Raw genomic sequence first — 55520 nt, 5'->3', positions numbered from 1 at the left:
GTTCGGTGAGGCGCTCCCTTTGACCGGCGTGGTGCTGACCAAGGTTGACGGTGACGCACGCGGTGGCGCTGCCCTGTCGGTGCGACATATCACAGGTAAGCCCATCAAGTTTCTCGGCATGGGTGAGAAGAGTGACGCGCTCGAGCCGTTTCATCCGGACCGGATCGCCTCCCGAATCCTGGGCATGGGCGATGTGCTCAGCCTGATCGAGCAGGCTGAGCAGACGCTCGACCGGGAAAAGGCCGAGAAGCTCACCAAGAAGCTGAAGAAGGGCAAAGGTTTTGATCTGGAAGATTTCCGTGATCAGCTTCAGCAAATGAAAAACATGGGTGGCCTAGGCGGCTTGATGGATAAGCTGCCATCGATCGGCGGTGTGAATCTGTCGCAAATGGGTAACGCGCAGGGCGCGGCGGAGAAACAGTTCAAGCAGATGGAGGCCATCATCAACTCGATGACGCCTGTTGAGCGTCGCAACCCGGACATCATCAGCGGTTCGCGCAAGCGACGCATCGCCATGGGTTCCGGCACACAAGTGCAAGATATTGGTCGTCTGATCAAGCAGCACAAGCAGATGCAGAAAATGATGAAAAAGGTCAGCGGCAAAGGCGGCATGGCGAAGATGATGCGCGGCATGGGCGGCATGTTTCCAGGCGGCGGCGGAATGCCCAAGTTCTAAAGTTTCGAGCGTTTCAGCGGGTTCTTCGTCGGGGCCTGCTGAGGCTGGACAGGCCTGCTGTCGAGGCTTGAGATTGTTTTTGAAAAAGCCATTTGCAAAAGTCCGGATAATCCTTAGAATATGCGGCCTTTCGGGCCTTGAGCCCTGCATTCAGATTTGCTGTACCGACTACAGGAACGATGTTCACATGGTAACTATTCGTCTCGCCCGTGGCGGCTCCAAGAAGCGCCCTTTCTACCACCTGACCGTGACCAACAGCCGCAACCCGCGCGATGGTCGCTTCGTTGAGCGTATCGGCTTCTTCAATCCGATCGCCTCGGGTGCGGAAGTGAAGCTCTCTGTAAACCAGGAGCGTGCTGCCTATTGGTTGAGCCAGGGCGCACAGCCGTCTGAGCGTGTTGCTCAGCTGCTGAAGGAAGCTGGCAAGGCTGCTGCCTGAAACACATGAACGCCACGTCAGCCCCGGCCGAAGATCTGATCGTTATCGGCAAAATCGTTTCGGTGCATGGCGTGCGTGGTGACGTAAAGATCTACTCCTTTACCGATCCGATTGACAATCTGCTGGACTATCGTCGCTGGACGCTGAGGCGAGGTGAAGAAGTCAAACAGGTTGAACTGGTCAAGGGTCGCCTGCAGGGCAAGATCCTGGTGGCGACGCTGAAGGGGCTGGCCGATCGTGAAGAGGCGCGTACCTACGCCGATTTCGAGATCTGCATCCCGCGCAGCGAATTGCCTCCGTTGACCGGTGAGGACTATTACTGGTTCCAGCTTCAGGGCCTGACGGTCATCAACCAGCTCGGGCAAGTGCTCGGTCGGGTTGATCATCTGCTCGAAACCGGCGCCAACGACGTGCTGGTGGTCAAGCCGTTCGACGGCAGTCTGGATGATCGTGAGCGCTTGCTGCCCTATACCGACCCCTGTGTGTTGAAGGTCGATCTGGACGCAGGCGAGATGCGTGTCGAATGGGACGCGGACTTCTGAGCAACATGTCCAGCTTGCGTGTCGATGTGATTACTCTGTTCCCCGATATGTTCGCTGCTATCGGTGAATACGGCATCACTAGCCGTGCGGTGAAGCAGGGGCTATTGCAGCTGCAATGCTGGAATCCCCGGAGCTATACGGAAGATCGCCATCAGACAGTCGACGATCGCCCTTTTGGGGGTGGCCCCGGCATGGTGATGAAGATCAAGCCCTTGGAGCTCGCACTGGCTGATGCCAGGCAGGCAGCTGGGGAAAAGGCGAAGGTGATATACCTGTCGCCGCAGGGGCGTCAGCTGAAGCAGGCTGATGTTCGTGATCTCGCGAACGAGAGTGGACTTATCCTCATCGCTGGCCGCTACGAAGGCATCGATGAGCGTTTCATCGAAGCGCATGTGGATGAAGAATGGTCGATTGGCGATTACGTGCTGTCCGGTGGTGAATTGCCGGCCATGGTGCTGATCGATGCAGTGACCCGTCTGCTCCCTGGGGCATTGGGTCATGCTGATTCGGCCGAGGAGGATTCGTTTACTGACGGCCTGCTCGACTGCCCGCATTACACGCGACCGGAGGTGTATGCGGATAAACGTGTTCCTGAGGTGCTGCTCAGCGGCAACCATGAACACATCCGGCGCTGGCGTTTGCAGCAGTCCCTCGGAAGGACCTGGGAACGCCGCGCTGATCTTCTGGATAGCCGCTCGCTTTCTGGGGAAGAACAAAAGCTGCTGACGGAATACATCCGTCAGCGGGACGATAGTTAAACGTATCGATGGCACGCCATGACGGCCTGTCTTAGGAGCACAGCATGACTAACAAGATTATCCAGGCGCTCGAAGCAGAGCAGATGACCAAAGAGCTGCCGCCGTTCGCCCCTGGTGACACCGTGGTTGTCCAGGTGAAGGTGAAGGAAGGCGAGCGTGAGCGTCTGCAGGCCTTTGAAGGTGTCGTAATCGGCAAGCGTAACCGTGGCCTGAACAGCGCTTTCACCGTTCGCAAGATCTCCAACGGTGTTGGTGTTGAGCGTACGTTCCAGTATTACAGCCCGATGGTCGACAGCCTCAGCGTCAAGCGCCGTGGCGATGTCCGCAAAGCCAAGCTGTACTACCTCCGCGCGTTGTCCGGCAAGGCAGCCCGCATCAAGGAAAAGCTTTCCTGAGGAAAGCTTCCTTAAGAAAAAAGCAGCCTACGGGCTGCTTTTTTTATGGGGATTATCTGGCTTCTAGATTTTCGAGGGGTACGAACCGTCGTAGTCCATAAGGTGCGCGGCGTCTTGTCTTGCTCGCCGTCAGGGCTGCTCGTATGGCTGGAAACGTTGCCCTCAAGGTAAGGGAGAATGGCGAGGTTCGGGTTTGTTCACGGTTGTGTGGCTGTCCGCGCCTTCGGTCAAGGCAATCAATGTCCAGCCCGCGTCTGGTTTGATCCGTGCGTCCGGGTGAAACACATGGGTATGCCCGTGGTTGTCTATGGCGAAATACAGGATAGCGCCCGAGCCATGCAGGGCCTGGTATTCCGGCCAGCCAAAGGTTTCGGTCAGTTTGTTGCTTTTGATCGAGTCACCACGAGCCAGGCGTCCGGCCAGTTGCGAGTAGGTCAACGTGGGTGTGCCTAGGGGGCGGCCACGGTGTTCGTCACTTGGCCGATGTTTGTCGCTGCGTCGACTCTCCTGAGTACTGGCCAGATTGAACAGGCGATCGCCGCCGAAGTCATGACGAAAACGCATCGCGGCGAGGGTATTCATTTCGCCAACAGGCGACAGCGCCAGCAAATGGCCAAGACCGACCAGGTCAAGGTGGTTTTCAGCGTGCTGCGAGGCCGGATTTCCGTAATAGGTGGGTAGATTTTCCATTCTCGCCGCGTGGATGTTGTCCCAGCTGGAATCGGTCAGCATCACTCTGATGCCTTGCTCGCTCAGTGCGCGTCCAAGTGCACGAGCGACGGGATTTGCGCCAACAATCAGAAAACCGCTGGGCGGCGGTTCTGCGACTTTTAGCAGCCTCGCTAAAGGGCGTGCGGTTGCGCTTTGCAGTACGACGGTGCCAATGATGATGGCGAACGTCAGTGGCACGAGCAGCAGGGCGTCCTCGTGTCCCGTTTCGTCCAGGCGAACGGCAAAGATTGCCGAGACCGCAGCCGCAACGATTCCACGGGGCGCAATCCAGGCGAGCAGCAGCCGCTCCCGCCAGTTCAGCTGCGATCCCCAGGTGCACAGGGCGATCGCCAGTGGTCGGGCCACGAATTGCACAATTAGCAAAAGAATCAATACTGCGGGCCCTAGCTCCAGCAGTGCTGTCAGATCGAGCATCGCTGCTAGCAGGATAAAGAGTCCCGAGATGAGCAGAATGCTCAGGTTCTCCTTGAAGTGGAGGATGTCCCGGACGTCGACATCCCGCATGTTGGCGAGCCAGATCCCCATCAGCGTGACGGCCAGTAGGCCGGATTCATGGACCAGAGTATTGGCAGTGACGAAAACGCCGAGCACTGAAGCCAGTGTCGCCAAGTTCTGCAAGTATTCCGGCAGCCAGTGCCGTTTCACAAGTTGGCCGAGGGTCCATCCTCCTACTATGCCAAGCACAGTTCCGCACAGAAGAACTCCGCCAAACGTTTGCACGCTCTGAGTCCAGGCGGCCTCGGTGCCTCTCGTAATGATGAAGCTGTAAACCACTACTGCAAGCAAAGCGCCGATTGGGTCGATGATGATGCCTTCCCAGCGCAGGATATTGGCAACCGCCGCGTTGGGTCGCACCACACGCAGCATCGGTACGATCACAGTCGGGCCCGTAACAAGCGTTAAGCTCCCTAAGAGCAACGCCAGATCCCAATCGAAGCCAAGCAGCCAATGAGCGGAGAGGGTGATCACGCCCCAAGTCGTCAGCGCGCCGATGCCAATCAGGCGGCGCACCACCGTGCCGATCCCAGGCAGCTCAGAGACGCGCAACGTCAGGCTGCCTTCGAACAGTATCAACGCGACTGCCAATGAAACCAAAGGGAAGAGCAAGGGGCCGAACAGCTGAGTCGGATTCAGCCAGCCGAGCACAGGGCCGGCCAGGATTCCACTCAGCAAGAGAAAAAGAATGGCTGGCAGTCGTAACCGCCATGCCAGCCATTGGCTGGCGAGCGAGGCGATGCCGAGCGCAGCGAGGGAGATGAGGATGTCTTGTTCGGTCATGTTTACCAAGCGATCAGGGTGGCGGCCGGGCTTCCGCTCCGGCGGGCTCGTTGTTGGATCTACTGGCTAGTCTGACATTGCTCAGGCCAATCAGGTCTGTTCGGCGTGACCAAGGCGGCTGGCCGGTATAAGCGGTCTATGGAACACTGGCCGCCTTTCTTTCCAGTGTTCCCCTGCATGTCGGCTCAATACGACCCCATTATCGATCGGTTCCTTGATGCCCTTTGGCTCGAAAAAGGGCTTTCGGACAACACCCGCGACGCTTATCGCAGTGATCTGGCGCTGTTCAACGGCTGGTTGGACGAGCGCGATGTGCGACTGGTCGATGCAGGTCGGGACGCCATCCTCGATCACCTTGGCTGGCGTCTGGCTAATGGCTACAAGGCTCGTTCTACTGCGCGGTTGTTGTCAGGGCTTCGCGGGTTTTATCGCTTCCTGCTGCGCGAAGGCGTGATCACGATCGATCCAACGCTGCGAGTCGATCTGCCGCAGTTGGGACGACCACTACCCAAGGCGTTGTCCGAGGCGGATGTGGAGGCGCTGTTGTCTGCGCCGGATGTCGGCGATCCGCTGGGGTTGCGTGACCGGGCGATGCTGGAAGTTCTTTACGCGACTGGCTTGCGCGTCACCGAACTGGTCGGCCTTGGTCTTGAGCAGATCAATCTTCGGCAGGGCGTCTTGCGCACTTTCGGTAAGGGTAACAAGGAGCGTCTGGTGCCGTTGGGCGAGGAGTCCCTGTATTGGGTGGTGCGCTATCTTCGCGACGCTCGCGACGCGCTGCTCTCCGGCAAGGCCAGCGATGTGGTCTTTCCGAGTCGGCGTGGCGACCAGATGACAAGGCAGACGTTCTGGCACCGCATCAAGCTGCATGCCCGGCAGGCAGGAATAGCTGCATCGATCTCGCCGCACACGCTGCGTCATGCATTCGCTACGCACTTGCTCAACCATGGGGCGGATCTTCGAACTGTACAAATGCTGCTCGGACACAGTGATCTATCCACTACACAGATCTACACGCACATCGCCCGCGCGCGGCTGCAGGAACTCCATGCGCGGCATCATCCGCGTGGTTGAACGGATGGCGTTAGAAGATGCGCTGCAGGCCACAAAGCCGATGAGCGAAGGCCCGTCGTCTGCACTGGATGACAGGGGCTATGGTAATCTGCCTGCCTTCCCTCGATCGAAGTCGCCAGGAGATTTCATGCGCGTGAATCGTATCTTCGCTGCCGTAGCCCTCGGTTTCGCCAGCTCCGTTGTCCTGGCCGCTGACGCTGAACAGGCGATCCGTGAGTCGCTTAATGCCCTCCAGCCCGATATGCCCATCGAGGCAATTGCGGAAAGCCCCATGAACGGGGTTTATCAGGTTCAACTCAAGGGTGGGCGTCAGCTCTACGCGAGCGCTGACGGTCAGTTCCTGATTCAGGGCTATATGTATCAGTTCAAGGACGGCCAGGCGACGAACCTGACCGAGCAAGCCCAGAGCAGGTCTGTTGCGAAGACAATCGACGCGATCCCTACCAGTAAGATGGTGGTTTTCTCGCCTGAAAAACCGAAGACCCATATCACTGTGTTTACCGACACCGACTGCGGCTACTGCCAGAAGCTGCACAGCGAAGTGCCTGAGCTGAACCGTCTTGGCGTCGAGGTCCGTTATATGGCTTTTCCGCGGCAGGGTATGGGCAGCCACGGAGCCAACACGCTGACCAGCGTATGGTGTGCGAAGGATCGGCAGGCGGCGATGAACAAGGCCAAGGCGCGTGAAGAAGTGCCAGCCGCGAGCTGCGAGAACCCGGTCGCTGAGCAGTACGAGTTAGGCCAGATGATCGGTGTTCAGGGCACCCCGGCAATCATTCTCGCGGACGGGCAGATCATCCCCGGTTATCAGCCGGCTCCGCAGCTCGCCGAACTTGCCCTAAAAGCCAAGTAGTCGCTGGGGCAGCGCCTTCGGTCACGAAGAGGCTGCCCGCTTGGGCCGCGGCTGAACTGTTCCACCCCTCGTGTTCAAAGCCAAAAGGCATATCGAGGAGGCGACAAAATGAAGCTAGAAGGTTCCTGTCATTGCCAGGCCGTTCGTTTTTCTCTGGAATCGGCCGAGCCCTATCCGTTCATGCGCTGTTACTGTTCGATCTGTCGCAAAACGGCCGGGGCGGGTGGTTATGCGATCAACCTGGGCGGAGATCATCGGACGCTGACGGTCGAGGGTCGCGAGAACCTCAGTATCTACCAAGCCAGGATGGTCGATGCTGAAACGGGCGCGGTGCGTATTAGCGATGGCCAGCGTCACTTCTGCAAGCTGTGCGGCAGCGCACTGTGGTTGTGGGACCCGAATTGGCCGGATCTTGTGCACCCGCATGCGTCGGCAATCGATAGCGAGCTGCCAAGCCCGCCAGAGTCGACACATCTCATGCTGGCTTCAAAGGCGTCATGGGTAGAGCCCCAGTTGGGCCCTGATGATCGCTGCTTCGATGAGTATCCGGATGAATCGCTCGCTCAGTGGCACCAGCGCCTGGGGTTGCAGAGCAAGCCCAGCTAGCAGCGGGCTCCTCCTTGCCGCTGCCGATTTGACTAAAGCTCGTGCGCTTCGTAATGTGCGACTCTTTTGTTCGGCCGCTGTGCAGGGCCGTTCGTTGGCAATGGGGAGTGCAACTTGAAACCGGTGAAAGTTGGCATCTGTGGGCTGGGAACCGTCGGCGGCGGTACCTTCAATGTGCTCGAGCGCAACGCTGCGGAAATCGCACGCCGTGCAGGGCGCGGAATTGAGGTCGCACAGATTGCGGCTCGTCATGCGAACCCCAAGTGCAACACCGGTGATACCCCGATTACTGACGATATCTTCGATGTCGCCAACAACCCTGAGATCGACATTGTGGTCGAACTGATCGGGGGGTACACCTTAGCCCGCGAGCTGGTGCTCAAAGCCATCGATAACGGCAAGCACGTGGTTACGGCCAACAAGGCGCTGATCGCGGTGCACGGAAATGAAATCTTCGCCAAGGCACGCGAGAAGGGCGTTATCGTCGCATTCGAAGCCTCTGTTGCCGGCGGTATCCCGATCATCAAGGCCATTCGCGAGGGGCTGGCCGGCAACCAGATCAACTGGCTCGCGGGGATAATCAACGGAACCGGTAACTTCATTCTTACCGAGATGCGGGAGAAGGGACGTACCTTCGAGGATGTGCTGAAGGAGGCTCAGGAGCTTGGCTACGCCGAGACCGATCCGACCTTCGACGTCGAGGGCATAGACGCCGCCCATAAGCTGACCATCCTTGCTTCCATTGCCTTCGGCGTGCCGCTGCAGTTCGACAAGGCCTACACCGAAGGCATCTCCAAGCTGACCACGGCTGACGTTAACTACGCCGAGGCGCTGGGCTACCGCATCAAGCACCTGGGTGTCGCCCGCAGCACCGCTTCGGGTATCGAGCTGCGAGTGCACCCGACACTGATTCCGGCGGACCGCCTGATTGCTAACGTCAATGGCGTGATGAATGCGGTCATGGTCAACGGCGACGCCGTCGGCTCGACTCTTTATTACGGTGCTGGTGCAGGCATGGAGCCAACGGCTTCGGCTGTGGTGGCGGACCTCGTGGATGTGGCCCGTGCGCTGACGACGGATCCGAACAATCGGGTTCCGCACCTGGCTTTCCAGCCCGACTCCCTCTCCGCTCATCCAATCTTGCCGATCGGCGCTTGCGAAAGCGCCTATTACCTGCGCATTCAGGCCAAGGACCGTCCGGGCGTATTGGCTCAGGTCGCCACTATCCTGTCGGAGCGCGGAATCAATATCGAATCGATCATGCAGAAGGAAGCCGAGGAGCAAGACGGATTGGTGCCGGTCATCCTGGTCACGCATCGTGTGGTCGAGCAGAGGATCGACGATGCCATCGCCGCACTCGAAGCGCTTGCTGACGTGGTGGGCAACGTCGTGCGGATTCGTGTCGAGCAACTGATCTAATCAGCAACGCCGGGTTGCTCTAGTGGCCCGCAGTCAGCGTCCAACATAGGTTTGAACAATGCGCTACATCAGTACCCGTGGCCAGGCGCCCGCCCTGAATTTCGAAGACGTGCTGCTTGCCGGATTGGCCAGCGATGGTGGTCTATACGTTCCGGAAAACCTGCCGCGCTTCACCGTTGAAGAAATCGCGTCCTGGTCCGGCCTGCCGTACCACGAGCTGGCATTCAAGGTAATGCGTCCTTTTGTGGCCGGGAGCATCCCAGACGCTGACTTCAAGCAGATTCTGCAGGACACCTACGGCGTGTTTGCTCACAGCGCAGTGGCGCCGCTGCGTCAGCTGGACAGCAACGAGTGGGTGCTCGAGCTCTTCCATGGCCCGACCCTGGCGTTCAAAGACTTCGCTTTGCAGCTGCTGGGTCGGCTTCTTGACTATGTGCTGGCCAAGCGCGGTGAGCGCGTGGTGATCATCGGTGCGACGTCCGGCGATACCGGCTCGGCAGCAATCGAAGGCTGCCGCCGCTGCGATAACGTCGACATCTTCATCCTGCACCCGCATAACCGGGTGTCGGAAGTTCAGCGTCGGCAGATGACCACCATCTTCGGCGACAACATTCACAACCTGGCCATCGAAGGCAACTTCGATGACTGTCAGGAGATGGTGAAGGATAGCTTCGCCGACCAGGGTTTCCTTAAAGGCACCCGGCTGGTGGCGGTCAACTCGATCAACTGGGCGCGGATCATGGCCCAGATCGTGTACTACTTCCATGCTGCGCTGCAGCTGGGCGGCCCGGCCCGTTCGGTGGCGTTTTCCGTACCGACGGGGAATTTTGGGGACATTTTCGCGGGTTACCTGGCGCGCAACATGGGCCTGCCAATCAGCCAGCTGGTGGTGGCAACCAATCGAAACGACATTCTGCACCGGTTCATGAGTGGCAACCGTTACGACAAGGACACGCTGCACCCGTCGCTGTCGCCCTCCATGGACATCATGGTGTCGTCCAACTTCGAACGGTTGCTGTTCGATCTGCATGGCCGCAACGGCGCGGCGGTTGCCGAATTGATGAGCGCATTCAAGGCCAGCGGCAAGCTGTCGGTCGAGGAGGAGCGCTGGACCGAGGCACGCAAGCTTTTTGACTCGCTGGCCGTAGACGATGAGCAGACCTGCAAGACGATTGCTGACGTCTTCCGTGCGACCGGTGAGTTGCTCGATCCGCACACGGCGATCGGGGTTTATGCCGCACGCGAGTGCCGCCGCAGTCTGGCTACGCCGATGGTAACGCTGGGTACCGCCCATCCTGTGAAATTCCCCGAGGCTGTGGAAAAGGCCGGGGTTGGCAAGGCGCTGGAGTTGCCGGCGCATCTGGCGGACTTGTTTGAACGCACGGAGCGATGCACTGTTCTGAAGAACGATCTCAAGGCGATGCAGGCGTTTGTCAGCGAGCATGGCAATAAAGGTAAGCCGCTGTAAGCGACCATCAATAACGAAAAAGGCCAGTCTCACGACTGGCCTTTTTCGTTTGAAGCACCTGAACTTATTCGTCGAACTCTTCCCAGCCGCCCATTTCTCTCCAGCGATTGACGATGCCGCAGAACAGCTCAGCAGTCTTTTCCGTGTCGTAGCGCGCAGAGTGTGCTTCGCGTCCGTCAAAGTCGATATCGGCTGCCTGGCAGGCTTTTGCGAGGACGGTCTGGCCGTAGGCGAGACCTGCCAGCGTCGCAGTGTCGAAGCTGGAGAAGGGGTGGAATGGGTTGCGCTTGATATCGCAGCGGGCGATTGCTGCGTTCAGGAACCCGAGATCAAAGCTGCTGTTGTGGCCGACGAGAATGGCACGTTTGCAGCCGGCTGATTTCACCGCTTTGCGCACGCCGCGAATGATCTCATTCATCGCCTGTGATTCGGGAACGGCCATGCGCAGCGGGTGGTCGAGCTTGATGCCGGTGAACTCCAGCGCGGCTGCTTCGATATTGGCGCCAGCGAAGGGTTCGACTCGGAAGAAGAGCGTGTCTTGCGGGTAGAGCAAACCCTGCTCGTCCATGCCGATGGTCACGGCAGCAATTTCCAGCAGCGCGTCGGTCGCGCAATTGAATCCGCCGCACTCAACATCAACAACGACTGGCAGGAAGCCTCGAAAGCGTCTCGCCATGGGCGAGCGCGGCTTGCCTGGCTGGTTGCCTTCCAGCTCGTCGTCAAACTGATCGTCGCTCATGCGTTGGTCTCCAACCGCCATTGCAGGGTTTCGCCTGCACGTAGGGGCACGACGTTGTGCTCCCCGAACGGCAAGTTGGTCGGCACACTCCAAGATTCACGTACCAGGGTGATGTGCTCGGTGTTGCGCGGCAAACCGTAGAAGTCGGCGCCGAAGTGGCTGGCAAAGGCCTCCAGGCGGTCAAGCGCGACGCGCTGTTCGAACGCCTCAGCATAGAGCTCGATCGCAGCGAAAGCCGTATAACAGCCGGCGCAACCGCAAGCGTTTTCCTTGGCGTGCTGGGCGTGCGGGGCCGAGTCGGTGCCGAGAAAGAACTTCGGATTGCCGCTGGTAGCCGCATCAAGCAGCGCTTCCTGATGGACGTTGCGCTTAAGGATTGGTAGGCAAAAGAAGTGCGGGCGAATTCCGCCCACCAGCATGTGGTTGCGGTTGTAGAGCAAATGGTGGGCGGTGATGGTGGCGCCGACGTTGCTGCTGGCAGCCTCGACGAACTGCACGGCATCCCGGGTGGTGATGTGCTCGAACACCACCTTGAGCGTGGGGAAGCGCTCGGTGACTCGGCTAAGCTGTTCGTCGATGAAATATTTTTCACGATCAAAGATATCGATTTCTGAACGTGTCACTTCGCCATGCACCAGTAGCGGCAGGCCGACCTCGGCCATCGTCTCGAGCACTGGAAATATGTTGTCGATGCGGGTGACGCCGGATGCCGAGTTAGTCGTGGCACCGGCTGGATACAGCTTGGCGGCAAATACGTAGCCACAGGCCTTGGCGGCGCGCACGTCTTCGGGCTGTGTACCGTCAGTGAGGTAAAGCACCATCAAGGGCTCGAATGGGTTGCCGTCCGGTCGGGCAGCAAGAATGCGCTGGCGATAGCTATCCGCCTCTGCTGCATTGCGAACCGGAGGTACAAGGTTCGGCATGATGATCGCTCGTGCGAACTGGCGTGCGGCGTCCGCCACGGTGTGCGGCAGCGCTGCGCCGTCGCGCAGGTGAATGTGCCAATCGTCGGGGCGCAGTAGTGTCAGTCGGTCGGACATGCGGATTTCCAGGCGGTAAAACGTGCGGGAATGCTACCGGAAACGCGTGAAAAAATCGCCGCAGGCGGGTCTTCCGGCCGAAACGAGTAGCGAGGGCTGCTGGCGCAGCTAGGTATCGTAGCGTTCAAGTTTTCAAGGTGCGCACCGATACCTCAATTGAATGTTGTTTACCCTGGAGCCACACGTGCGCTTGCGCCTCCTTGTTCTTGCCTGCTTGTTGGCTTCCCCAGCCAATGCCCTCACGTTTCAGACTCGTCTGGAGCGAGCGCAGTGGCAGGTGGAAGGCGATCAGTTCGAATGCCGGTTGATCCAGCCGGTCGCAGGCTTTGGTGCAGGTGAATTCGTAAGGCGAGCGGGCGAGCAGCCTACTTTTCGCTTGCAGTCACCTGATCGCTGGCTGGGCAATGGTTCGGCCACGCTGCTTGCGGCAGCTGCGCCCTGGCAGCCTAGTCGCGGTGATATCAATCTGGGCGTAGTTTCCGTAGCCGGCGGCGAAATTCCATTCAACACTACCTACCTGCAGGCCGATCGCCTGCTCAGTGGCCTCCTCGAAGGTCGCAGTCCGGTCGTGCGCCACCGCACACGGCTTGGTGGCGAAGCGTTGGAGGTGCGGCTATTGCCTGTACGATTTGGCAAAGCCTATGAGGATTTTCGCAGCTGCACGGCCAAGTTGCTGCCGGTCAACTTCGAGCAGATTCGTACGTCGCAGGTTGGGTTTCCCGCCGGTGACGTCGTACTCGATGCGTTGGGCCAGGCCAAGCTCGATATCATCCTGCAATTTCTCAAGGCTGATCCCAGCGTCAACCGCATCCAGCTTGACGGTCACTCCGACAATAGCGGCAACAGACTGACCAATCGTGATCTGTCGCGTCGTCGCGCGCTTGCGGTCGAGGCGTATCTGACTGCCAACGGCGTGCCGAAAGAGCAAATCACGCTGCGCTTTCACGGCGAACGCTATCCCGTCGTGCCCAACAGCAGCGAGGCCAACCGGGCCAAGAATCGGCGGGTAACCCTGCGTTTGGAGCGCGGGCCGGCAACCACCACTGCCGCAGCAGAGGGCGGTACACCGTCGACCTGATGCCGAGGGGTCGCATGCGCCCCTGTAAAACAAACGTCGCGACCAGTAGAATCCCCGCTTTCCTTACAATCCCGGGAGTGGATGGCAATGGCCGACGTAAAGAAGGTAGTCCTGGCGTATTCCGGTGGCCTGGACACCTCGGTGATCCTCAAGTGGCTGCAAGACACCTATAACTGCGAAGTGGTGACCTTTACCGCCGACCTCGGTCAGGGCGAGGAAGTCGAGCCAGCCCGTGCCAAGGCCAAGGCCATGGGCGTTAAGGAAATCTACATCGACGATTTGCGTGAAGAGTTCGTCCGCGACTTCGTCTTCCCCATGTTTCGCGCCAACACCGTTTACGAAGGCGAGTACCTGTTGGGTACATCCATCGCCCGTCCGCTGATCGCTAAACGCCTGATCGAGATCGCCAACGAGACCGGTGCTGATGCCATCTCCCATGGCGCCACCGGCAAGGGTAACGACCAGGTCCGTTTCGAGCTGGGCGCCTATGCGCTGAAGCCGGGCGTCAAGGTCATCGCCCCCTGGCGTGAATGGGACCTGCTCTCGCGCGAGAAGCTGATGGATTACGCGGCCAAGCACGAGATTCCGATCGAGCGCCATGGCAAAAAGAAGTCGCCGTATTCCATGGACGCCAACCTGCTGCACATCTCCTACGAAGGTGGCGTGCTGGAAGACACCTGGACCGAGCACGAAGAGGACATGTGGCGTTGGACGCGTTCGCCTGAGACCGCACCGGATACCCCGACCTACATTGAACTGACCTACCGTAAGGGCGACATCGTTGCCATCGACGGCAAGGACATGACCCCGGCGGAAGTGCTGACCTATCTGAACAAGATCGGCGGCGAGAACGGCATCGGGCGTCTGGACATCGTCGAGAACCGCTATGTCGGTATGAAATCGCGCGGCTGCTACGAGACCCCGGGCGGCACCATCATGCTCAAGGGGCATCGTGCCATCGAGTCGATCACCCTCGACCGTGAAGTGGCTCACCTGAAAGACGAGCTGATGCCCAAGTATGCGAGCCTGATCTACAACGGCTACTGGTGGAGCCCTGAGCGCAGCATGCTGCAGCAGATGATCGACGCGTCGCAGGCCAACGTGAACGGTGTAGTGCGTCTGAAGCTCTATAAGGGCAACGTCATCGTCACCGGCCGCAAGTCGGACGACTCGCTGTTCGACGCCAACATCGCCACCTTCGAAGACGATGCGGGCGCGTACGATCAGGCCGACGCGGGTGGTTTCATCAAGCTCAACGCGCTGCGCATGCGCATCGCCGCGAACAAGGGCCGGACGCAGTTCTAACAGAAACTGCTACACAGCCCGACCATGACCCCGGCCACGAGCCGGGGTTATGCTTTTTGCACCGCTGATCAGGAGAGACATCATGAGACTGCTGCATACCATGCTGCGAGTCGGCGATATGGAGCGATCCATCGCCTTCTACACCGAAGTGCTGGGCATGACCCTGCTGCGACGCAAGGATTATCCGGAAGGCAAGTTCACCCTGGCGTTCGTCGGCTATGGCGACGAAGCGCATAACAGCGTGCTGGAGCTGACCCACAACTGGGACGTTGAAAAATATGACCTGGGCGACGGTTACGGCCATATCGCGCTGGAGGTTGAAGACGTATACAAGGCCTGCGAGGATATTCGCAGCCGTGGCGGCAAGATCACCCGCGAGCCGGGGCCAATGAAGCATGGCACCAGCATTCTTGCGTTTATCGAAGATCCAGATGGCTACAAGGTCGAACTGCTCTCTCCGTCGCGCCGGGACTAGCAGCGACGCCTCAAAAAAGCCCCATCACGGGGCTTTTTTATTTAAAGATCGAAGTCGAACTCGTTGAGTTGCTTCTGCAGCCGGCGCTCTTCGAGCAGGTTGTCGATGATCCGACGCTTGGTCAGGTTGGTCTTGGCGACTTCGACTGTCGCCTCTGCACCATCGTCTTCGTCATCCGCGACGAAGTCATCTTCGATCTGGATCTCTTCTTTCTCGGACACTTGTATCACTCCACGGCTTGGGCGCGCTGTTGGCGCACCTTATAGCGACAAAAGAGGAGGCCGTAAAAAAGATTTTTTCAATCGCGCGATAGGTTTTCCCATTGGCCGCTCAATCGTCCGACGTTTTGTGCTTGTACTCGCAGAGGTCCTCGATCCGGCAGCTGCCACATTGTGGCTTGCGCGCCTTGCAGACGTAGCGTCCGTGCAGGATCAGCCAGTGATGGGCGTCGAGCAGATAATCCTTCGGCACGAATTTGACCAGCTTGCGCTCGACCTCCAGCACGTTTTTGCCAGGAGCAATATTTGTGCGGTTGGCGACGCGAAAAATGTGGGTGTCGACCGCCATAGTGAACTGGCGAAACGCAGTATTGAGCACCACATTGGCCGTCTTGCGCCCGACACCCGGTAGCGCCTCGAGGGCCTCGCGATTGTCAGGAACCTGGCTGTCGTGCTGCTCAATGAGGATGCGGCAGGTCTCGAGTACGTTCTTCGCCTTGCTCGGGTATAGACCGATGGTCTTGATATAGCTGCACAGACCTTCATAGCCAAGCGCATAGATAGCTTCGGGGGTGTTGGCGACTGGGTAGAGCTTCGCTGTTGCTTTGTTAACGCCGACATCAGTGGCCTGCGCCGAAAGAATCACAGCTATCAACAGCTCGAACGGCGTGCTGTAGGCGAGCTCAGTCTTTGGCTCCGGATTGTCTTCATGAAGCCGGCGAAAGATCTCCAGGCGTTTAGCAGCATTCATTACAGCAACCCATCCAGCATCATTCGATTACCCCAGTGACACGCACACGCCGGCTCTGGACAGGCGCATCTGGCTGCGTCGCCCTGGCGCGCTCGGTTAAATGCTCGTCGATACGGTTTTTCAGGGCGATCAGCAGGCCGAGCACGATGAAGGCGCCGGGGGGCAGGATGGCCAACAGGAAGCCCTTATAGTCACTGACCAGCGTCAATTGCCAGTCGGCCGCAATCGGGCCGAACAATAGCTGCATGTTGGCAAACACCGCGCCGGTGCCTACCAGCTCGCGCAGGCCGCCCAGCGCCACAAGCACCAGTGCAAACCCGAGCCCCATCAGCAACCCGTCAAAGCCTGCAATCAGTGGGTTGTGCTTGGCGGCAAAACCGTCGGCACGGCCGAGGATGACGCAGTTTGTCGTAATCAGCGGGATGAAGATGCCCAGTATCTGATAAAGCTCGTAGGTATAGGCCTGCATGAGCAGCTCGATACAGGTCGTCAATGCCGCGATGATCATCACGAAGGCGGGCAGCCGCACCGCGGTGTTGACTACGCCACGTACCAGCGAAACGCCGACGTTCGAGCAGATCAACACCAGGGCAGTGGCGAGCCCGAGCCCGAGCGCATTGACCGCAGAGTTGCTCACGCCGAGCAGCGGGCACAGCCCTAGGAGTTGGACGAGCGCAGGGTTGTTCTTCCACAGGCCATTGATGCTCAGTTCGCGGTAGCTTGGATTGCTCATTGGCCTCGGTCCTGCTCGGTTTGCGGATCGTTGATCTGCAACGTATCGCGGGTCGCGGCGGCGCCGGCCCGTGAATGTGTGGTGACCTCGTCGGGCTCGACCTCGTTTTCAAGCGCTGCCTCGGCTGCTATCGGAGCCGTATCGGTGGCGAGCAGCTCCTGCTTGTGAGCCTTGAAATACTGCAGGGCCCGATGGACCGCGCCGACTACGGCACGCGGGGTGATGGTGGCCCCAGCGAACTGATCGAACTCGCCACGATCCTTTTTGACGGCCCAGCCTGAGGCCTCCGGATTATTCAACGAACGGTTTTCGAAACTGCGTATCCAGGGACTCTTGGCCAGTTCGATCTTGTCCCCCAGACCGGGTGTTTCCCGATGCGCGACCACGCGCACGCCGGCAATCCGCCCGTCGGCCTGCACGCCTATGAGCAGGTGGATCGCGCCGCTGTAACCATCCGGCGCAATGGCTTGCAGGATCACCGCGCTTGGCTGGCCGTTCTTCGTTGCGATATAGGCCGGCATGGCCTGCCGCGTGCCGAGCAGCGGATCCTGTACATCGACGCTGCTATCGAGCAGCTGATTGTCGTAGCTGTCTTTCGGGAGAATTTGGTTCAGGGCGCGTAATTGCTCGGCGCGCTCCGAGGCTTGAATGCGTTCTGCCGTGAACTGCTGGAGCAGGGTCACGCCGCCAACGGTGAAAATGGCGAACAGCCCCAGCACCAGGCTGTTCTTAAGCATCGAGCGACTGAGTTCAGGGATGATCATGTCATTCGCCCAGCTTGAAGCCGCGCTCGGCCTTGCGGTGGCCATAGGTTCGCGGACGGGTGTAGTAATCGATGGTGGGAGCCGACAGGTTCATCAGCAGCACGGCGAAGGCCACTGCGTCCGGATAGCCGCCCCAGGCGCGAATGACATAAACGAGAATGCCGACGCCAGCACCGAAAATCAGCCGTCCCTGGTTGCTGGTTGCACTGCTCACCGGATCGGTGACGATGAAAAAGGCACCGAGCATGGTGGCGCCGCTGAGCAGGTGGAACAGTGGTGAACCATGGCTATCGGAACCTGACCCGTTCCAGAACAGGAGGCTCATGATTGCCAACGCTGCAAGCATGCCAATAGGCGCATGCCAGGTGAATAAGCGTTTGTGCAAGAGGAACAGGCCGCCGGCAAGAAATGCGAGATTGACTACTTCCGAGCCAATGCCGCCGAAGTGGCCGAACGCGGGGTTGGCCCAGAGCTCATCGACAGTGAGACTCTTGTTTACCTTGAGCACATCGAGCGCGGTGGCTTGTGTCCAGCCGTCCGGTAGCGAGGCGATGCCGAGGATGTGTTGCAGGCCGGCGCTCAGACCGACCGTATGTGGCACAGGCCAAGTCGTCATTTCCACAGGAAAGGAGACCAGCACCACCACATAGCCGATCATCGCCGGGTTGAAGGGGTTCTGGCCAAGGCCGCCGTAGAGCTGCTTGCCAAGTACGATGGCGCTGCCGGTGGCGATCAACGTCAGCCACCACGGCGAGTACGGCGGCAATGCCAGCGCTAGCAGGACTGCCGTAACCAATGCGCTGCCGTCGCGCAGGAAGAACTGGACCGGACGTTGCCTCAGCCGAAGTATCAGTGCTTCACTGCCGAGCGCGACAGCACTGGCCCAAATCAGGTTAATCAGCGTTCCGGCGCCATACAGCCAAGTCAGGGCGATCACGCCGGGCAGGGTTGCCGCCAGGACTAGCAACATGACGCGCTGAGTGCGGTTGCTCCCCTTGGTGTGCGGCGAGGTCATTCGGGGCAGGGCCATTGGCTCTCCGTTGATGTTCGAAAGGAATCCTGATCAAGAGCTGATCGTTGCGATCCCGAAAACAGCGCCGACGGCGTTGTTCCTTACGATTGGGTGTGTTCCTGTAGTTTTTGCTCGGCTTCGCTCAAACGTGCTCGGGCGCGTTCGACGGCCTCGGCTTCGCTGTTGTCGTCGCGCTCAAGCTTGCGCAAATCGGCCCGCGCAAACGCAACTTCTGTCTTGAAGGCGCGAGTCTGGTCGTCTATGGGTTGCTTGTCTGTGCGTACCAATTCTGGTGCTGGCTTACCGGACTGCGCTTCCGCCTCATGAAGCGCATGCTCCGCACTGGCCAGCCCATCGCGCAGCTTGCTCAGCTGCGCCTCTTCGGCGCCGGCTTGTTCGGCTTTTTTGAGCTCGGCGCGTTTCATCGCCAACTCGATCTTGGCTTTCTTGAGCGCCTCTTCGCCAGGCGTTTTGGTTTTGGCGGCCGCCGTGTTTTGCGTTGCGGGTTCAAGCGCGGCTTCGGCCTCGGCCAGCTGCGACCGCAAGCGGCTCAGCTCTGCCTCCTGCTCGGCATCTCTGGTTTCGATCTTCTCCAGCTTTCGAACCTGCGCCCGCAGCATGGCAGCCTCGATCTTGGCCTTCTTTGCGGCGTCGTCGCTGGTGGGCTTGGCTGAAGGCGCAGGCGTGGAATCCTGAACCGCCGCCAAAGCGTTCTCCGCGTCGATAAGTTGATCCCGCAAACGGCTCAGTTCGGCGTCCTGGTCGGTATTGCGCGTTTCGAGCTTTTCCAGCTTGCGGATCTGTGCGCGCAACATCGCGGCTTCGATCTTGGCCTTCTTTGCGGTGTCGTCGTTGGCGGGTTTGGCTGGAGTCGCAGGCGTGGCGTCCTGCACCGCAGCTAGTGTTTTCTCCGCTTCGGTCAGCTGGGCCTTGAGGCGGCTCAGCTCGGTGTCCTGCTCAGCATCACGTGAGTCGAGCTTCTCCAGCTTACGGACCTGTGCTCGCAGCATCGCGGCTTCGCTCTTGGTTTTTTTGGCAGCCTCGTCGTTGACCGGCGATGCTGCGGTGGGACTGTCCGTAGCACTGGCGGCTTCGTTCAGTGCCTTCTGCGCGCTGGCAGCCGCGGTGCGTAACTCAGCAACCTGCGCTTCCAGTTCGGGCGTCGCATGGATGGCGAGCTGCTTTTCAGCTTTTTTCAGCGCGACCTGGGCCATGCTGGCTTCAATCTTAAGCTTCTTCTGCTGTTCAGACAGGCCCGCCTTCTGCGCCTGGACGCGGGCGACCGGGTCGTCCTGATTCGGTGCGGAGCTGGCCTCGGCCTGCGCTGCCTTGGCCTTTGCGGCGCGCTCGGCGCGGGCCTTACGGTCCGCCTCCTTCTGCTCTTCGGCACGGCGCAGGCGCTCCTGGCGCAGCTCGAAGCGCTGCTTGGAGTGCTCCGCTTTCTGTTGCTTCTGCTCCAGTTCGCGGATTTCGCCTTTGGCGGCGCGGTAGTACTGCACCAGCGGGATACTCGACGGGCAGACGTAGGCACAGGCGCCACACTCGATGCAGTCGAACAGGTTGTAGGCCTTGAGCTGCTCGTGCTCCTGGCCCAGCGCGAAGAAGTGCAGCTGTTGCGGTAACAGACTCGCCGGGCAGACCTCTGCACACTCGCCGCAGCGAATGCATGGCAGCGCTGGTGGTGGCGGAGGCAGCTCCGCAAGCGTGCTGGCGAGTAAGCAGTTGGTGGTCTTGATCACTGGCACGTCCACCGACGGCAGGGTGAAGCCCATCATCGGTCCGCCCATGATCAGCCGGTTGAGCCGGTTCTGGTCGAGACCGGCAAAGGTGAGAAGGTTTGCCACTGGCGTACCGATCAACGCCTCGACGTTCATGGGGCGTGCCAGCGCTTCGCCGGTAAGGGTGGTGACGCGCGAGATGAGTGGCTTGCCTAACAGCACGGCATCATGAATGGCCACGCAGGTGCCGACGTTCTGGCAGAGCATACCGATGTCGGCCGGTAAGCCGCCGCTCGGCACCTCTTCGCCGGTGAGGATCTGGATGAGCTGCTTTTCGCCACCCGAGGGGTACTTGGTAGGAAATACCTTGACCAGGAATCCACGCTCGCCCACTGCCGTGCGAACGGCTTCGATCGCCTCTGGTTTGTTGTTCTCGATGCCGATTAGGACCTGCTCTGGCTGGATCAGATGAACGAGTATCTCGATCCCCGTGACAAGCTCATGGGCTTTCTCCCGCATCAACATGTCGTCGGCAGTGATGTAAGGCTCGCATTCGGTTCCATTGATGATCAGAGCACGAATTTTTCCGGGGGGCGGGCCGTTCAGCTTAACGGCTGTAGGGAAGCCAGCGCCACCGAGGCCACTGATGCCTGCCTGACGGATTTGTTCCAGCAGCTGGTCGGGCTGCATTGTCCGGTAGTCCGGTTGCGGCTGCAGTTCGATCCATTCGTCTTGACCGTCGCTGTCAATCGCAATGGCAGCGCTGAGCATTCCCGATACGTGAGGGTAGGGCTGGGGACCGATGAAACTCACTGTGCCAGACGTCGGGGCGTGTACCGGCACACTGACGAAGCCAGCGGCCTCGGCGATCTTCTGCCCCTTGAGCACACGCTCACCCAGCACAACACATGGCTCGGCAGGCGCACCGATATGTTGGGCCAGCGGAACAACCAGTCGAGCTGGGAGCGGCGGCAGCTGGATCGGCGTGCGGTTGGATAGATCCTTACACTCCGGCGGGTGTATGCCGCCATGGATATCCCAGACGTTCAGCGAGGTCATGCGGCCTGCTCCCGATCACTGGCGATCAATTGGCCTGGCATCAAGGGTTGGTCCCACTTCCAGCTCTGCAGGTTGCTGCCCAGTTCAATCATGTCTATGCAATCCACCGGGCACGGCTCCACACAGAGGTCGCAGCCGGTGCACTCGGAGACGATGACGGTATGCATCTGCTTGGCGGCGCCGACGATGGCATCCACCGGGCAAGCCTGAATGCACTTGGTGCAGCCGATACATTCGGCTTCGCGGATATAGGCGACACGCGGCGGCACCTCACCCTCCACGGCATCCAGCGGTTCGGGCTCGACATCAAGCAGGTCAGCCAATGCCTGGATAGTCGATTCGCCACCGGGTGGGCACTTGTTGATCTTGTCGCCGCCTGCAATCGCCTCGGCGTAAGGTTTGCAGCCTGGATAGCCGCACTGGCCGCACTGCGTCTGCGGAAGCAGTGCATTGATCTGTTCGGCGATCGGGTCGCCTTCGACGCGAAAACGCACCGCGGCGAAGCCGAGAATGGCTCCGCACACTAGGCACAGCGCGAGGAGGGCAAGCACGGCGATCACGACCAGACTCATAGTTTGATCAACCCACTGAAGCCCATGAACGCCAGCGACATCAAGCCGGCCGTGACCATCCCGATGGCTGCGCCCTGGAACGACCTGGGAACGTCGGCGATGGCGATGCGCTCACGCATGGCCGCAAACAGCACCAGCACCAGAGAAAAGCCCAGGCCTGCGGCAAATCCGTTCGCCGTAGCGGTTAGAAAGGTGAATTCGGATTTGTTGGCATTCAGCAGCGCGACGCCGAGCACAATGCAGTTGGTAGTGATCAACGGCAGGAAGATGCCCAGCACGCGGTACAGCAGGGGACTGGTCTTGTTCACCACCATCTCGGTGAACTGCACCACCACAGCGATCACCAGGATGAAGCTGATGGTGCGAAGGAACTCGAGATCTAGCGGCTTCAGGACGTACTGCTGAACGATGTAACTGCACATGGCTGCCAGCGTCAGCACAAAGGTCGTCGCCAACGAAAGACCAATGGCCGTTTCGATTTTTTTCGAAACGCCCATGAACGGACACAGACCGAGAAACTGCACCAGTACGAAGTTATTGACCAGAATGGCGCTAACCATGATCAGAGCGAGTTCGGTCATCGCGGATTCCTGTGCGCTCTGCATGAGCCGAGGCTAAAAGGCCGCTATTATCGGGAAGCGGCGGCAGCCGTACAAGGCCGCGACGTGATGTGGCTTCGACTCTGCCCTCGGTTCGGTGACACATATGGAAATGCATCAACCGTCCGTTTGGATGCCAGCCTAACATTTGCTGTGGTCTGATTAATCGAGGCCGCAACTCCCAGGCGGGGCGGCCCATGGAGGTGCTCGATGAAGTTGCGAATAGCGGTTTTGCTGCTGGGGCTCGGTTTCGGCGCCCAAGCATGTGCTGAGTCTCGGGGCGGCGTGTGGGTCTATCAACCTGATGGCGGCAGTTATCGCGTCGAAAGCCGCGCATACCAGTACGACCCGCGCAGTCCATACCCTCAACACCGGCAATATCCCCAGAATCTGCCGCCTCGCTATCAGGGGCAGCTTCCACCGCAGTACTACGATCGACACCGTGGGTCGGATCGGCATCACTGGGACCATGGGCGACGGAGCGAGATTCGCCAGCCGCAGCGGTGGAAAGACGATCGGCGGTCCAGATTCGATAGCCCATCGCGTTGGGAGCGTGATCACTCGAGAAACTTTGGCCGGCCACCGCTAGTCCGCGATGGGCGCGACTACCGGATGCATCAACGGCGCGATTTCGACGGTCGACACTACCGCCGCTAATAAGTACCGCGCCGCTGCACTTGACCGTCACACGCGGCGCTGGTCGATTCTTGCTGGCTAGTCGCCTTCAAGCTGCCTCTGTGTCATAAGGTCGAGGTCAACGGTTTCTCCAGCGAGGATCACGTTTTTCCAGAAAGGCATTGACCCCTTCGAGCGTGTCGTCGGCATCGAACAAATCGACAAAGGCTTCACGTTCTGCGGCTGCGAAGTGTGCTGGGCCGCGACTGTGCATTGAGTCAATCAGCGGTTTAATGGCGCGAACGGCAACCGGGCTCTGACGCGCCACGCGAGAGGCGAGCAGAAGTGCGTGCCCACGCGCCTCTCCGGATTCCACTACCTGCTCTACCAGGCCGATCCGCTGAGCCGTATCCGCCGTAACGCGTTCACCGCAGAGAATTATCCGCTTAGCCCAGCCTTCACCCACTAGCCATGCGAGTGCCTGCGTACCACCCGCGCAGGGCAGCAGGCCAACCGATGCTTCCGGTAGTCCCAGTTGGGCCTGTTGTTCAACGATGCGGATGTCGCATGCCAATGCACATTCCAGCCCCCCGCCAAGCGCGAAACCGTTGATGGCAGCTATGGATACCCCACGAAAGCTCCGAAGGGCCTCGAAGGCTTCGCCGAAACGCTTCGCCATCTCCCGTGCGCGGGTGCGGTCGCCATCGGCAAAGAGCTTGAGGTCGGCGCCAGCGCTGAAGAACTTTTCGCCCTGGCCGGTGATCACCAGTGCATAGACCTCGTCGTCATGGTTCAGATGCTCGACGACTTGTTTGAGGCCGATCAACGACTCACGGTCCCAGGTATTGGCGGGTGGATGGTTGATAGTGATCAGCGCGGTATGCCCGTGCTTTTCCACGGTTAGCTTGTGGGTCAGGTCAAAAAATCCAGACTTGTAGGGTTCGACTGCATTGCTCATGGTGATGATCATCCTCGTCGGTATCGAATGCCTGCGACTCGTCTGCATTTAATGCCTGGGCTGGCATGCACTACAGGCCAAACATCGGCAACAGGGCTCGCCCTTCAGCCAAGTCTAGTTGCAATCGTTTCGATCTGGCGAGGCGTTGGAGCGGCGTGACAGCCACCGGTCTGGGAGGAGGATGTCGCTGATGCGGCGCAAAGCGAGAGGGCGCGCGTGACGAGGTCTGGAGCGGCCTGGCTTTCCAGAGCCGCTCATTTTTGCCTGGTTACTGGAGGGCCAGAGCCTGTCCGCCAGCCCGGCGCTCAGCCTGCCATTCGGCAAGCGACGGGGCAGCCTGCTCTCCGGTGAGGCGGTGGACGATCTCGAAGTAGTCTTGCTTGAAGCGGTCCTTGAGCACCTCTTCGCGAGGCTTGACCTTTACCGCGTATACCGTCTGCACGTTCTGGTGATCGAAGGGGCGCCACTCTTGTTCGCCTTTGAGCAAGCTGTAGCGATGACCCTCGAGCGCAGCGATGATGCGCTCGCTGTCGAGGCTGCGGGCACGCGTCGCCGCGTCGGCCCACTGATAGACGATGCTGTAGGCGGAGGCGGCCGAGCTCGACGGGTGGGTCTGGTATCGCTCGTCGTAGTTCTGCACGAACTGTTTGCCGGCGACGGAGCCTTCCAGTTCTGGGACGCGCCAAGTCCAGGGCTCGGTACCCAGTACGCCACGCATGATGTCAGGACCTGCTGTTTCAACCATGCTTAGCGTCAGGTTGGGGACCGCGACCTGCATTCTCTTGTTCAGACCGAGCTCGTCGGCGATCCGCATCGCACGGACCAGGTCTTCACCGAACAGCACCAGCACCAAGACTTCGGCGTCGCTACTGGCGACCTGGGTCAGGGCTTCACGATAGTCGGAGAGGCGGGCGCCGGGAAACGCCGTTTTGATGCCGGGGTGCTGACTGCTGTTCTGCGTGCCGGTGGCCTGGCGTAGCGAGCTTTCGCTGGTATGGCCCCAGGTGTAATCAGAGGTGATGTAGAAGTAGCGTTTGTTCGGCAAATGCTTGTTCAGATACTGGCCCAGCACCTGCGCGCTCATCCAGGCGTTGTTGCATTCGCGAAACATGTAGCGATGGGCATCTTTGCCCGTGGTGTCATTGGAATAAGTGAGGGTGCCGAAATAGAGCAAGCCGCGCTCCTTGGCGCGCTTGCCTGCGGCGATAGCGACCGCGCTAGAGGCGCCACCGAACAGCATGACGGCGCCCTCATCGGCCAGCTTGTCGACATTGGCAACGGCCTTCTCGGGTCTTGATGCGGAGTTGCGGGTGGCTAGCTGGAGCGGCCTGCCCAGTACGCCGCCCCTGGCGTTGATTTCGTCGACCGCCAGGAGGGCCCCACGCATTTGGGAAAGCCCTTCTTCTTTGTAGCTACCGGTGCGAGGGTAGTTGAGGCCGAGGGTGATCGGATCGGCAGCTTCAACTGCCAGACAGAACCCCAGCCCTAGAGCAAGGAGCGTAGTCCGTTTCATTGCAGGTTCCTTGTTGTATTTTTTATTGGCGAGAGGCTTTTTACTGCGCGCTGCGGCTATACGTCACGCACTCATTGGTCGTAGCTGGCCAGTCTTTCGCGTAGCTGTGAGGTAGCCGACATTTTCTAAGCCTGAGTGGCGGTTTGAGCCGGTTCCGGTGGACGCATTGACTCTGCTGGAACCTTTGCTTAGGGTTCGGCGCCTCGGCAGATCAGGGCAACGCCATGAATCCAGGTGATCGCGTCAAACTTGAAAACAGCTGGAAAGCGGCTCTGCAGGATGAGTTCGAGCAGCCGTATATGAAGCAGCTGGGAGAGTTTCTGCGTCGTGAGAAGGCGGCTGGAAAGGTGATCTATCCGCCGGGCCCCATGATTTTCCAGGCTTTGAATTCCACTCCGTTGGAGCGTGTTCGCGTTGTGATTCTGGGGCAGGACCCCTATCACGGCGCGGGCCAGGCGCACGGGTTATGTTTTTCAGTGCAGCCAGGCGTCGCGCCGCCGCCGTCATTGCAGAACATCTTCAAGGAAGTCAAGCGTGATCTGAATCTGGACATACCCAGCCACGGCTACCTTCAGCATTGGGCGGATCAAGGCGTGCTGATGCTCAACACCTCATTGACCGTGGAACAGGGAGTGGCCGGATCGCACGCGAAGATGGGCTGGCAGCGCCTGACCGATCGGATCATCGAAGTGATAAGCGAAAAGCGGTCCGACGTGGTTTTCTTGCTGTGGGGCGCCCATGCTCAGAGCAAAGCGAAGCTGATTGATCCGACCCGGCATCTCTTGCTGAAGTCAGTCCATCCCTCGCCGCTCTCGGCGCATCGGGGATTCATCGGTAACGGCCATTTCAGCCGGGCCAACCAATTTCTTAAGCAGCGGGGCTTGGAGCCAATTGATTGGAAGTTGCCGGAGTCAGTCTGAGCGGCGCTCACGGCGCCGCCGACAGGATAGGTTTACTGTTGTTCGCCGTGCTTTGAGGCCAGCTCCTGAGCCTTGTTCAGGTGCTGCTCCAGTGTGTTCAAAGTCGACTCGGCGTACTTCTTGAGCTCGGGTTCTCACCGTTTTTGGCGTACTCACGATAAAGCTCGATGGTTTGCTCATGAGCTACGACCTGATTGTTGGCATAGGCCTCATCGAAATTTTCGCCTTCGCGCAGTTCAAGAATCATGGCCTTTGCCTGATCCATCAATGTGGCATCGTCAGACATTTCGAGGTCTTCGTGCTGGCGGGCTAGCTCGGCGAGTTTCTGGTTCGACTTGGTGTGATCATCGATCATCTTCTGGGCGAAGGTCTTGATGTCCTCAGACTTGCTTTCGCTCATGGCCAGCTTGGCGGCTTCGATTTCGGCGATGCCTTTTGCCGATGCTTCGTCTACGAAGTTTTCACCCTCTGCGGCGAGGGCGAAGTTTGCAGCCGCGCTGAAAAGCAGCGCCGCGGTACCGGAAAAGAATGTCTTGGTCGTGCGGTTCATCGTTAGTCTCCTTCAACCTGACAAGCTCGTAGCCCGAGGTATAGGCGAAGAGCGCAAGCAAGATGCGGCAAGAGCGCCGTCTATTTAATGACTAAAAGCCGCGGTAGCGGTTCCTTGTGTCAGGCGAACGGTCGGCTGGTGCAGTCGGTCGGTGAGGCTGTATTTGAGCGGAGACCAGGACGTGCAGGTGCCGGACGGCACCCGCGCGCTATTTACTGAAGCATGCTCATCGCGGCGTCCATCGCAGCTGAGAGATCTTCGTCCTCTTGCAACAATGTGCTGGGATCAAGACCGAGCTTGGCGAATGCGGGAATCTGGTTCCAGTCGAGCTGCGTAAAGGGGTGCGAGGTGCCGATGTAGCTCTGCAGCGTCGCGACCTGGACTATGTCGACGTAATCTACCTTGGCTGAGGTTCGGGAAAAATCGAGGTACTGCGCCGGGACCGTGGCGATCGGATCGGGGAACTCCCAGGCACGAAGAATCTTTTCCCCGATAATGGGATGGATCCGATCGATAACATGGTTGAGGCTGATCGAATCGCTGAGCAGCGCGCTGTGCTCTTCTGCGTAGGTCAGGATCGGCAGGACTCCGATCTGGTGAACCAGGCCTGCCAACGTTGCTTGATCGGCTGGGAGGCGTGTGAAGTTACGGCAAAGCACATGGCTGATAGCTGCAATCTCTGTGCTCTTGTTCCAGACCTCACGCATCTTGCGATCCACAACGTCCGTAGTCGCTTGGAACATCTGCTCCATCGCCAGGCCGGTCGCCAGGTTCGACGTGTAGTTGATGCCGAGGCGGCTGATCGCCATCTGCAGATCGTTAATTTCCCTGTTGGTGCGCAGCAACGGGCTGTTTACCACTTTAATGATGCGCGCAGTGAGGGCAGTGTCATTTCCGATCACCTTGGCCAGCGTCGGAATGCTAACGTCCGGATCCTCTGCAGCTTCTCGCACGCGCAATGCAACTTCCGGAAGCGTCGGCAGGACCAGTTCGTCGTTTTCGATCGCCTGTGTAAGTGCCTGCTGGACCTTGTCGGCAAGAGTGCTCATGTCTTTCCTTACTTATAATTCGGTGTGGAATGTGGCTGGCAATGGTTAACGCTGGATTTCCCGATCCGCGTCTAGCGTATAGGGCAACTGCAGCAGAGTCAGTGGAGGGCCATCCGGGGAGCCGAGAAATAGTCGGCCATCCGCCGCGGCATCTTCCTGCAGCACGGCTAGCAGCTCTAGAGCGCCCTCGGCGCTTGCTGCCATGACGACTTCACCTACGCTTGAACCATGCACCGGGGAGTAGACTTCAAGCCCCGGAGCCGGCACGTCTACGTCGTGATTTTGCGCGGCAAGGCGATGCAGGCGGCGCTTCAGTTTCCCGAGGTATTGCATCCGCGCGACAATTTCCTGGCCGGTGTAACAGCCCTTCTTGAAACTGACGCCGCCTAATGCCTGAAGGTTGATCATCTGCGGGATGAACAGCTCGCGAGTGGCCGCAACTACCTGACCGATGCCGGCGCGAATCTGAGCGAGCTGCCAACGATCGAGCGAGGCTTCGGGAAGCTGGGCCGCCAGTCGGAGTTGGGTGGTCCCAGCGTCTTTCGCATGGGTCCAGAGTTCGGAACGGCCATCGTTAAGGCGTACGGCGATCAATCCATGCCCGACGACCGTAACGTCGGCTGTCTGGGGAAGATCTAGGCCGAGACTGACAAGAGCGCCATCGCCTCCGCTGAGCCCGAAGCGAACCCACTCAGCGCTCTCGTCATGCAGTTTGGACTTCGAGAAGGCAGCGAACTTTGCGAGGTCGGCGAGTTGTGGCTGGACCAGCTCGCGATCCATCGCCAGCAGATAGCCGTCGCCCTCCGGCACGATGCGGAAGCTGGACTGCATTCGTCCCTTGGGTGTGCAGCGCGCACCGAGGCTCGAATGCTGGTCATCAAGGTAATTGAGGTTGCAGGTCAGTTGCCCTTGTAGAAACTTACTGGCATCCGCGCCGCGTACGGCCAGGATGCCTTCATGCGACAGAACGCAGAAAAAAGCAGTGTCAGTCATGACGAGTCGCCGTGGAGAAATCCGGATCGGCATCATAACAGGCCACCGGTGAAATACAGTGTGCGCCAGCTGCCACTCCGTAGGCCTACTAATGCTTGTGCCGCCCGTTCACGGCAGTCGCTATAATGCCGAGCTTCAACTCAGGAGCATTTGCATGGTCGAACAATCCGAACTCAATCGTCTGTTCTGGCAGAGCCGCCGCGGCATGCTCGAACTGGATGTACTGCTGGTGCCTTTCGTCAAGGAGGTCTATCCGCAGCTCGACGAAGAAGACCAGCGCCGCTATCGCAAACTGCTGAGCTGTGAAGATCAGGACATGTTTGGCTGGTTCATGGAGCGCGCCGTGCCCGATGACGAGGATCTACGTTGCATGGTCCGTATGATTCTTGACCGTGTCCAACCAAAGTAGCCAGGCATTCGAATGCCGCTGGCGGGCATCTGGCCCGCTGTTAGCTATGTACCTGGTGATGCTGCTGCTGGCCGTAATCGCGCTATTGATACTGCCTGTACCATTCTGGCTGCGCATGTTCGGGTTGCTGCTTTGCGTGTTGCACGCTGCCTGGGCGATACCGTCTCGCCTCTTGTTTTGTCGTCGTTGCTCATGGCTTGGTCTGCGCCACGATCAAAAGGGGTGGTCGCTGTGGAGTCAGGAGAGGGGTTGGGAGCCCGTGCAGTTGCTACCTGACAGCATCGCGCTGCCGCTGGTCGTAGTGCTGCGATTCAAGCAGCCAGATGACTGGTTCGCCCGAGGGCTTTGCATTCCGCGAGGGGTAATGACGGCGGAGCAGCACCGGCGTCTGCGGCTCAGGTTGAAGTTCAGTCGTCGTAGGTGGGCGGTGCCAGGATAGTGTCCGTCGCTTCCGGCAGCTGGTCAGGGTAGTCCAGCGTGAAATGCAGGCCTCGGCTTTCCTTGCGTTGCATGGCCGAACCGATCATCAGCTCTGCAACCGTTGCTAGATTCCGCAGCTCGATGAGGTCCCGGCTGACTTTGTAATTACTGTAGAACTCATCGATTTCTCCAAGCAGCAAGCGAACCCGGTGTTGCGCGCGCATCAGTCGCTTGGTGGTGCGAACGATGCCTACGTAGTCCCACATGAACCGCCGAAGCTCGTCCCAGTTGTGCGCAATGATCACGTCTTCGTCCGAGTCTGTCACTTGAGTTGCGTCCCACGTGGGTAAGGCAATGGGAGTGGTGACGTCGGGTAGCTCGCGAAGCATGTCTTGGGCTGCGGCGCGAGCGTAAACAAAACACTCCAGGAGCGAATTGCTGGCCATTCGGTTGGCGCCGTGCAAGCCGGTGAAGCTGGTTTCGCCGATCGCGTACAGTCCCGGTATGTCGGTTCTGCCAGTCTGATTGACCAGCACTCCGCCGCAGGTGTAGTGGGCCGCAGGCACCACTGGGATTGGCTCGCAGGTAATGTCGATACCGAATTCCAGGCAGCGCTCATAAACGGTCGGAAAATGCGCTTTGATGAATTCTGTAGGTTTGTCGCTGATATCCAGATAGACGCAGTCGATGCCGAGGCGCTTCATTTCATGATCGATCGCACGGGCTACGATGTCACGGGGCGCCAGTTCCGCACGCGGGTCGAAGCGTGGCATGAAGCGTTCGCCGCTGGGCAGTCTCAGCACGGCGCCTTCGCCGCGCAATGCCTCGGTAATGAGAAAGCTCTTAGCTTTTGGGTGGTACAGGCAGGTTGGATGAAATTGGTTGAACTCCAGATTGCCCACCCTGCATCCCGCGCGCCACGCCATCGCGATGCCGTCGCCGCATGCTCCGTCTGGGTTGCTGGTATATAGGTACACCTTTGCTGCGCCACCCGTCGCGAGTACGGTGAATTTTGCCTGGAAGGTGTCCACCTCTCCGTTTGTTCGATCAAGCACGTAAGCGCCAAGGCAACGCTTACCGTTCAAGCCCAGCTTGCGTTCGGTGATCAGGTCTACGGCTACACGCTGGTGTAGTAGATCGATGTTTTCCCGATCATGAGCACGGGAAAGCAGGGTGTTGAAAATCGCGGCGCCGGTCGCATCGGCAGCATGAATGATGCGTCTGTGGCTGTGTCCGCCTTCTCGCGTCAGGTGGTACTCGAAGCCGTCAGCTTCGCGCTCGGCGTCGTCCCGGGTGAAGGGGACACCTTGCTCGATCAGCCACTGGATGGCTTCGCGGCTGTGTTCCACTGTAAAGCGTACCGCTTCTTCCTTGCATAGCCCGCCACCGGCGACGAGGGTGTCGGCGACATGGGATTCGATTGTGTCTGTAGTGTCCAGCACTGCGGCCACACCGCCTTGAGCCCAATACGTGGAGCCATTGGCCAGGTCGCCCTTGCTCAGTACCGCAACCCGGAGCGAGGGCGGCAGGTTGAGCGCTAGAGTCAAGCCGGCTGCGCCGCTGCCTATGACAAGAACGTCGTATTGATAATGTCGGCTCATTTCGAATCTCACGTTGAGGCGAGCCCTAGTATATAGGTGCGCCCCCCTGCAAAATAGCGGGCCTTGTTGGACTTGGCAGGATGCTTTGGAACTTTTCTTGCAGGCTTGTCTCTATAGACAGTTGTGGATGCGGACCGGCTGGCCATCGTTCGGTGGGCGGCGGGTTTTTGCTGTGGATACCAGGGTGGCGCCGTCGGAACGGTTCGTTTTGCGGCGTTGCTCGCCAATGCCGTCAGGTGTGTTGCAGGAATGCTTGCTTGGAGGGGGAGAACTTTTGTGTAAAGCCCGGGTCTATTCTGGCAGGTCAGCTCGTAGGCGAGCGCAGCACCCCTTCCGGGTCATGGAGGAGTGTTTATGCTAACCCAGGAGCAGGACCAGCAACTGGTCGAGCGAGTGCAACGAGGAGATAAGCGGGCTTTCGATTTGCTGGTATTGAAATATCAGCACAAGATCCTAGGGTTGATCGTGCGCTTTGTACATGATTCTCACGAAGCTCAGGATGTTGCGCAAGAAGCCTTTATTAAAGCCTATCGTGCGCTTGCGAATTTTCGCGGAGACAGTGCTTTTTATACGTGGCTGTACCGTATTGCCATTAACACGGCAAAGAATCATTTGGTGGCTCGAGGAAGGAGGCCGCCTGACAGCGATGTCAGTTCCGAGGATGCTGAGTTCTATGAGGGAGATCATGCTCTCAAGGACATTGAGTCGCCGGAGCGAGCACTTCTCAGGGATGAAATTGAGGACACAGTTCACAGAACTATCCAGCAACTTCCTGAAGATTTACGCACGGCTCTAACACTGCGTGAATTTGATGGTCTTAGTTATGAAGACATTGCAAATGTTATGCAGTGTCCGGTGGGTACGGTCCGCTCACGGATATTCCGGGCGCGGGAAGCCATCGATAAAGCATTGCAACCCCTGTTGCATGAATCCTGAGACAGCGGCGATAGCCAAGAGAGGAACCGCCATGAGTCGTGAAGCCCTGCATGAATCGCTGTCCGCGGTGATGGATAACGAAGCGGACGATTTGGAATTACGTCGAGTGCTCGCTGCAGAGGGCGACAGTGAAATGCGATCGACTTGGTCGCGTTATCAGATCGCCCGTGCCGCAATGCACAAGGAGCTGATCGAGCCTCGTCTGGATATTGCGTCGGCAGTGTCGGCGGCGTTGGCTGAAGAGCCTGAAATCACTGCGGTTAAGCCACAGCGCTTCGCTTGGCGTAATGTAGGCCGTCTAGCCGTCGCGGCATCGGTTACGGTCGCTGTGTTGGCTGGCGTACGCCTGTACAATCAGAGCGAAGTTGCCGGGCCGCAGATTGCTCAGCAGGCTGCGCAGCCTAGCATCGCAGTGCCGCAAGCTAGCCAGGGGCCAGCCGTGCTGGCAGGCTATAGTGAGGGCGCGGTTGCTCCCGGTGCCCAAGTGACGGGGGCGGAAGGTTCGCCTGAAAGTTGGCATGAAAAGAGGTTGCCGGCTTATGTTCGTCAGCACGCTCAGCAGGCCGCTTTCGGTAGCGGTTCGGAAAGTGCGCTGCCCTACGCTCGCGCAGCCAGCATGGAAGATCGTTAAGGAACAACATGCGTGTGATACCGCTGTTTGTGGTGCTCGGAGGCTGGCTATCGATGCCGGCCTTTGCTGCTGAAGCCGATCTCCTGATGCAGCGACTTGCAGCTGCTGAGAAAAAGCAAAGCTATCAAGGCACTTTCGTCTATGAGCGCAACGGAAGCTTTTCCAGTCATGCTGTCTGGCAGTTGGTAGATGGTCAGCAGTTGCGTGAGCGACTGTTGCAGCTAGATGGTCCGGCTGCAGAGGTTGTGATCGTTAACGGAAAGATCCAGTGTGCTACCGAAGATATGGCGTCCCAAGTGCGGGAAGCCACGCCTTGGCGCCAGCTGGAGCCGGAGGCACTTTCCAAGTGGTACAGCTTTCAGGTGATCGGCGAATCCCGAGTCGCAGGGCGACCCACGGTTGCGCTAGCCGTGCGTCCTAGGGACCAGCACCGCTATGGCTTCGAGCTGCATCTCGATAGAGAAACGTCCCTACCGCTTAAATCATTGTTGCTTGATGAAAGCGGGCAACTGCTTGAGCGCTTTCAGTTCACGCATTTCGCGCCCGGTTCAGCGGAGCCAGCAGATGTGGAAGCGGGGACGGATTGCAAACCGGTCTCGCTTGCTGTCGAGCAAAAAGAAGCTACACCAACGAAATGGCGCTCTGACTGGTTGCCGGATGGTTTTCAGCTGATCGACTCAAATGTGCGTCCGAGTCCCGCCTCAAAAGAGTCGGTCACTTGGTTGTCTTATAGTGATGGTATCGCTCGGGTATCGGTATTTATCGAGCCCCTGGACGGTGCTGTAGTTGAAGACGCGCGCAGCCAAATGGGGCCTACGGTAGCTGTTTCGAAGCGTATTTCTACGGCTGGCGGCGATGTCATGGTTACTGTAATTGGGGAAATCCCTTTAGGCACGGCGGAGCGAATTGCATTGTCCATGCGCGCCGGGGCTGATCAGGCGTCGCAATGATCGAGGAGACAGGTCGCGTAGTTGCATTGGCGCCCGGCGCTGTCTGGGTTGAGACGGAGCGCAGTAGCACCTGTTCAGGTTGTTCCGTGAGGAGTGGCTGTGGGCAGGGCCTGGTTGATCGGCTTGGTATTCGCGAACGCCGTGGTTTGATACTGGCGTTGTGTGATCTTCGGCTTAGCGTAGGGGATACCGTTGTGGTCGGTATCCGTGAAAGCGTGTTGCTACACGGCGCCGTGCTTGTCTATCTTTTTCCGCTGATCATGCTTTTCATCTTTGCGGTCGTCGCTTCCCAGCTTTCGGCTCCCGAGCCGTACGTTATGCTTGCTGGGCTAGGCGGCTTTCTGGTCGCCTGGCTCCTGGTACGCAAGCGCAGCCAGCAGACCTCAATCGATCCGGCGTTGCAGCCGGTCGTGTTGCGTGCGGCTTTGGCTGCTAAGGCTGAGTAGTCGGGCGGTTTATTCCGTCTCGCAAGCGGGCTGTCAGGATAATAGGCTGCACCTCGATGACATCATCATCCACTTGCGCACCGAGTGATCGGTTCTGCCTCAGCCTCAGGTTGGGTCATCCCGCAATTTCAGTAGAACCGTTCAGTTTCACCACGCGTATTGCGCAATGAGCGGGCAAGTCCCGCTGTCTTCAAGCTCGCCGAACAGTATTCTCTAACTTCAGAAAAAGCGCGCTCTTCGGCCGCCTTTCCGCATCGGCCTATCAGCAGTAGTGTTCACGTTGCGGTGGCGGAAGGCTGATCATGCACGTCCTAGGCTCCGGCGTGGCACTGAATAGACCTATCAGGTACACTTTGCGGCTATTTTCGGCGGGCAATCGGCTCGCGACGTATTAGAGTGTTGAGCTGTGAGCGACCTGAGTCATATCCGCAATTTTTCTATCATCGCGCACATCGATCATGGCAAGTCGACCCTGGCTGACCGTTTCATTCAAATGTGTGGCGGTTTGACCGAGCGTGAAATGAACGCCCAGGTGCTGGATTCGATGGACCTCGAGCGTGAACGAGGCATCACCATCAAGGCGCACAGCGTCACGCTTTACTACAAGGCGAAGGACGGCAAGACCTATCAGCTGAATTTCATCGACACCCCAGGCCACGTAGATTTCACCTACGAGGTCAGTCGCTCGCTCGCCGCCTGCGAAGGTGCGTTGCTGGTGGTCGATGCTGGGCAGGGCGTTGAAGCGCAATCGGTAGCCAACTGCTATACAGCCATCGAGCAGGGCTTGGAAGTAATGCCCGTGCTGAACAAGATGGATTTGCCGCAGGCCGACCCCGATAAGGTCAAGGGCGAAATCGAGCATATTATCGGTATCGATGCGACCGATGCTGTGGCGTGTAGCGCCAAGAGCGGCATGGGCGTAGACGATGTGCTTGAGCGTCTGGTGTCTGTCATCCCCGCTCCGACGGGAGAAATTGATGCGCCCCTGCAGGCGCTGATTATCGACTCCTGGTTCGACAACTATCTCGGTGTCGTCTCGCTGGTGCGAGTTCGCCATGGTCGGATCAAAAAGGGCGACAAGGTCCTGGTCAAGTCCACCGGCAAGGTACACCAGGTCGACAGCGTGGGTGTGTTCAACCCGAAACACACGAGCACCGCCGACCTTAAAGCTGGCGAAGTCGGCTTTATTATTGCTGGCATCAAGGATATTCACGGTGCTCCGGTTGGTGACACCCTGACACTCTCGAATACGCCTGACGTTGAAATGCTGCCTGGTTTCAAGCGGGTCAAGCCGCAGGTCTATGCGGGTCTGTTTCCGGTAAGCTCGGACGATTTCGAAGACTTCCGTGAGGCGTTGCAAAAGTTGACGCTCAACGATGCTGCGCTGCAGTACGAGCCGGAAAGCTCGGATGCGCTTGGATTCGGCTTCCGCATCGGCTTTCTCGGCATGCTGCATATGGAGATCATCCAGGAGCGCCTCGAACGCGAGTACGACCTGGATCTGATCACCACGGCGCCGACAGTGGTCTATGAACTATTGTTGAAAAACGGCGAGACTATCTATGTCGATAGTCCTTCCAAACTACCCGATCTTTCCTCGATCGAGGACATGCGTGAGCCCATTGTGCGGGCCAACATTCTCGTACCCCAGGAGCATTTGGGCAGCGTTATTACGCTTTGTGTGGAAAAGCGTGGCGTTCAGCGTGACCTTCAGTTTCTCGGAACGCAGGTCCAGGTGCGCTATGACCTGCCCATGAGCGAAGTGGTGCTCGACTTCTTCGACCGGCTCAAATCGGTCAGCCGGGGCTATGCCTCGCTGGATTACAGCTTCGAGTGCTTCCAGTCCGCCAATCTTACCCGCCTGGATATCCTGATCAACGGCGACAAAGTCGACGCGTTAGCGTTGATCGTGCACCGCGACAATGCGCATTACAAAGGGCGGGTCCTTGTCGAGAAGATGAAGGAGCTAATCCCAAGGCAAATGTTCGACGTCGCCATCCAGGCTGCGCTGGGGGGGCAGGTCGTCGCGCGAAGCACTGTGAAAGCGTTGCGCAAGAACGTTCTGGCGAAGTGCTACGGCGGTGACGTAAGCCGTAAACGCAAACTGCTTGAAAAGCAGAAGGCCGGTAAGAAGCGGATGAAGCAGGTCGGCAACGTTGAGATTCCGCAGGAAGCCTTCCTCGCCGTGCTCAAGGTAGATAGCTGACATGTCGATCAATTTCCCGCTGTTGCTGGTCATCGCCGTTGCGGTATGTGGATTTTTGGCACTACTCGACCTACTGATCTTCGCGCCACGTCGCCGGGCTGCGATAGCCACCTATGAGGGCCAGGCTGGGGAGCTTGATCAATCGACGTTGGACGCGCTGAACAAAGAGCCGGTTCTTATTGAGTACGGCAAGTCTTTTTTCCCGGTTCTTGCGATCGTTCTGGTGCTGCGCTCGTTTCTTATCGAACCATTCCAGATTCCATCCGGTTCGATGATTCCGACGCTCGAGGTCGGCGACTTCATACTGGTAAACAAATTCGCCTATGGTATTCGGCTACCCGTGGTCGATACCAAGATCATTGATGTCAGTGATCCTAAGCGTGGGGATGTGATGGTATTTAGATATCCAAGCGATCCCAACATTAACTACATCAAGCGTGTTATAGGCCTGCCTGGCGATGTAATCCGGTATAGCAGCGACAAGCGTTTGAGCATCAATGGAGAGTTGGTTCCCGAAATACTGATTGGCGAGGAACCAGGCAGCTTGGGCAGCGCGAAGCTGTACCAAGAGAAGCTCGGTGAGGTAGAACACCTCATTCGCAAGGAAATGGCACGCTATCGGATCGAGCCCAACCGCGAGTGGCGCGTTCCGCAAGGCCATTATTTCATGATGGGCGACAACCGCGACAATTCCAACGACAGCCGCTACTGGCACGATGCGGCGATTCCAGCTGAACTGGCCGGCATGGTTCCAGACCGCAATATCGTCGGCAAAGCCTTTGCCGTATGGATGAGCTGGCCTGATCCGAAGTTCAGCAACCTACCGCATTTTTCGCGGGTAGGATTGATTCACTGAGTCTGTGAATCAGGGCCCGGTTCCGGCGAGCCGGCCCGCTATATTTGAACAGCCCCAATCCGCGGGTAACGTACGACATAGAGGTCGACATGAGTTTCGCTCGTTCGCAAAAAGGCCTGTCCATGCTGAGCTGGATCATGGTGCTGGCGTTGGTGGCGTTTTTTGCCAGCACCGCATTCAAGATGTTGCCGCATTATTTCGACTATATGTCCATGGACAAGATCATCTCTGGGGTTGAAAGTGACAAGGCGGCAGACATCCGCACCGTGAGAGATTTTTATAGCCATGTGCGCAAGGGCATGGACGTGAATGGTATTCGCGACCTGAACCTCGAAGAGGCAATGAAGGTCACGATTGAAAATAACGAGTTCAAGGTTCACTTGGACTATGAAAAACGCGAGCCCCTGATCCGCAATCTCGATCTGGTGGCGAACTTCGATAAAGAATATCGCCTAAGGATGCCGTGAGCACTTCGTTAGCCCGTCTCGAGCGTAGGCTCGGATATCAATTCAAAGACCAGGAGCTGATGCTCCTGGCTCTGACGCATCGCAGCTATGCCGGACGCAATAACGAGCGTCTGGAGTTTCTTGGCGATGCCATCCTCAACTTTATCGCCGGCGAGGCGTTGTTCAACCACTTTCCGCAAGCCAAGGAAGGGCAGCTCTCTCGGCTGCGCGCGCGACTGGTTAAAGGCGAAACGCTTGCCGTGCTCGCACGCGGTTTCGAGCTCGGAGAATACCTGCGGCTTGGTTCCGGCGAGTTGAAAAGCGGTGGCTTTCGCCGTGAATCGATCCTTGCTGATACGCTCGAAGCTTTAATTGGCGCCATATACCTTGATGCAGGCATGGAGGCGGCGCGTGACCGCGTGCTGGCTTGGCTTGCCAACGAGCTGGAAGGGCTTACGCTCGTCGATACAAACAAGGATCCAAAGACTCGCCTGCAGGAATTTCTGCAATCGCGGGCATGCGAACTACCGAAATACGAAGTGGTTGCGATTCAGGGCGAACCGCATTGCCGGACGTTCTTCGTCGAGTGCCAGGTATCGTTGCTCAATGAGAAGACTCAAGGGCAGGGTGCTAGCAGGCGTATTGCCGAACAGGTTGCCGCTGCCTCGGCATTGATAGCACTCGGCGTGGAGAACGGTAATGACTGATGAACGAGTTGAAGGCGAAGACGTAAGCCGCTGCGGCTATGTAGCCATAGTGGGAAGGCCCAATGTGGGTAAGTCAACGCTCCTCAATCACGTCTTGGGGCAGAAGCTCGCGATCACTTCGCGCAAGCCGCAGACGACACGACACAATATGCTCGGGATCAAGACCGAGGGCACCGTTCAGGCGGTCTATGTCGACACCCCTGGCCTGCACAAGAATGGCGAGACGGCACTCAACCGTTATATGAACCGCACCGCCTCTTCAGCCTTGAAGGACGTCGACGTCGTCGTCTTTGTTGTTGATCGTACGCGCTGGACCGATGAGGATCAGCTGGTGCTCGAGCGTGTTCAGTATGTTGAAGGTCCAGTCATCGTGGCGGTCAACAAGACTGATCGCGTCGAAGACAAAGGTGAATTGCTGCCACATTTCGAATGGTTGGCTCAGCAGCTTCCTAACGCTGAAATCGTACCGATCTCCGCCCAGCACGGGCAGAATCTCGATGTGTTCGAGAAGCTAGTTGCCTCGCACCTGCCTGAGGGCGAGCATTTCTTTCCCGAGGACCAGATCACCGACCGCAGCAGCCGTTTCCTAGCGGCGGAGCTGGTGCGCGAGAAGATCATGCGCCAGCTCGGTGCTGAGGTGCCGTATCAGATCACTGTCGAAATTGAAGACTTCAAGCAGCAGGGGCATGTGCTGCATATCCATGCGCTGATCCTGGTCGAGCGCGATGGACAGAAGAAGATCATCATTGGCGACAAGGGCGAGCGCATCAAGCGCATCGGTCAGGAGGCGCGCAAGGACATGGAAGTCCTGTTTGACTCCAAGGTCATGCTTAACCTCTGGGTGAAGGTAAAGAGCGGTTGGTCCGACGACGAGCGCGCACTGCACTCGCTCGGCTACAGCTGACGCTAAGCCCGCGACATCGGCCCGACTGCCGCAGCCTTGGCGGTCGGACAAAGGCATTCGCTCCGTTTCTGCCTACGACCTAGATCCCATGACCGCTCAAACCGCCTTTGTGCTGCACAGCCGGCCCTATCGTGAAAGTAGCGCGCTTGTGGATTTCTTCACCCCCGAGGGGCGGTTGCGGGCAGTGCTGCGTGGTGCGCGCGGCAAGGCGGGCACTTTGGCCCGGCCATTCGTACCGCTGGAGGTCGAGTTTCGCGGGCGCGGTGATCTGAAGAGCGTCGGGCGACTGGAGAGCGCGGGTTTGGCTTTCTGGCTCGACGGCAATGCGCTCTTCAGTGGCCTGTACCTGAACGAGTTGCTGATCCGGCTGCTACCGGCTGAGGATGCCCATCCCGCCATGTTCGACCATTACGCCGCGACATTACCCGCCCTGGCAGACAAGCGACCGCTGGAGCCGATCCTGCGTTCTTTCGAATGGCGATTGCTGACCGAACTTGGCTACGGCTTTGCGCTGGACAGGGATATCGCTGACCAGCCTATCCATGGCGACGGGCTTTATCGCTTGTTGCCCGAGACCGGGCTGGAGCCGGTCGGTCAGTTTCAGCCCGGGCTGTTCAAGGGTTCGGAACTCCTGGCAATGGCTGAGGCCGATTGGAATGTGCCAGGGGCTTTGGCGGCGGCAAAAAGACTTATGCGTCAGGCGCTGGCGCCGCATCTGGGCGGCCGGCCACTGGTTAGCCGCGAGCTGTTCATGAACATCAAGGAGGTCCCGCGTGACTGAAGCCAATCGAATCCTGCTCGGCGTCAATGTCGATCATGTCGCCACCCTGCGCCAGGCGCGTGGCACCCGTTACCCGGACCCGGTCAAGGCCGCGTTAGATGCGGAGGAGGCGGGGGCCGACGGCATCACGGTGCACCTGCGCGAAGATCGTCGGCACATTCAGGAGCGTGACGTGCTGATGATGAAAGACGCGCTGCAGACCCGAATGAATTTCGAAATGGGCCTGACCGACGCAATGCTGGCCTTTGCCGAACAACTGCGCCCTGAACACGTTTGTCTGGTGCCGGAGACGCGCCAGGAGCTAACCACTGAAGGCGGTCTGGATGTGGCCGGCCAAGAGTCTCGCATCCGCGATGCGGTGATGCGCCTGGCGGCCTGCGGCGCTGAGGTGTCGTTGTTCATTGATGCTGACCCGCTGCAGATCGAAGCCGCGGCGCGGGTTGGTGCGCCGGCCATCGAGTTGCACACCGGGCGCTACGCCGATGCGCACGGGGTGGCCGAGCGGGCCTGCGAGCTGGCGCGAATTCGTGATGGCGTCGAGTCAGGTCTGAGCCATGGATTGATCGTCAACGCCGGCCATGGCCTTCATTACCATAATGCCGAGGCGATCGCGGCGATCCGCGGGGTCAATGAGCTGAACATTGGCCACGCGATTGTTGCTCACGCGCTGTTTGTTGGCTTCAAACAGGCCGTCAAGGAAATGAAGCATCTCATTCTCACCGCAGCGGCGCGCGGCTGACGCGCTGGGCGGTTGCGCTTGTTACAGACCGCTTTCGCTGGTTAGCGTCGGAAGAAGATATTCAGCAGAACCGTCAGCACCACGCTCAGGATGATCATTGAGGTGACGGGGATGAAGGTTCTGCTGCGCTCCGACTCGATACGAATATCGCCGGGCAATTTCCCGAACCAGCTCAACAGTCCCGGCGCGTAGTGAAACACTACGCCGAGCAGAAGCAGGAGCAACCCTGCGACGATCAACCATTTCGCCATATTGCCTCCTGTTCTGGTCAGTGATAAGCGGCAAAAGCTGCCACGACGTGCCGTGCCAGGACTTGTACGGGCTCACTGCAGCCAGGGGCGCACAATAGCTTGATCCGGTACACACCCAGCGACGGTAGATTTTCGCCTTCGTCCATGCGTTTGAGCGGTGGCTTGACCAGGCTCAAGGGATAGGGCGCTACCGCTAGATCGGCAATCATCGCGGCTTCCTGACCCGCGCACTGCTCGCTAGAGTAAGCAACCCGATACGACCGTCCCGCTCTGTCGAGCGCATCTAGCGCTTGGCGGCGCCACGCGCATTCTGGAGTAGACAACGCCAAGGGCAACGGATCGCGCTCGACCGCGACGCCCCCGGCGCGTCCGGCCCAGACCAGCTGCTCGCTATGGATGACCTCGCCGCGAGAATCATCCTGACCCAGGTTGCCGACGCTGATGAGCGCTACGTCCAGCTCACCGGAGTCGATGCGTTGAATCATGTCGACGCTCCGCCCAACCGATACGTTCACTTCAATGCCCGGATGGGTCCGTGCAAACAGAGACAGCAGGCCCGGCAAGATATGAGTGCCAATATCGGCGGGCGTACCGAAACGTACCTGGCCGTTTAGCTGCGGTGTTACAAACGCGCTCACCGCTTCTTCGTTGAGTTTCAGCAGCCGACGGGCATAGCCCAGCAGCCGCTCACCTTCAGTGGTCAGGGTGATGCGCCGAGCTTCTCTGACAAAGAGAGCACAGCCGAGCATGGTTTCGAGGCGCTTGATCTGCATGCTGACGGCCGACGTGGTTCGGAAGATCTGGCCTGCCGCGCGCGTGAAACTACCGCTTTCGGCGATCGAGACAAAGGTGCGGAGCACATCGATTTCCAATAGCGGCATCGCAGATTGGGGAAGCTGTTCGGGCATTCCGGGCATAGGCTAGCCTTCAATTTCGTTTAACTGGTCGTTCTATTCTAGTCGTTTGTTTGAATCGTCAAGCGCGCTCAGTCTTACTCCACCGGCCATATCGGTCGGAAGGCACTGGGTGCGCCGACGCACCTTGCACGTTAGGGGGCGCAATGAAGTGTTCAGACAGACAACTGACAGATGCACCAAAAGGTCCGCCGCAAGAGCCCGCGAGGCCGGATGTCTATATGCCGGCAATGTGGCCCATCGGACTGCAAGCGTTGGCGCTCGACTGGTTTGCGGCCTGGCGCAAGCGTCGCCTCTATCGGCGGCTACTCACGCTCAGCGACCGGCAATTGCGGATGCGTGATTTAAGTCGCCCGCGTTTGATGGAGAAAGCACAGGCGTCGCTGCGTCAGCTGGTTGAAGAACAGCGTAGTGCGCGCGTCCAGCGTTAGGGTTTGCGCGCGATCAACACGGCGCGCATCGGCGCGGGCAGGCCTTCGATGGTCTTGCTGTGATCCTGCGGGTCTAGGAACTCCGGCAGCGACTGATAGCGCATCCAATCGGTGCTGCGCTGCTCCTGGATGCTGGTAACGCTGACATCCACGCAGCGCACGTCAACGAAGCCAGCGCGGCGCAGCCAGCATTCCAGCGCCGCCACCGAGGGCAGGAACCACACATTACGCATCTGTGCGTAGCGGTCTTCCGGGACCAGGGCGGTGTGTTCGTTGCCCTCGATCACCAATGTTTCCAGGACCAGCTGACCGCCCTTGATCAGGCAGTCCTTCAGGTCCAGCAGGTGATCGACCGGTGAGCGTCGGTGGTAGAGCACGCCCATAGAAAAGACAGTGTCGAAGCCTTCGAGCTTGGGCGGCAACTCCTCCAGCGCCATGGGCAGATGCCAGACCGGCAGCTCCGCCAAGTAGCGCTTCATCGCGTGAAACTGGCAGAAGAACAGCCAGTTCGGGTCGATGCCGACGACCGAGTCGGCACCGGCGCCGAGCATGCGCCACATGTAATAGCCGTTGCCGCAACCGACGTCGAGGATGCGCTTGCCGCTCAAATCCAAATGCGGCGAAACCCGGTCCCACTTCCAATCCGAGCGCCATTCGGTATCGACATGCACGCCAAACACGTCGAAGGGTCCCTTGCGCCAGGGCGACAGGCCGAACAAGGCGTCCTGGGTAGCCGCACGGGTGTCCTCGTCGCACTCCGCTTCCAGGCGGAAAGCCGCTTGCAGTTCGACAGCGGCGGGCTTGATATCAGGCAGCGCATCGACGGCGCGACGCCAGCGCGGCAAGTCACCGTGGCCGATGGCGAGTTTGGCATCGAGTTGTGCCTGCAAGCCGTTGGCCCAGGCGGCCAGTGGGGTGCCGGCCAAGCGCCAGGCGAGGGGTGTCAGGTCAATGTTCATGGCAGCGCAATCAACGAGGCGAAGTTCAGGCATTGAAACCAGGGCACCACCTTGGTGAATCCGGCCTCCAGCAAGCGCTGACGGTGGGTTTCCAGGCTGTCGGGCTTCATCACGTTCTCGATGGCGCTGCGTTTCTGCGCGATTTCCAATTCGCTGTAGCCGTTGGCGCGTTTGAATGCGACATGCAGGTCGGTCAGCAGGTCATGCTCCTGCTCGTCTTCGAAGCGCAGCTTTTCCGACAGAATCAGCGCGCCCCCAGGTACCAGCGCCTGGTGGATGGCGCCTAGCAGAGCGGGCCGCTTCTCAGGAGGGATGAACTGCAGAGTGAAGTTGAGTGCGATCAGCGAGGCGGGCTGGAACTGCAGGGCAAGCACGTCGGCTTCGATCACCTCAACCGGGAGCAACTCTTGAAACATCGAGTCCTGCCCGTGCAGGTATTCACGGCAGCGCTCGACCATGGCAGTTGAGTTATCGACGGCGATCACCTGGCAATTATCCGCCTTGACGTGCCGGCGCAGCGCTTGCGTCACCGCGCCCAGCGAACATCCCAGGTCATAGAGGCAGGTGTTCGGCTGGGCGAACTGCGCGGCCAGCACGCCGATGTTCTCGACGATGGTGGGATAGCCCGGAACCGAGCGTTTGATCATGTCGGGAAAGACCCGCACGACATCCTCGTTGAAGACGAAGTCCTGGGGTTGGGCGAGGGGCTTGGCGAACAGGCGATCGGGTTCGTGGCTCACGGCGGTGTCTGGGCAGGCTGAAAACAGGGGCGGCATTGTAGCGGAAAGCCATGCGGATGGCCGTCGCGAAGTGGACGGTCGGTCCTCGTGCCCGGCTATTCCACGTCTTATGGCAAGTCTTACTGCACTTCGATTCGGCAGTCGAACAGCCCGGCCGGCTCGGTGTCGGTTTCCCAAGGGCGTTGATAGGCGAGATAGAGGCGGCCGCTGCCGGCCTCGGCTGCCTCGAAGCGCCAGGTGGACAGACCATCGCCGCCGATGACGTCGGACTTCGGTGAGCTGAATACTTCCGGGCCAAGGCTTTTCAACTGCTCGGCTGAAACCTCGCGCAGGTTCCAGCGATAGCCTGTGGTGGGGTTGCTTGGCAGGCTTACGATCAACATCTGACCGGGCTGCAAGGTCAGCGGGCAGTCCGCATCGTCGTTCAGCGCGATACTGCTCGGCGGCGTACTGGCGCAACCGGCCAGCAGGAACAACGGGGCGAACGACAGCAAACGGGCGAGAGGCATGGGCGACCGGCTCCAGAGGGAAGAAAGAAAACGCTCGGGCGTCGGTGGAAACCATAAGGCGCCAGGGCCGGTGGGTAAAGCCATTCGCTACGGCGACCGGCTATGCGCAAGCGGAAGGGGCCGTGCCGCCGGCTTACGGCCCCTGATTCCGGTATCAGAACAAGACCTTGACCACGTCACTGAAGCGCTTGGCGAAGTGCATCGTCAGGCCTTCTTTCAGGTAGTCCGGCAGCTCTTCGAAGTCTCCGCGATTGAGCTCTGGGATAATCAGCTCATAAAGCTTCAGACGCCGCGCGGCGATGACCTTTTCGCGCAACCCGCCGATCGGTAGCACCAGCCCGGTCAGCGTCAGCTCGCCCGTCATGGCCACGCCTTTCTTGGGCGCCTGGTTGCGTGCCAACGACAGCAGTGCGCTTGCCATGCTGATGCCGGCACTCGGACCATCTTTTGGCGTAGCGCCTTCCGGCACGTGCATATGCACGAAGGCCTGATCAAAGAACTTCGGATCGCCTTTGAATTCCTTCAGGTGCGAATTGACGTAACTGAACGCGATTTCAGCCGACTCCTTCATGACATCGCCCAGCTTGCCGGTGAGCTTGAAACCTCGGTTGAGCGTATGAATCCGCGTAGCCTCGATCGGCAGTGTTGCGCCGCCCATGCTGTTCCAGGCCAACCCGGTGACCACCCCGACTCCAGTGAGCAGCTGTTCAGGGTGCCAATACGCCATGCCCAGGTAGCTTTCGATATCTTTCGGCCCGATCTTGATCTTGCTCTCAGGTTCATCGAGCAGCTTGACCACGGCCTTACGCACCACCTTGCCGAGCTGCTTGTCGAGCTGTCGAACTCCGGCCTCGCGCGCGTAGCCTTCGATGAGGTTGCGCAACGCACTGTCATTGATAGCCAACCGGTTCTTCGGCACCCCGGCGCGCTGCAACTGCCGCGGCCAGAGGTGGCGCTTGGCGATCGCCAGTTTCTCTTCGGTGATGTAACCCGACAGCCGGATGATCTCCATGCGGTCGAGCAGCGGGCCCGGGATCGAATAAAGGCTGTTGGCGGTGCAGACGAACAGGACCTTGGACAGGTCCAGGCGCAAATCAAGGTAATGATCGAGGAAACCGACGTTCTGTTCCGGGTCCAGCGTTTCCAACAGCGCCGAGGCGGGATCGCCCTGATGGCTATTGCCGAGCTTGTCTACCTCGTCGAGCATGATCACCGGGTTCATCACTTCGACTTCCTTCAGCGCCTGGACCAGTTTGCCGGGCAGGGCGCCGATGTAGGTGCGGCGATGGCCCTTGATCTCGGCCTCGTCTCGCATGCCGCCGACGCTGAAGCGGTAGAAAGGGCGGCCCAGCGATTCGGCAATGGACTTGCCAATGCTGGTCTTGCCAACGCCTGGCGGACCCACCAGGAGCACGATGGAGCCGGAGATTTCACCGCGGAATGCGCCGACGGCGAGGAACTCGATGATCCGGCTCTTGATATCGTCGAGCCCGGCATGATGCGCATTGAGCACCTTGCGAGCATGTTCGAGGTCGAGCTTGTCCTCGCTGTACAGCCCCCAGGGCATCGACGTGACCCAGTCCAGATAGTTACGGGTTACCGCATACTCCGGCGAACCGGTTTCCAGCACCGAGAGCTTGGTCAGCTCGTCGTCGATCCGCTTCTGGGCGGCGGGCGGCACGACCTTGCCCTCCAGGCGGGAACGGAATTCATCGGCATCGGCGCTGCGGTCGTCCTTGGTGATCCCCAGCTCTTGCTGGATGATCTTCAGCTGTTCCTTAAGGAAGAACTCACGCTGACGTTCGCCGATCTTGCGGTTCACTTCGCCGGTCAGTTCTTTCTGCAGCTTGGCGACTTCGACTTCCTTGCGCAGCAGGGGCAGCACCTTTTCCATGCGCTTGAGCACGGGTACGGTGTCCAGGACCTCTTGCAGCTCGATGCCTGGCGCCGTGGTCAGCGCCGCAGCGAAGTCGGTTAACGGCGACGGCGCGTTCGGGCTAAAGCGGTTGAGGTAGTTCTTCAGCTCCTCGCTGTACAGTGGATTGAGCGGCAACAGCTCCTTGATCGCATTGATCAGCGCCATGCCGTAGGCCTTCACCTCGTCGCGGGGGTCTTCATCGCTCTGCGGGTATTCGACTTCCACCAGATAGGGCGGTTTACGGCGCAGCCACCCTTTGATTCGAACGCGGGCCATGCCCTGGGCGACGAATTGCAACCTGCCGCCTTCCTTCGAGGCGTGGTGCACGCGAACCATGGTGCCGTGTTCGGGCAGGCTGTCCGGATCGAAGCTGGCGGCATCCTGTGCCGGGGTGTCCATGAAGAAGAGGGCCAAGCGCTGGTGCGGCGTCTTGGAGACCAGCTCCAGAGTCTCGGCCCAGGGCTCTTCGTTGACGATTATCGGTAGCACCTGTGCGGGAAAGAAAGGCCGGTTGTGGATCGGGACGATGTACAGCTTGTCGGGCAGGTCCTGATCCGGTAGCACCAAGCCCGTGGAAGAGGCGTTTTGCTCGAATTCTTGATGGATGTCGTCGTTCATGCGGCACCTGTGGCGAGTACGTGCTCTTTAGATGGGTATCTGGCGAATGATTTCAATCCAATCGTTGCCTGGCTGTTTTTGCGCACAGCTATAAAAACCGCCAAGCCTCCGGTAGAGTGCGGCTCATACCCCAGGTGCCCCTCCATGCTCAACGCCCGTCTGCTGCGCCTTGATGATCAGGCCCACGAACATGCTCACGACTACCACCAGTTGGTGCTGTCGCTCTCGGGCAGTGCCGCGTTTGAGGTCGACGGCGCGGGCGGTGAGGTGTGCCGTATGCGTGCCTGCCTGGTGCCGGGATACGCCGAACACGAGTTCGCCGGCAAGGGTGATAACCGCATGCTCATCATCGACCTCGACGAGCAAGACCTCAGCGCCGACGATCCGCGCCTGCTGGCGCAGTTGTTCGAAACGCCTCGTTATCCTGCGCTGGACGCCGACTTTCACAACCTGCTGAATTACGCGGGCGCCGAACTGGCCCGTTATGGCAGCGACCCCTTGCTGGCAAGGGCGCTGGGCGGTGTGCTGTTGCGTGCGTTGCACTTGCGGGTGTTTGGCGAGGCGACACACCAGCCGAAAGGGCCTCTGGACATCGCGCGCCTGGATGCGCATATCGAAAGCAATCTGGCGCGCCGGATCACGGTAGCCGAGCTGGCGCAGGTGGTGTGCCTGAGCCCCAGCCACTTCCACGTGCAGTTCAAAGACAGCGTCGGCCTCACCCCGCATCAATACCTGCTGAAGAGTCGCCTCGATCGCGCCGCCAGGCTGCTGCGCGAAAGCCCGCTGCCCCTGGTGCGGATCGCCGAAGAGTGTGGCTTCTCCAGCCAGAGCGCTTTGACTACCGCCACCCGTCGTTACCTCGGATTGACGCCGAAACGGCTGCGACGCAGCGAAGAGTGACCGACCCTAAACGCACCGAGACGGTGCGTTTCGCGTTCTACCGCCCCTGCTTTGCACCGCTTTAGCGACTTTTCATGACAGGGTTTTGACGCTCATCAAAACCCATAGGTTTTTGAAAAAGTTCCGTAGTTTTGCGCAACAACCGAAAACGTCCCCGCCTTAGATTCGCCTACCCGTTTGGCGAACCGCCCGCGCATTGCTGCCCGCGCGTCGCCGTCTAACCAGATCCAAACACAACAACACTCCACGAGAGGAGCGGCGCGATGTTCAAAGCCGGTCAAGTCTTGCAGGGCGATTTCGCCAATCTGAAAGCCGCCGAATTCTTCCCCGCCATCAGCGCCAACTACAGCGTTGACGAGGCGGCCTACCTGAGCGAGCTGCTGCAGCTCGCTGACCCCGGCGAAGCGGGCATTGAAGCCATCCGCCGTGAAGCCCGTACGCTGATCGAAGCGGTGCGCGGTCGAGATAACGCCGTCGACACCCTTGATGCACTGCTGCGCCAGTACAGCCTGGATACGCATGAAGGCCTGATGCTGATGTGTCTGGCCGAAGCGCTTCTGCGTGTGCCGGATTCGGCCACGGCCGACGCGCTGATCCGCGACAAGCTCAACGCCGCCGAGTGGGAACGCCACCTTGGACAGAGCGACAACGTGCTGGTCAATTTCGCGGCCTGGGGCCTGGTGATGACGGGCAAGGTGGTCGACCCGGACAACTCCGATGGCCGCCCGAAGAACGTCATAGGCCGGCTGGTCAAGCGTTCTGGTGAGCCGGTCATCCGTGCTGCCATGAATCAGGCGATGAAGCTGATGGGCAAGCAGTTCGTGCTTGGCCGGACCATCTCCGAAGCCTTGAAGAACGGCCGTCCCGAGCGCGAGAAGGGTTACACCTATTCTTTCGACATGCTCGGCGAAGCGGCGCTGACTACCGAAGATGCGCGCAAGTACATGGCTGACTACCGGCAGGCTGTGGAAACCGTGGGCTCCGAACCGCAGGTCGGTCCGGGACCGCGTCCTTCGGTGTCAATCAAGCTGTCCGCACTGCACCCGCGTTATGAGGTGGCTCAACGTGAGCGCGTGCTCACCGAACTGTTCGAAAGCGTTCGCGAGCTGGCGATTCTGGCGCGCCGCCTGGATGTCGGTATCACCATCGACGCGGAGGAGGCCGATCGCCTCGAGCTCTCGCTGGAACTCTACGAAAAACTGATGCGCGACCCGGCCATCGCCGGCTGGGGCGAGTTCGGCCTGGTGATCCAGGCGTATTCCAAGCGCTGCCTGCCGGTACTGGTCTGGCTGACCCTGTTGGGTAAAGAGCTGAACGCGCGTATCCCGTTGCGTCTGGTGAAGGGCGCCTATTGGGACAGCGAAATCAAGCAGTGTCAGGTTCAGGGCCTGGACGGCTATCCGGTCTTCACCCGCAAGGAGGGCACCGACACCTCCTACCTGGCCTGTGCCCGGTATCTGCTGTCCGAGCACACCCGCGGCGTGATCTACCCGCAATTCGCCAGCCACAACGCGCACACCGTGAGCTGCATCCTGTCGATGGTCGGCGAGTTGAAAACGCCGCGCGAGTTCGAATTCCAGCGTTTGCACGGCATGGGCGATGCGCTCTACGACACGGTGATCGAAAAGTACCGCAAGAACGTACGCATCTATGCGCCGGTCGGTGCCCACAAGGACCTGCTGCCGTATCTGGTGCGTCGTCTGCTGGAAAACGGCGCCAACTCATCGTTCGTTCACCAGCTGGTCGACCCGCGCGTGCCGGTCGAAACCCTGATAGACCACCCGGTGACCCAGCTGCGTCAGTTCAAGACCCTCGGCAACCATCGCATCCCGCTTCCGCCGGCGCTGTACGGCAACCGGACCAACTCGCAAGGCATCAACATGAACATCCAGACTCAGTGGAACGAACTGTCCAGCGCCTACCAAACGTTTCTCGACCGTCAGTGGCAGGCCGCCCCGGTGATTGGTGGGCAGACGCTTACCGGCACCGCGCACAAGGTGCATTGCCCGTATCAGCTCAGCCAGGAAGTGGGTACCGCGCAGTTCGCCACCGCCGAGCATGCCAAACAGGCTATCGATGGCCTGGCCGCTTTCTGGCCGCGTTGGAACGCGACGCCGATCGAGCAACGTGCGCAGATCCTTGAGCGTCTTGGTGATCTGCTGGAGGCCAACCGCGCCGAGCTGATGGCCATGTGCACGCTGGAAGCCGGCAAAACCCTGCAGGACGGCATTGACGAAGTCCGCGAGGCGGTCGATTTCTGCCGTTATTACGCGCTGCAAGCCCGCCTGAAACTTGGCTGCGAAGAACTCAAAGGTCCGACCGGCGAGCGTAACGAGCTGTTCCATGAAGGGCGCGGCGTGTTCGTCTGCATCAGCCCCTGGAACTTCCCGCTGGCGATTTACCTCGGCCAGATCACCGCGGCTCTGGTCGCCGGTAATACCGTGCTCGCCAAGCCCGCCGAGCAGACCAGCCTGATCGCCGCTCGCGCGCTGGAACTGATGTTCGAAGCCGGCCTGCCGAAGGACGCAATTGCCTTCCTGCCGGGCGACGGCGCCACCCTCGGCGGTGTGTTCTGCCGCGATCCGCGTGTGGTCGGCGTGTGCTTCACCGGTTCCACCGACACGGCGCGCATCATCAACCGCCAGCTGGCCGAGAAGGAGGGCGCCATCGCTACCCTGATCGCCGAAACCGGCGGTCAGAACGCGATGATCGTCGACTCCACCGCATTGCCTGAGCAGGTGGTCAAGGATGCCATTGGTTCGGCCTTCACCAGTGCTGGCCAGCGTTGCTCGGCGCTGCGCGTGCTCTACGTACAGCGCGACATTGCTGATCGGGTAATCGAGCTGATCAAAGGCGCGATGGACCAGCTGAAAGTGGGCCCGACTCATTTGCGTGAGAACGACCTGGGTCCGGTGATCGATGCCGAAGCCCGCGAAGGCTTGTTGGCGCACATCCAGCAGCTCAAGGCAGAAGGCAAGCTGATCGCCGAAGCCAAGCTGCCGGGCAGCCTCAACGGTCACTTCGTCGCGCCCGTGGCGTTCGAAATCGGCGGAATCCACGAGCTGAAGAAGGAGCAATTCGGCCCTGTATTGCACGTGGTGCGCTTCGACGCAGCGGAGTTGGAGAAGGTCGTCGCTGACATCAACGCCACCGGCTACGGCCTGACCCTCGGTATCCACAGCCGCAACGAGGAAACCGCAGCCCGCATTGAAGCGCTGGCGCGAGTCGGCAACCTCTACGTCAACCGTAACCAGGTCGGCGCGGTGGTTGGCGTGCAGCCGTTCGGTGGCTGTGGCCTGTCCGGTACTGGCCCGAAAGCCGGTGGCCCGAGCTACCTGCTGCGCTTCGTCAACGAGCGCACAACCTCTACCAACACCACTGCTGTTGGGGGGAACGCGTCCTTGCTGTCGCTGGGAGACGACTGATCGTCGACTCGGCAATAAACGGCCGGCGGCTCGGTTCAGAGACCGTCGGTTAAATAGAACAACCAGAACAGTTGGCGGATCGCTCTTCCGCCTCTGATGGGCTCAGGTGAGCCCGTCCCGGTGATGGCGCGAACCGCCATCGCCCTCTGCCAGGTGGGATCGGGAATACCCTCGCGCCCATCAACAACAACTAACGAGGGAACAAAATGAGCATCAGTACTCCCACTTTGATCACGTTCGTGATCTACATCGGCGCCATGCTGTTGATCGGCTTCATCGCCTACCGTGCCACCAAGAACTTCGATGACTACATCCTGGGGGGACGTAGCCTGGGAAGTTTCGTCACCGCGCTGTCGGCAGGCGCTTCGGACATGAGCGGCTGGCTGCTGATGGGCCTGCCAGGCGCGATATTCGTCGCGGGCCTGTCCGAGAGCTGGATTGCCATCGGCCTCATCGCCGGTGCCTGGCTGAACTGGCTGTTCGTGGCCGGCCGCTTGCGCGTTCATACCGAGCGCAACAAGAACGCGCTGACCCTGCCGGACTACTTCTCGCACCGTTTCGAGGACAAGAGCCGCACGCTGCGGATCTTCTCGGCGCTCGTCGTGCTGGTGTTCTTCACCATCTATTGCGCGTCCGGCGTGGTTGCCGGCGCGCGTCTGTTCGAGAGCAGCTTCGGCATTTCGTACGACGTCGCGCTGTGGATCGGTGCGGCGGCCACCATTCTCTATGTGTTCATCGGCGGCTTCCTCGCGGTGAGCTGGACAGACACCGTGCAAGCCACGCTGATGATCTTCGCGCTGCTGATCACCCCGGTGTTCGTCATCCTCGCGCTGGGGGACATGGGCGCGGCGATGGATACGATTGCCACGCAGAACCCGGCCGCGTTCGACATGTTCAACGGCTTGTCCTTTGTCGCCATCGTCTCCTTGCTGGCCTGGGGCCTGGGTTACTTCGGCCAGCCGCACATCCTGGTGCGCTTCATGGCGGCTGACTCGGTGAAGACCATCCCCAACGCCCGCCGCATCGGCATGGCCTGGATGATCCTCACCCTCGCCGGCGCTGTGGCCGTGGGCTTCTTTGGCATCGCCTATTTTGCAGGGCATCCGGAACTGGCCGGCCCGGTGACCGAGAATGGCGAGCGCGTGTTCATGGAACTGGTGAAGATCCTGTTCAACCCCTGGGTCGCGGGCATCATCCTCTCCGGTGTATTGGCTGCCGTCATGAGCACGCTCAGCGCCCAGCTGCTGGTCAGCTCCAGCGCCCTGACGCAGGACTTCTACAAGGCCATGCTGCGCAAAAACGCCTCGCAGACCGAGTTGGTCTGGGTGGGTCGTGCCATGGTTCTGCTGATCGCCTTCATCGCGCTGGGCATCGCCTCCAACCCGGACAGCAAGGTGCTGGGCCTGGTGTCCTACGCCTGGGCAGGCTTCGGTGCAGCCTTTGGGCCGGTGGTGCTGATCTCACTGCTGTGGAAGCACATGACGCGCAACGGTGCGCTGGCCGGCATGATTGTTGGCGCGGTGACGGTCGTGGTGTGGAAGGAATTCGTCGGGCTGGGGCTCTACGAAATCATTCCCGGCTTCATCCTCGCCAGCCTTGCGATCGTCATCTTCAGCAAAGTCGGCGGTGGCGCGTCGCCGAGCATGATCAAGCGTTTCGAAGACGCCGAGAGCGAATATCAAGGCCGCTGATTGAGTAGCTGTCGTAACCAAAAACCCCGCTGCCGGCATTCCGGCAGCGGGGTTTTCTTTTGTATCCGCGACCAACCATTAACCGCTGGTCGGCGATGACTCATGTGGCGTGGTTAGTCGTCGACAACAAGGTTCTTGCGATCGTCCTTCGCGCCTGCTGCGATCAGATGCTCAGCCATGTCTTCGGTCACGTGAACGCTATGGCCACTGATATGAGCCATGGACATCCGAGCTGCTGGATCTGTCGAGACTCGGACGTCCTTGATGGCGCAGGTCTGGGTGGCGTTTTCGAGTGTGGTTGAACAGGTGCCGTTTGCAGTATCGATGTTGACTGTCATGGCGGGTCTCCTCGGGTGTGCGATGGAGCCGCACTGAAAGGTGCAGCTACTCAGAGTGAGACAGTAGCCAGGACGATCTGTTTGTGCGTAGCGGTAATTGAATCCGACAACGGCGTAGGCAGAAGCGAAAATTATGCTGATCAACTGATGGCAATAGGCTAGCCTGATCAGGCCAGCAGGTTGCCAAGGAAGGCGGTAGTCCCACGGTAATCGTCAAGGTGGCGGAGTCAGCCAGATGTTCAATCGTGTTGTGTGGTCCAGTTGTTTTCTGCTGCTTTGCGCCCTCAGCACATCAGCGCAGGCCCAGCCGTTCAGCGCGTTTGTGTTCGACGCGCAGGGGCGTCCGGTGGAGGGCGCTGTGCTCAGCCTGGCGGGGCAGGCGCAGGCCAAACCCGTCGCCGTGGCGGTCATGGATCAGATCGACAAACAGTTCTCACCGGCCGTGCTGGCCGTTGCGACCGGCACCGCGGTGAGCTTTCCCAATGGCGATGACATTCGCCATCAGGTCTACTCGTTTTCACCGGCAAAGCGGTTCGAGCTGCGCCTCTACGAAGGCACGCCGAGCGAGCCTGTCATCTTCGATCGACCGGGGCTAGTGGTGCTGGGCTGCAACATCCATGACTGGATGCTCGGCTACGTCTATATCACCGATAATCCATGGTTCGCCGTCAGCGACGAGCAGGGTCGCATCCAGTTGGACGTGCCGGCCGGCCATTACCCCTCTACGCTCTGGCACCCGGCGCTGGTTGACATGCCGCCCATCGAGGCGGGGCGGCTGGAAGTGGGGGCTGTGCCGATCGAGCTGAAACTGCCGATTGCTATTGCCGCTGCGCTGCAACCCTCGGCGCCGCCACCCACACCCTTTGCCGACGCGTTCAGAAAAGCCGCCCATGACGCGCACCCTTAGTTTTCACGCACGTCTTTCGTGGACCCTCGCCGCCTTTCTGCTGGTGGTGATCGGCGCCCTGTATTTCTCTGTGCGTCTGGTGACCGAAGCGGCCGTAAGCCGGCAGGCCGCCGAGCGGCTCGATTCCGGGTTACGAGTATTCGAGCGTTTGATCGACATTCGCAGTCGTCAACTGCGTGACGGCGTACAGGTGCTGGTCGCGGATTTCGGCTTCAAGGAGGCGGTGGCCACCGGCGATACCCTGACCTTGCAATCGGCGATGGCCAATCAGGCGGCCCGGATCAATGCCAGCGAAGCCATGCTGATCGGCCTGGACGGTCGGGTGCTGGCCTCGAGCCTGTCCAATGCCGTACCCGGCGATACCTTCCGCTACGCCGCTGAACTGCGAGACGCGCGAGGGCAGGGGCCGACCCTGCTCATCGTAGTGCTCGATCAACAGGCGCACCTGTTGGTCGAGGCTGAGGTCCGCGCGCCTTTGCCCATTGCGCGAGTGGTGATGGGATTCGCCATGGACGAAGCGCTTGCGCACGAGCTCAAGGAACTAACGGGCCTGGACGTGTCCTTTCTGGCCAAGGCGGAGGGCAACAGCGAACAGCTGGCGACCACACTCAAGTCCGAGGCCCATGCCGAACTGATCGATGGTTGGCGTCGTCATGAACATGCCAATGGCATCGAAGAGCTGACACTCGATGGTGAGCGCTATCTCAACGAGGACGTGGTGCTGTCGCAGGGTGATGGCTATAGCGTGATTGCCCTGGCCCACAGCTCGCTGGACGACGCGCTGGCGGGCTTTCACCAGTTAGATATGCGGATCCTGCTGATTACGCTCGTTGGCCTGATTGCCTCCTTGTTGGGAGCGCTGATGTTGGCACGTAGTCTTTCAGGACCGGTGAACGCGCTGGCTCAAGCCGCCCAGCGGGTCGGTCGCGGTGACTACCACACGCCCATCGAACTGGACCGCGACGATGAACTCGGCAGCCTGGCCA

The 55520-nt window shown here is 59.5% G+C and carries 56 protein-coding genes and 1 pseudogene (2 of these 57 cut by a window edge); 33 read left to right on the top strand and 24 right to left on the bottom strand.

The features are described 5' to 3' along the window. The 5 genes from ffh to rplS all read left to right on the top strand — a co-directional run. Window positions 1-676, top strand: partial view of a signal recognition particle protein gene (ffh, locus tag ACQKIK_RS03740; protein WP_045429411.1) — the end only. It extends 704 nt beyond the left edge of the window; the window shows 676 of its 1380 coding nt (coding positions 705-1380); its start codon lies off the left edge, out of view; the stop codon is at window positions 674-676. Between the two features lie 187 nt (window positions 677-863). Further along, window positions 864-1115: a 30S ribosomal protein S16 gene (rpsP, locus tag ACQKIK_RS03735; protein WP_045429408.1), complete on the top strand. Its 252-nt coding sequence runs from the start codon at window positions 864-866 to the stop codon at window positions 1113-1115. 5 nt (window positions 1116-1120) lie between these two features. Further along, the gene (rimM, locus tag ACQKIK_RS03730; protein ID WP_064481714.1) at window positions 1121-1657 is read left to right on the top strand and encodes a ribosome maturation factor RimM; all 537 of its coding nucleotides are present in this window, start codon (window positions 1121-1123) and stop codon (window positions 1655-1657) included. A 5-nt stretch (window positions 1658-1662) separates the two neighbouring features. After that, entirely contained in the window at window positions 1663-2415 is a 753-nt protein-coding gene (gene trmD, locus ACQKIK_RS03725) for a tRNA (guanosine(37)-N1)-methyltransferase TrmD (protein WP_241530413.1), read from the top strand. A 44-nt stretch (window positions 2416-2459) separates the two neighbouring features. Further along, window positions 2460-2810 carry a 50S ribosomal protein L19 gene (gene rplS / locus ACQKIK_RS03720; protein WP_021208319.1) on the top strand — a complete coding sequence of 117 codons (351 nt, stop codon included), beginning with the start codon at window positions 2460-2462 and terminating at the stop codon, window positions 2808-2810. Window positions 2811-2972: 162 nt separating this feature from the next. On the opposite strand, the gene ACQKIK_RS03715 is transcribed toward rplS, so the two are convergent. Beyond that, window positions 2973-4820 carry a cation:proton antiporter gene (locus tag ACQKIK_RS03715; RefSeq protein WP_499134793.1) on the bottom strand — a complete coding sequence of 616 codons (1848 nt, stop codon included), beginning with the start codon at window positions 4818-4820 and terminating at the stop codon, window positions 2973-2975. A 177-nt stretch (window positions 4821-4997) separates the two neighbouring features. Here ACQKIK_RS03715 and xerD point away from each other — a divergent pair, with 177 nt between their 5' ends. The 5 genes from xerD (at window position 4998) to thrC (ending at window position 10240) form a co-directional block, all read left to right on the top strand. After that, entirely contained in the window at window positions 4998-5894 is an 897-nt protein-coding gene (gene xerD / locus ACQKIK_RS03710; protein WP_499134792.1) for a site-specific tyrosine recombinase XerD, read from the top strand. Between the two features lie 127 nt (window positions 5895-6021). Beyond that, window positions 6022-6747 (top strand): thioredoxin fold domain-containing protein, encoded by a 726-nt coding sequence (locus ACQKIK_RS03705; RefSeq protein ID WP_046162855.1) that lies wholly within the window; start codon window positions 6022-6024, stop codon window positions 6745-6747. Window positions 6748-6855: 108 nt separating this feature from the next. After that, on the top strand, window positions 6856-7353 hold the full coding sequence (locus ACQKIK_RS03700; RefSeq protein ID WP_127838620.1) for a GFA family protein: 498 nt from the start codon (window positions 6856-6858) through the stop codon (window positions 7351-7353). Between the two features lie 114 nt (window positions 7354-7467). Next, window positions 7468-8772 carry a homoserine dehydrogenase gene (locus ACQKIK_RS03695; protein ID WP_045429392.1) on the top strand — a complete coding sequence of 435 codons (1305 nt, stop codon included), beginning with the start codon at window positions 7468-7470 and terminating at the stop codon, window positions 8770-8772. Between the two features lie 58 nt (window positions 8773-8830). Then, window positions 8831-10240 (top strand): threonine synthase, encoded by a 1410-nt coding sequence (gene thrC / locus ACQKIK_RS03690; RefSeq protein WP_499134790.1) that lies wholly within the window; start codon window positions 8831-8833, stop codon window positions 10238-10240. A 64-nt stretch (window positions 10241-10304) separates the two neighbouring features. Here thrC and rnt read toward each other — a convergent pair whose 3' ends face one another. After that, entirely contained in the window at window positions 10305-10979 is a 675-nt protein-coding gene (gene rnt, locus ACQKIK_RS03685) for a ribonuclease T (RefSeq protein WP_045429386.1), read from the bottom strand. Further along, window positions 10976-12019 carry a dihydroorotase gene (gene pyrC, locus ACQKIK_RS03680; RefSeq protein WP_499134789.1) on the bottom strand — a complete coding sequence of 348 codons (1044 nt, stop codon included), beginning with the start codon at window positions 12017-12019 and terminating at the stop codon, window positions 10976-10978. Before pyrC ends, rnt begins: the two co-directional genes overlap by 4 nt. Before the next feature lie 184 nt (window positions 12020-12203). Between pyrC and ACQKIK_RS03675 the strand changes: the two genes are divergently transcribed. The 3 genes from ACQKIK_RS03675 to gloA all read left to right on the top strand — a co-directional run bounded on the left by ACQKIK_RS03675 (window position 12204) and on the right by gloA (window position 14877). Continuing rightward, window positions 12204-13097 (top strand): flagellar protein MotY, encoded by an 894-nt coding sequence (locus ACQKIK_RS03675; protein ID WP_499134788.1) that lies wholly within the window; start codon window positions 12204-12206, stop codon window positions 13095-13097. An 87-nt stretch (window positions 13098-13184) separates the two neighbouring features. Beyond that, the gene (locus ACQKIK_RS03670; protein WP_045429381.1) at window positions 13185-14402 is read left to right on the top strand and encodes an argininosuccinate synthase; all 1218 of its coding nucleotides are present in this window, start codon (window positions 13185-13187) and stop codon (window positions 14400-14402) included. Window positions 14403-14484: 82 nt separating this feature from the next. Continuing rightward, window positions 14485-14877 carry a lactoylglutathione lyase gene (gene gloA / locus ACQKIK_RS03665; protein WP_045429378.1) on the top strand — a complete coding sequence of 131 codons (393 nt, stop codon included), beginning with the start codon at window positions 14485-14487 and terminating at the stop codon, window positions 14875-14877. A 41-nt stretch (window positions 14878-14918) separates the two neighbouring features. On the opposite strand, the gene ACQKIK_RS03660 is transcribed toward gloA, so the two are convergent. The 10 genes from ACQKIK_RS03660 to ACQKIK_RS03615 form a co-directional block, all read right to left on the bottom strand. Beyond that, window positions 14919-15098, bottom strand: a complete 180-nt coding sequence (locus ACQKIK_RS03660) for a PA3496 family putative envelope integrity protein (RefSeq protein WP_463307677.1) — start codon at window positions 15096-15098, stop codon at window positions 14919-14921. 109 nt (window positions 15099-15207) lie between these two features. Continuing rightward, window positions 15208-15846, bottom strand: coding sequence for an endonuclease III (gene nth, locus ACQKIK_RS03655; RefSeq protein ID WP_499134786.1), 639 nt, complete (start codon window positions 15844-15846; stop codon window positions 15208-15210). A gap of 19 nt (window positions 15847-15865) precedes the next feature. Beyond that, entirely contained in the window at window positions 15866-16579 is a 714-nt protein-coding gene (locus ACQKIK_RS03650) for an electron transport complex subunit E (protein WP_046162733.1), read from the bottom strand. Further along, a complete protein-coding gene (rsxG, locus tag ACQKIK_RS03645) occupies window positions 16576-17343 on the bottom strand; it encodes an electron transport complex subunit RsxG (RefSeq protein ID WP_499134784.1) in 768 nt (255 codons plus the stop codon). The genes ACQKIK_RS03650 and rsxG overlap by 4 nt, the downstream gene beginning before the upstream one ends. A gap of 1 nt (window position 17344) precedes the next feature. Continuing rightward, a complete protein-coding gene (locus ACQKIK_RS03640; RefSeq protein ID WP_046162731.1) occupies window positions 17345-18373 on the bottom strand; it encodes an RnfABCDGE type electron transport complex subunit D in 1029 nt (342 codons plus the stop codon). Between the two features lie 83 nt (window positions 18374-18456). Next, window positions 18457-21132 (bottom strand): electron transport complex subunit RsxC, encoded by a 2676-nt coding sequence (gene rsxC / locus ACQKIK_RS03635; RefSeq protein ID WP_064481724.1) that lies wholly within the window; start codon window positions 21130-21132, stop codon window positions 18457-18459. Further along, window positions 21129-21704 (bottom strand): electron transport complex subunit RsxB, encoded by a 576-nt coding sequence (gene rsxB / locus ACQKIK_RS03630; protein ID WP_045429358.1) that lies wholly within the window; start codon window positions 21702-21704, stop codon window positions 21129-21131. Before rsxB ends, rsxC begins: the two co-directional genes overlap by 4 nt. Further along, complete coding sequence (rsxA, locus tag ACQKIK_RS03625; RefSeq protein ID WP_019342223.1) at window positions 21701-22285, bottom strand: electron transport complex subunit RsxA; 585 nt, start codon at window positions 22283-22285, stop codon at window positions 21701-21703. The genes rsxB and rsxA overlap by 4 nt, the downstream gene beginning before the upstream one ends. Before the next feature lie 772 nt (window positions 22286-23057). Further along, the gene (locus ACQKIK_RS03620; protein ID WP_127838630.1) at window positions 23058-23876 is read right to left on the bottom strand and encodes an enoyl-CoA hydratase; all 819 of its coding nucleotides are present in this window, start codon (window positions 23874-23876) and stop codon (window positions 23058-23060) included. Between the two features lie 268 nt (window positions 23877-24144). Further along, complete coding sequence (locus ACQKIK_RS03615) at window positions 24145-25389, bottom strand: ABC transporter substrate-binding protein (protein ID WP_241530425.1); 1245 nt, start codon at window positions 25387-25389, stop codon at window positions 24145-24147. 224 nt (window positions 25390-25613) lie between these two features. Here ACQKIK_RS03615 and ung point away from each other — a divergent pair, with 224 nt between their 5' ends. Beyond that, window positions 25614-26309: a uracil-DNA glycosylase gene (gene ung / locus ACQKIK_RS03610; RefSeq protein WP_241530426.1), complete on the top strand. Its 696-nt coding sequence runs from the start codon at window positions 25614-25616 to the stop codon at window positions 26307-26309. A gap of 32 nt (window positions 26310-26341) precedes the next feature. On the opposite strand, the pseudogene ACQKIK_RS03605 reads toward ung, so the two are convergent. The 3 genes and pseudogenes from ACQKIK_RS03605 to ygfZ all read right to left on the bottom strand — a co-directional run bounded on the left by ACQKIK_RS03605 (window position 26342) and on the right by ygfZ (window position 28901). After that, window positions 26342-26859: pseudogene (locus ACQKIK_RS03605) on the bottom strand (DUF4142 domain-containing protein). A 212-nt stretch (window positions 26860-27071) separates the two neighbouring features. Beyond that, window positions 27072-27908 (bottom strand): HDOD domain-containing protein, encoded by an 837-nt coding sequence (locus ACQKIK_RS03600; RefSeq protein WP_045429349.1) that lies wholly within the window; start codon window positions 27906-27908, stop codon window positions 27072-27074. A 45-nt stretch (window positions 27909-27953) separates the two neighbouring features. Next, window positions 27954-28901, bottom strand: coding sequence for a CAF17-like 4Fe-4S cluster assembly/insertion protein YgfZ (gene ygfZ / locus ACQKIK_RS03595; protein ID WP_241530427.1), 948 nt, complete (start codon window positions 28899-28901; stop codon window positions 27954-27956). Between the two features lie 154 nt (window positions 28902-29055). On the opposite strand from ygfZ, the gene ACQKIK_RS03590 reads away from it, so the two are divergent. Both ACQKIK_RS03590 and ACQKIK_RS03585 read left to right on the top strand, forming a co-directional pair. After that, on the top strand, window positions 29056-29310 hold the full coding sequence (locus tag ACQKIK_RS03590; protein WP_045429345.1) for an FAD assembly factor SdhE: 255 nt from the start codon (window positions 29056-29058) through the stop codon (window positions 29308-29310). Continuing rightward, window positions 29294-29749, top strand: a complete 456-nt coding sequence (locus ACQKIK_RS03585) for a protein YgfX (protein WP_241530428.1) — start codon at window positions 29294-29296, stop codon at window positions 29747-29749. Before ACQKIK_RS03590 ends, ACQKIK_RS03585 begins: the two co-directional genes overlap by 17 nt. Here ACQKIK_RS03585 and nadB read toward each other — a convergent pair. After that, window positions 29718-31331: an L-aspartate oxidase gene (gene nadB / locus ACQKIK_RS03580; protein ID WP_241530429.1), complete on the bottom strand. Its 1614-nt coding sequence runs from the start codon at window positions 31329-31331 to the stop codon at window positions 29718-29720. The two genes, ACQKIK_RS03585 and nadB, sit on opposite strands and share 32 nt — an antisense overlap. A gap of 354 nt (window positions 31332-31685) precedes the next feature. Between nadB and rpoE the strand changes: the two genes are divergently transcribed. The 11 genes from rpoE to pdxJ all read left to right on the top strand — a co-directional run bounded on the left by rpoE (window position 31686) and on the right by pdxJ (window position 40933). After that, complete coding sequence (gene rpoE, locus ACQKIK_RS03575; protein ID WP_019342233.1) at window positions 31686-32267, top strand: RNA polymerase sigma factor RpoE/AlgU; 582 nt, start codon at window positions 31686-31688, stop codon at window positions 32265-32267. A gap of 31 nt (window positions 32268-32298) precedes the next feature. Next, window positions 32299-32898: a sigma-E factor negative regulatory protein gene (locus ACQKIK_RS03570; protein ID WP_046162724.1), complete on the top strand. Its 600-nt coding sequence runs from the start codon at window positions 32299-32301 to the stop codon at window positions 32896-32898. 8 nt (window positions 32899-32906) lie between these two features. Further along, window positions 32907-33848 carry a MucB/RseB C-terminal domain-containing protein gene (locus ACQKIK_RS03565; protein ID WP_127838637.1) on the top strand — a complete coding sequence of 314 codons (942 nt, stop codon included), beginning with the start codon at window positions 32907-32909 and terminating at the stop codon, window positions 33846-33848. Next, the gene (locus ACQKIK_RS03560; RefSeq protein ID WP_127838638.1) at window positions 33845-34294 is read left to right on the top strand and encodes a SoxR reducing system RseC family protein; all 450 of its coding nucleotides are present in this window, start codon (window positions 33845-33847) and stop codon (window positions 34292-34294) included. The genes ACQKIK_RS03565 and ACQKIK_RS03560 overlap by 4 nt, the downstream gene beginning before the upstream one ends. A 406-nt stretch (window positions 34295-34700) precedes the next feature. After that, entirely contained in the window at window positions 34701-36500 is a 1800-nt protein-coding gene (gene lepA / locus ACQKIK_RS03555; protein ID WP_045429331.1) for a translation elongation factor 4, read from the top strand. Between the two features lies 1 nt (window position 36501). Beyond that, window positions 36502-37356, top strand: coding sequence for a signal peptidase I (lepB, locus tag ACQKIK_RS03550; protein WP_127838639.1), 855 nt, complete (start codon window positions 36502-36504; stop codon window positions 37354-37356). Window positions 37357-37445: 89 nt separating this feature from the next. Then, window positions 37446-37823 carry a DUF4845 domain-containing protein gene (locus tag ACQKIK_RS03545; RefSeq protein WP_127838640.1) on the top strand — a complete coding sequence of 126 codons (378 nt, stop codon included), beginning with the start codon at window positions 37446-37448 and terminating at the stop codon, window positions 37821-37823. Then, complete coding sequence (gene rnc / locus ACQKIK_RS03540; RefSeq protein ID WP_046162718.1) at window positions 37820-38509, top strand: ribonuclease III; 690 nt, start codon at window positions 37820-37822, stop codon at window positions 38507-38509. Before ACQKIK_RS03545 ends, rnc begins: the two co-directional genes overlap by 4 nt. Continuing rightward, complete coding sequence (era, locus tag ACQKIK_RS03535; protein WP_045429322.1) at window positions 38502-39413, top strand: GTPase Era; 912 nt, start codon at window positions 38502-38504, stop codon at window positions 39411-39413. The genes rnc and era overlap by 8 nt, the downstream gene beginning before the upstream one ends. An 88-nt stretch (window positions 39414-39501) precedes the next feature. After that, a complete protein-coding gene (recO, locus tag ACQKIK_RS03530) occupies window positions 39502-40194 on the top strand; it encodes a DNA repair protein RecO (RefSeq protein ID WP_499134780.1) in 693 nt (230 codons plus the stop codon). After that, window positions 40187-40933, top strand: a complete 747-nt coding sequence (pdxJ, locus tag ACQKIK_RS03525) for a pyridoxine 5'-phosphate synthase (RefSeq protein WP_499134779.1) — start codon at window positions 40187-40189, stop codon at window positions 40931-40933. The genes recO and pdxJ overlap by 8 nt, the downstream gene beginning before the upstream one ends. Before the next feature lie 41 nt (window positions 40934-40974). Here pdxJ and ACQKIK_RS03520 read toward each other — a convergent pair whose 3' ends face one another. Both ACQKIK_RS03520 and ACQKIK_RS03515 read right to left on the bottom strand, forming a co-directional pair. Then, entirely contained in the window at window positions 40975-41184 is a 210-nt protein-coding gene (locus tag ACQKIK_RS03520) for a DUF2905 domain-containing protein (protein ID WP_499134777.1), read from the bottom strand. 17 nt (window positions 41185-41201) lie between these two features. After that, entirely contained in the window at window positions 41202-42092 is an 891-nt protein-coding gene (locus ACQKIK_RS03515; protein WP_499135187.1) for a LysR substrate-binding domain-containing protein, read from the bottom strand. A 227-nt stretch (window positions 42093-42319) separates the two neighbouring features. Between ACQKIK_RS03515 and ACQKIK_RS03510 the strand changes: the two genes are divergently transcribed. Then, the gene (locus ACQKIK_RS03510) at window positions 42320-42529 is read left to right on the top strand and encodes a hypothetical protein (protein WP_045429311.1); all 210 of its coding nucleotides are present in this window, start codon (window positions 42320-42322) and stop codon (window positions 42527-42529) included. Here ACQKIK_RS03510 and cmoB read toward each other — a convergent pair. From cmoB to lon, 4 genes are all read right to left on the bottom strand, one after another. Beyond that, on the bottom strand, window positions 42526-43488 hold the full coding sequence (gene cmoB / locus ACQKIK_RS03505; RefSeq protein ID WP_499134776.1) for a tRNA 5-methoxyuridine(34)/uridine 5-oxyacetic acid(34) synthase CmoB: 963 nt from the start codon (window positions 43486-43488) through the stop codon (window positions 42526-42528). The two genes, ACQKIK_RS03510 and cmoB, sit on opposite strands and share 4 nt — an antisense overlap. Continuing rightward, on the bottom strand, window positions 43485-44264 hold the full coding sequence (cmoA, locus tag ACQKIK_RS03500; RefSeq protein ID WP_499134775.1) for a carboxy-S-adenosyl-L-methionine synthase CmoA: 780 nt from the start codon (window positions 44262-44264) through the stop codon (window positions 43485-43487). The genes cmoB and cmoA overlap by 4 nt, the downstream gene beginning before the upstream one ends. Window positions 44265-44347: 83 nt before the next feature. Beyond that, window positions 44348-44737 carry a protease inhibitor I42 family protein gene (locus tag ACQKIK_RS03495; RefSeq protein WP_046162712.1) on the bottom strand — a complete coding sequence of 130 codons (390 nt, stop codon included), beginning with the start codon at window positions 44735-44737 and terminating at the stop codon, window positions 44348-44350. A gap of 154 nt (window positions 44738-44891) precedes the next feature. Further along, window positions 44892-47273, bottom strand: coding sequence for an endopeptidase La (lon, locus tag ACQKIK_RS03490; protein ID WP_127838646.1), 2382 nt, complete (start codon window positions 47271-47273; stop codon window positions 44892-44894). A 144-nt stretch (window positions 47274-47417) separates the two neighbouring features. Here lon and ACQKIK_RS03485 point away from each other — a divergent pair, with 144 nt between their 5' ends. From ACQKIK_RS03485 to putP, 3 genes are all read left to right on the top strand, one after another. Continuing rightward, window positions 47418-48173 carry an AraC family transcriptional regulator gene (locus ACQKIK_RS03485; RefSeq protein WP_241530437.1) on the top strand — a complete coding sequence of 252 codons (756 nt, stop codon included), beginning with the start codon at window positions 47418-47420 and terminating at the stop codon, window positions 48171-48173. A gap of 263 nt (window positions 48174-48436) precedes the next feature. After that, window positions 48437-51598, top strand: a complete 3162-nt coding sequence (gene putA, locus ACQKIK_RS03480) for a bifunctional proline dehydrogenase/L-glutamate gamma-semialdehyde dehydrogenase PutA (protein ID WP_241530438.1) — start codon at window positions 48437-48439, stop codon at window positions 51596-51598. Between the two features lie 206 nt (window positions 51599-51804). Next, window positions 51805-53289, top strand: coding sequence for a sodium/proline symporter PutP (gene putP / locus ACQKIK_RS03475; RefSeq protein WP_499134773.1), 1485 nt, complete (start codon window positions 51805-51807; stop codon window positions 53287-53289). Between the two features lie 113 nt (window positions 53290-53402). Here putP and ACQKIK_RS03470 read toward each other — a convergent pair whose 3' ends face one another. Continuing rightward, window positions 53403-53627: a DUF3203 family protein gene (locus ACQKIK_RS03470; RefSeq protein WP_045429298.1), complete on the bottom strand. Its 225-nt coding sequence runs from the start codon at window positions 53625-53627 to the stop codon at window positions 53403-53405. 235 nt (window positions 53628-53862) lie between these two features. On the opposite strand from ACQKIK_RS03470, the gene ACQKIK_RS03465 reads away from it, so the two are divergent. Both ACQKIK_RS03465 and ACQKIK_RS03460 read left to right on the top strand, forming a co-directional pair. Then, window positions 53863-54534 carry a methylamine utilization protein gene (locus ACQKIK_RS03465; RefSeq protein WP_241530440.1) on the top strand — a complete coding sequence of 224 codons (672 nt, stop codon included), beginning with the start codon at window positions 53863-53865 and terminating at the stop codon, window positions 54532-54534. Continuing rightward, on the top strand, window positions 54518-55520 hold the 5' end (the start) of the coding sequence (locus ACQKIK_RS03460; protein ID WP_241530441.1) for a putative bifunctional diguanylate cyclase/phosphodiesterase. It continues 1355 nt past the right edge of the window; the window shows 1003 of its 2358 coding nt (coding positions 1-1003); its start codon is at window positions 54518-54520; its stop codon lies off the right edge, out of view. The genes ACQKIK_RS03465 and ACQKIK_RS03460 overlap by 17 nt, the downstream gene beginning before the upstream one ends.

It is taken from the genome of Pseudomonas sp. NPDC047961 (genome assembly GCF_050272435.1).
Lineage (GTDB): Bacteria > Pseudomonadota > Gammaproteobacteria > Pseudomonadales > Pseudomonadaceae > Stutzerimonas.
This window is presented reverse-complemented; position numbering and strand designations above follow the sequence as displayed.

Excerpts from the sequence above, each read along its gene's own strand:
- ACQKIK_RS03570 (WP_046162724.1), top strand. The coding sequence starts at position 32,299 with ATGAGTCGTGAAGCCCTGCATGAATCGCTGTCCGCGGTGATGGATAAC.
- rnt (WP_045429386.1), bottom strand. The coding sequence starts at position 10,979 with ATGAGCGACGATCAGTTTGACGACGAGCTGGAAGGCAACCAGCCAGGC.
- nth (WP_499134786.1), bottom strand. The coding sequence starts at position 15,846 with ATGAATGCTGCTAAACGCCTGGAGATCTTTCGCCGGCTTCATGAAGAC.
- ung (WP_241530426.1), top strand. The coding sequence starts at position 25,614 with ATGAATCCAGGTGATCGCGTCAAACTTGAAAACAGCTGGAAAGCGGCT.
- ACQKIK_RS03670 (WP_045429381.1), top strand. The coding sequence starts at position 13,185 with ATGGCCGACGTAAAGAAGGTAGTCCTGGCGTATTCCGGTGGCCTGGAC.
- rimM (WP_064481714.1), top strand. The coding sequence starts at position 1,121 with ATGAACGCCACGTCAGCCCCGGCCGAAGATCTGATCGTTATCGGCAAA.
- rsxB (WP_045429358.1), bottom strand. The coding sequence starts at position 21,704 with ATGAGTCTGGTCGTGATCGCCGTGCTTGCCCTCCTCGCGCTGTGCCTA.
- ACQKIK_RS03705 (WP_046162855.1), top strand. The coding sequence starts at position 6,022 with ATGCGCGTGAATCGTATCTTCGCTGCCGTAGCCCTCGGTTTCGCCAGC.
- rpsP (WP_045429408.1), top strand. The coding sequence starts at position 864 with ATGGTAACTATTCGTCTCGCCCGTGGCGGCTCCAAGAAGCGCCCTTTC.
- rpoE (WP_019342233.1), top strand. The coding sequence starts at position 31,686 with ATGCTAACCCAGGAGCAGGACCAGCAACTGGTCGAGCGAGTGCAACGA.
- ACQKIK_RS03495 (WP_046162712.1), bottom strand. The coding sequence starts at position 44,737 with ATGCCTCTCGCCCGTTTGCTGTCGTTCGCCCCGTTGTTCCTGCTGGCC.
- ACQKIK_RS03545 (WP_127838640.1), top strand. The coding sequence starts at position 37,446 with ATGAGTTTCGCTCGTTCGCAAAAAGGCCTGTCCATGCTGAGCTGGATC.
- ACQKIK_RS03515 (WP_499135187.1), bottom strand. The coding sequence starts at position 42,092 with ATGCCCGAACAGCTTCCCCAATCTGCGATGCCGCTATTGGAAATCGAT.
- ACQKIK_RS03700 (WP_127838620.1), top strand. The coding sequence starts at position 6,856 with ATGAAGCTAGAAGGTTCCTGTCATTGCCAGGCCGTTCGTTTTTCTCTG.
- era (WP_045429322.1), top strand. The coding sequence starts at position 38,502 with ATGACTGATGAACGAGTTGAAGGCGAAGACGTAAGCCGCTGCGGCTAT.
- trmD (WP_241530413.1), top strand. The coding sequence starts at position 1,663 with ATGTCCAGCTTGCGTGTCGATGTGATTACTCTGTTCCCCGATATGTTC.
- ACQKIK_RS03565 (WP_127838637.1), top strand. The coding sequence starts at position 32,907 with ATGCGTGTGATACCGCTGTTTGTGGTGCTCGGAGGCTGGCTATCGATG.
- putP (WP_499134773.1), top strand. The coding sequence starts at position 51,805 with ATGAGCATCAGTACTCCCACTTTGATCACGTTCGTGATCTACATCGGC.
- ACQKIK_RS03650 (WP_046162733.1), bottom strand. The coding sequence starts at position 16,579 with ATGAGCAATCCAAGCTACCGCGAACTGAGCATCAATGGCCTGTGGAAG.
- gloA (WP_045429378.1), top strand. The coding sequence starts at position 14,485 with ATGAGACTGCTGCATACCATGCTGCGAGTCGGCGATATGGAGCGATCC.
- ACQKIK_RS03615 (WP_241530425.1), bottom strand. The coding sequence starts at position 25,389 with ATGAAACGGACTACGCTCCTTGCTCTAGGGCTGGGGTTCTGTCTGGCA.
- rsxC (WP_064481724.1), bottom strand. The coding sequence starts at position 21,132 with ATGACCTCGCTGAACGTCTGGGATATCCATGGCGGCATACACCCGCCG.
- cmoB (WP_499134776.1), bottom strand. The coding sequence starts at position 43,488 with ATGAACATTGACCTGACACCCCTCGCCTGGCGCTTGGCCGGCACCCCA.
- rplS (WP_021208319.1), top strand. The coding sequence starts at position 2,460 with ATGACTAACAAGATTATCCAGGCGCTCGAAGCAGAGCAGATGACCAAA.
- pyrC (WP_499134789.1), bottom strand. The coding sequence starts at position 12,019 with ATGTCCGACCGACTGACACTACTGCGCCCCGACGATTGGCACATTCAC.
- ACQKIK_RS03640 (WP_046162731.1), bottom strand. The coding sequence starts at position 18,373 with ATGGCCCTGCCCCGAATGACCTCGCCGCACACCAAGGGGAGCAACCGC.
- ACQKIK_RS03600 (WP_045429349.1), bottom strand. The coding sequence starts at position 27,908 with ATGAGCACTCTTGCCGACAAGGTCCAGCAGGCACTTACACAGGCGATC.
- ygfZ (WP_241530427.1), bottom strand. The coding sequence starts at position 28,901 with ATGACTGACACTGCTTTTTTCTGCGTTCTGTCGCATGAAGGCATCCTG.
- ACQKIK_RS03715 (WP_499134793.1), bottom strand. The coding sequence starts at position 4,820 with ATGACCGAACAAGACATCCTCATCTCCCTCGCTGCGCTCGGCATCGCC.
- nadB (WP_241530429.1), bottom strand. The coding sequence starts at position 31,331 with ATGAGCCGACATTATCAATACGACGTTCTTGTCATAGGCAGCGGCGCA.
- lon (WP_127838646.1), bottom strand. The coding sequence starts at position 47,273 with ATGAACGACGACATCCATCAAGAATTCGAGCAAAACGCCTCTTCCACG.
- ACQKIK_RS03465 (WP_241530440.1), top strand. The coding sequence starts at position 53,863 with ATGTTCAATCGTGTTGTGTGGTCCAGTTGTTTTCTGCTGCTTTGCGCC.
- putA (WP_241530438.1), top strand. The coding sequence starts at position 48,437 with ATGTTCAAAGCCGGTCAAGTCTTGCAGGGCGATTTCGCCAATCTGAAA.
- recO (WP_499134780.1), top strand. The coding sequence starts at position 39,502 with ATGACCGCTCAAACCGCCTTTGTGCTGCACAGCCGGCCCTATCGTGAA.
- rsxG (WP_499134784.1), bottom strand. The coding sequence starts at position 17,343 with ATGATCATCCCTGAACTCAGTCGCTCGATGCTTAAGAACAGCCTGGTG.
- ACQKIK_RS03620 (WP_127838630.1), bottom strand. The coding sequence starts at position 23,876 with ATGAGCAATGCAGTCGAACCCTACAAGTCTGGATTTTTTGACCTGACC.
- ACQKIK_RS03485 (WP_241530437.1), top strand. The coding sequence starts at position 47,418 with ATGCTCAACGCCCGTCTGCTGCGCCTTGATGATCAGGCCCACGAACAT.
- xerD (WP_499134792.1), top strand. The coding sequence starts at position 4,998 with ATGTCGGCTCAATACGACCCCATTATCGATCGGTTCCTTGATGCCCTT.
- ACQKIK_RS03560 (WP_127838638.1), top strand. The coding sequence starts at position 33,845 with ATGATCGAGGAGACAGGTCGCGTAGTTGCATTGGCGCCCGGCGCTGTC.
- ACQKIK_RS03510 (WP_045429311.1), top strand. The coding sequence starts at position 42,320 with ATGCCGGCAATGTGGCCCATCGGACTGCAAGCGTTGGCGCTCGACTGG.
- ACQKIK_RS03590 (WP_045429345.1), top strand. The coding sequence starts at position 29,056 with ATGGTCGAACAATCCGAACTCAATCGTCTGTTCTGGCAGAGCCGCCGC.
- lepB (WP_127838639.1), top strand. The coding sequence starts at position 36,502 with ATGTCGATCAATTTCCCGCTGTTGCTGGTCATCGCCGTTGCGGTATGT.
- rsxA (WP_019342223.1), bottom strand. The coding sequence starts at position 22,285 with ATGACCGAACTCGCTCTGATCATGGTTAGCGCCATTCTGGTCAATAAC.
- cmoA (WP_499134775.1), bottom strand. The coding sequence starts at position 44,264 with ATGCCGCCCCTGTTTTCAGCCTGCCCAGACACCGCCGTGAGCCACGAA.
- ACQKIK_RS03470 (WP_045429298.1), bottom strand. The coding sequence starts at position 53,627 with ATGACAGTCAACATCGATACTGCAAACGGCACCTGTTCAACCACACTC.
- thrC (WP_499134790.1), top strand. The coding sequence starts at position 8,831 with ATGCGCTACATCAGTACCCGTGGCCAGGCGCCCGCCCTGAATTTCGAA.
- ACQKIK_RS03520 (WP_499134777.1), bottom strand. The coding sequence starts at position 41,184 with ATGGCGAAATGGTTGATCGTCGCAGGGTTGCTCCTGCTTCTGCTCGGC.